Annotated in this window: 51 protein-coding genes and 2 pseudogenes (1 of these 53 only partly in view); 26 read left to right on the plus strand and 27 right to left on the minus strand. The window is 39.9% G+C overall.

Features of this window, described 5'->3' with window-relative positions; translation table 11 throughout:
* A protein-coding gene (locus ACTJJG_RS12055; protein WP_023187989.1) for a heavy metal translocating P-type ATPase crosses the window boundary here: on the minus strand, positions 1–861 show its 5' end (the start). 1,626 nt of this gene lie to the left of the window's left edge; the window shows 861 of its 2,487 coding nt (coding positions 1–861); it begins with the start codon at positions 859–861; its stop codon lies beyond the left edge, outside the window.
* A gap of 165 nt (positions 862–1,026) precedes the next feature.
* Between ACTJJG_RS12055 and ACTJJG_RS12060 the strand changes: the two genes are divergently transcribed.
* The gene (locus tag ACTJJG_RS12060) at positions 1,027–1,296 is read left to right on the plus strand and encodes an ArsR/SmtB family transcription factor (RefSeq protein ID WP_086222489.1); all 270 of its coding nucleotides are present in this window, start codon (positions 1,027–1,029) and stop codon (positions 1,294–1,296) included.
* Positions 1,297–1,520: 224 nt separating this feature from the next.
* Here ACTJJG_RS12060 and ACTJJG_RS12065 read toward each other — a convergent pair whose 3' ends face one another.
* Both ACTJJG_RS12065 and ACTJJG_RS12070 read right to left on the minus strand, forming a co-directional pair.
* Positions 1,521–3,209: a hypothetical protein gene (locus ACTJJG_RS12065; RefSeq protein ID WP_023187987.1), complete on the minus strand. Its 1,689-nt coding sequence runs from the start codon at positions 3,207–3,209 to the stop codon at positions 1,521–1,523.
* 40 nt (positions 3,210–3,249) lie between these two features.
* Positions 3,250–4,254 (minus strand): cation diffusion facilitator family transporter, encoded by a 1,005-nt coding sequence (locus ACTJJG_RS12070; RefSeq protein ID WP_023187986.1) that lies wholly within the window; start codon positions 4,252–4,254, stop codon positions 3,250–3,252.
* A gap of 450 nt (positions 4,255–4,704) precedes the next feature.
* Here ACTJJG_RS12070 and ACTJJG_RS12075 point away from each other — a divergent pair, with 450 nt between their 5' ends.
* The 6 genes from ACTJJG_RS12075 (at position 4,705) to ACTJJG_RS12100 (ending at position 12,650) form a co-directional block, all read left to right on the plus strand.
* Positions 4,705–5,886 (plus strand): efflux RND transporter periplasmic adaptor subunit, encoded by a 1,182-nt coding sequence (locus ACTJJG_RS12075; protein ID WP_023187985.1) that lies wholly within the window; start codon positions 4,705–4,707, stop codon positions 5,884–5,886.
* A 3-nt stretch (positions 5,887–5,889) separates the two neighbouring features.
* Positions 5,890–9,054: an efflux RND transporter permease subunit gene (locus ACTJJG_RS12080; RefSeq protein WP_008942230.1), complete on the plus strand. Its 3,165-nt coding sequence runs from the start codon at positions 5,890–5,892 to the stop codon at positions 9,052–9,054.
* Positions 9,051–10,532, plus strand: coding sequence for an efflux transporter outer membrane subunit (locus ACTJJG_RS12085; protein ID WP_440608949.1), 1,482 nt, complete (start codon positions 9,051–9,053; stop codon positions 10,530–10,532). The genes ACTJJG_RS12080 and ACTJJG_RS12085 overlap by 4 nt, the downstream gene beginning before the upstream one ends.
* Positions 10,533–10,608: 76 nt before the next feature.
* The gene (locus ACTJJG_RS12090) at positions 10,609–10,992 is read left to right on the plus strand and encodes a hypothetical protein (protein WP_008942232.1); all 384 of its coding nucleotides are present in this window, start codon (positions 10,609–10,611) and stop codon (positions 10,990–10,992) included.
* A 10-nt stretch (positions 10,993–11,002) separates the two neighbouring features.
* Complete coding sequence (locus ACTJJG_RS12095; protein WP_017396455.1) at positions 11,003–11,542, plus strand: nuclear transport factor 2 family protein; 540 nt, start codon at positions 11,003–11,005, stop codon at positions 11,540–11,542.
* Positions 11,543–11,558: 16 nt separating this feature from the next.
* Positions 11,559–12,650, plus strand: a complete 1,092-nt coding sequence (locus ACTJJG_RS12100) for a cation diffusion facilitator family transporter (protein WP_008942234.1) — start codon at positions 11,559–11,561, stop codon at positions 12,648–12,650.
* A 185-nt stretch (positions 12,651–12,835) separates the two neighbouring features.
* Here the strand turns inward: ACTJJG_RS12100 and ACTJJG_RS12105 are convergent, their stop codons facing one another.
* From ACTJJG_RS12105 to ACTJJG_RS12135, 7 genes are all read right to left on the minus strand, one after another.
* Entirely contained in the window at positions 12,836–14,728 is a 1,893-nt protein-coding gene (locus ACTJJG_RS12105) for a hypothetical protein (protein ID WP_057066693.1), read from the minus strand.
* A 44-nt stretch (positions 14,729–14,772) separates the two neighbouring features.
* A complete protein-coding gene (gene cap4 / locus ACTJJG_RS12110; protein WP_023187982.1) occupies positions 14,773–16,167 on the minus strand; it encodes a CD-NTase-associated endodeoxyribonuclease Cap4 in 1,395 nt (464 codons plus the stop codon).
* A 2-nt stretch (positions 16,168–16,169) separates the two neighbouring features.
* On the minus strand, positions 16,170–16,631 hold the full coding sequence (locus ACTJJG_RS12115) for a Mov34/MPN/PAD-1 family protein (protein WP_005314752.1): 462 nt from the start codon (positions 16,629–16,631) through the stop codon (positions 16,170–16,172).
* A gap of 5 nt (positions 16,632–16,636) precedes the next feature.
* On the minus strand, positions 16,637–18,349 hold the full coding sequence (locus tag ACTJJG_RS12120; RefSeq protein WP_046128204.1) for a ThiF family adenylyltransferase: 1,713 nt from the start codon (positions 18,347–18,349) through the stop codon (positions 16,637–16,639).
* Positions 18,349–19,362, minus strand: coding sequence for an SMODS domain-containing nucleotidyltransferase (locus ACTJJG_RS12125; RefSeq protein WP_046128205.1), 1,014 nt, complete (start codon positions 19,360–19,362; stop codon positions 18,349–18,351). Before ACTJJG_RS12125 ends, ACTJJG_RS12120 begins: the two co-directional genes overlap by 1 nt.
* A 113-nt stretch (positions 19,363–19,475) precedes the next feature.
* Positions 19,476–19,655, minus strand: a complete 180-nt coding sequence (locus ACTJJG_RS12130) for a hypothetical protein (protein ID WP_440608950.1) — start codon at positions 19,653–19,655, stop codon at positions 19,476–19,478.
* Between the two features lie 205 nt (positions 19,656–19,860).
* Positions 19,861–20,943, minus strand: coding sequence for a helix-turn-helix domain-containing protein (locus tag ACTJJG_RS12135; protein ID WP_046128206.1), 1,083 nt, complete (start codon positions 20,941–20,943; stop codon positions 19,861–19,863).
* Between the two features lie 428 nt (positions 20,944–21,371).
* Here ACTJJG_RS12135 and ACTJJG_RS12140 point away from each other — a divergent pair, with 428 nt between their 5' ends.
* On the plus strand, positions 21,372–22,007 hold the full coding sequence (locus tag ACTJJG_RS12140; RefSeq protein WP_178882891.1) for a hypothetical protein: 636 nt from the start codon (positions 21,372–21,374) through the stop codon (positions 22,005–22,007).
* 341 nt (positions 22,008–22,348) lie between these two features.
* Here the strand turns inward: ACTJJG_RS12140 and ACTJJG_RS12145 are convergent, their stop codons facing one another.
* Positions 22,349–24,304 carry an alkyl/aryl-sulfatase gene (locus ACTJJG_RS12145; RefSeq protein WP_000693745.1) on the minus strand — a complete coding sequence of 652 codons (1,956 nt, stop codon included), beginning with the start codon at positions 24,302–24,304 and terminating at the stop codon, positions 22,349–22,351.
* 75 nt (positions 24,305–24,379) lie between these two features.
* Here ACTJJG_RS12145 and ACTJJG_RS12150 point away from each other — a divergent pair, with 75 nt between their 5' ends.
* Positions 24,380–25,081 carry an IS1-like element ISPa14 family transposase gene (locus tag ACTJJG_RS12150; RefSeq protein WP_001223318.1) on the plus strand — a complete coding sequence of 234 codons (702 nt, stop codon included), beginning with the start codon at positions 24,380–24,382 and terminating at the stop codon, positions 25,079–25,081.
* A gap of 100 nt (positions 25,082–25,181) precedes the next feature.
* Here ACTJJG_RS12150 and ACTJJG_RS12155 read toward each other — a convergent pair.
* A pseudogene (locus ACTJJG_RS12155) lies at positions 25,182–25,442 on the minus strand (integrase core domain-containing protein); the annotation flags it as partial.
* Between ACTJJG_RS12155 and ACTJJG_RS12160 the strand changes: the two are divergent.
* On the plus strand, positions 25,430–25,879 hold the full coding sequence (locus tag ACTJJG_RS12160; protein ID WP_171294499.1) for a hypothetical protein: 450 nt from the start codon (positions 25,430–25,432) through the stop codon (positions 25,877–25,879). The pseudogene ACTJJG_RS12155 and the gene ACTJJG_RS12160 overlap by 13 nt on opposite strands.
* Before the next feature lie 168 nt (positions 25,880–26,047).
* On the opposite strand, the pseudogene ACTJJG_RS12165 reads toward ACTJJG_RS12160, so the two are convergent.
* Both ACTJJG_RS12165 and ACTJJG_RS12170 read right to left on the minus strand, forming a co-directional pair.
* Positions 26,048–26,893, minus strand: a pseudogene (locus ACTJJG_RS12165) (YifB family Mg chelatase-like AAA ATPase); the annotation flags it as partial.
* Positions 26,894–26,958: 65 nt separating this feature from the next.
* On the minus strand, positions 26,959–27,186 hold the full coding sequence (locus ACTJJG_RS12170) for an accessory factor UbiK family protein (RefSeq protein ID WP_002121136.1): 228 nt from the start codon (positions 27,184–27,186) through the stop codon (positions 26,959–26,961).
* A gap of 278 nt (positions 27,187–27,464) precedes the next feature.
* Here ACTJJG_RS12170 and glnK point away from each other — a divergent pair, with 278 nt between their 5' ends.
* From glnK to ACTJJG_RS12200, 6 genes are all read left to right on the plus strand, one after another.
* Positions 27,465–27,803: a P-II family nitrogen regulator gene (glnK, locus tag ACTJJG_RS12175; protein WP_000780326.1), complete on the plus strand. Its 339-nt coding sequence runs from the start codon at positions 27,465–27,467 to the stop codon at positions 27,801–27,803.
* A gap of 57 nt (positions 27,804–27,860) precedes the next feature.
* The gene (locus ACTJJG_RS12180) at positions 27,861–29,255 is read left to right on the plus strand and encodes an ammonium transporter (protein ID WP_005079483.1); all 1,395 of its coding nucleotides are present in this window, start codon (positions 27,861–27,863) and stop codon (positions 29,253–29,255) included.
* 158 nt (positions 29,256–29,413) lie between these two features.
* Positions 29,414–29,872 carry a transcriptional regulator NrdR gene (gene nrdR, locus ACTJJG_RS12185; protein WP_000543541.1) on the plus strand — a complete coding sequence of 153 codons (459 nt, stop codon included), beginning with the start codon at positions 29,414–29,416 and terminating at the stop codon, positions 29,870–29,872.
* Between the two features lie 15 nt (positions 29,873–29,887).
* The gene (gene ribD, locus ACTJJG_RS12190; protein ID WP_032070645.1) at positions 29,888–30,973 is read left to right on the plus strand and encodes a bifunctional diaminohydroxyphosphoribosylaminopyrimidine deaminase/5-amino-6-(5-phosphoribosylamino)uracil reductase RibD; all 1,086 of its coding nucleotides are present in this window, start codon (positions 29,888–29,890) and stop codon (positions 30,971–30,973) included.
* Positions 30,970–32,262, plus strand: coding sequence for a DNA adenine methylase (locus tag ACTJJG_RS12195; protein ID WP_002121221.1), 1,293 nt, complete (start codon positions 30,970–30,972; stop codon positions 32,260–32,262). Before ribD ends, ACTJJG_RS12195 begins: the two co-directional genes overlap by 4 nt.
* A gap of 43 nt (positions 32,263–32,305) precedes the next feature.
* Positions 32,306–32,965: a riboflavin synthase gene (locus ACTJJG_RS12200; RefSeq protein ID WP_002121149.1), complete on the plus strand. Its 660-nt coding sequence runs from the start codon at positions 32,306–32,308 to the stop codon at positions 32,963–32,965.
* A gap of 60 nt (positions 32,966–33,025) precedes the next feature.
* Here ACTJJG_RS12200 and ACTJJG_RS12205 read toward each other — a convergent pair whose 3' ends face one another.
* The 4 genes from ACTJJG_RS12205 to ACTJJG_RS12220 form a co-directional block, all read right to left on the minus strand.
* A complete protein-coding gene (locus tag ACTJJG_RS12205; RefSeq protein WP_002121224.1) occupies positions 33,026–33,244 on the minus strand; it encodes a hypothetical protein in 219 nt (72 codons plus the stop codon).
* A gap of 131 nt (positions 33,245–33,375) precedes the next feature.
* On the minus strand, positions 33,376–34,014 hold the full coding sequence (blhA, locus tag ACTJJG_RS12210; protein ID WP_017481908.1) for a cell division protein BlhA: 639 nt from the start codon (positions 34,012–34,014) through the stop codon (positions 33,376–33,378).
* Between the two features lie 38 nt (positions 34,015–34,052).
* Positions 34,053–34,460, minus strand: coding sequence for a DNA polymerase III subunit chi (locus ACTJJG_RS12215; RefSeq protein WP_032070644.1), 408 nt, complete (start codon positions 34,458–34,460; stop codon positions 34,053–34,055).
* On the minus strand, positions 34,453–35,901 hold the full coding sequence (locus tag ACTJJG_RS12220; RefSeq protein WP_032070643.1) for a leucyl aminopeptidase: 1,449 nt from the start codon (positions 35,899–35,901) through the stop codon (positions 34,453–34,455). The genes ACTJJG_RS12215 and ACTJJG_RS12220 overlap by 8 nt, the downstream gene beginning before the upstream one ends.
* A gap of 143 nt (positions 35,902–36,044) precedes the next feature.
* Here ACTJJG_RS12220 and lptF point away from each other — a divergent pair, with 143 nt between their 5' ends.
* The 4 genes from lptF (at position 36,045) to ACTJJG_RS12240 (ending at position 41,089) form a co-directional block, all read left to right on the plus strand.
* The gene (gene lptF / locus ACTJJG_RS12225) at positions 36,045–37,145 is read left to right on the plus strand and encodes an LPS export ABC transporter permease LptF (protein WP_002121169.1); all 1,101 of its coding nucleotides are present in this window, start codon (positions 36,045–36,047) and stop codon (positions 37,143–37,145) included.
* A complete protein-coding gene (gene lptG / locus ACTJJG_RS12230) occupies positions 37,145–38,215 on the plus strand; it encodes an LPS export ABC transporter permease LptG (RefSeq protein WP_002121203.1) in 1,071 nt (356 codons plus the stop codon). The genes lptF and lptG overlap by 1 nt, the downstream gene beginning before the upstream one ends.
* Positions 38,216–38,341: 126 nt before the next feature.
* Positions 38,342–39,889: a 2,3-bisphosphoglycerate-independent phosphoglycerate mutase gene (gene gpmI, locus ACTJJG_RS12235; protein ID WP_372552774.1), complete on the plus strand. Its 1,548-nt coding sequence runs from the start codon at positions 38,342–38,344 to the stop codon at positions 39,887–39,889.
* A 15-nt stretch (positions 39,890–39,904) separates the two neighbouring features.
* Complete coding sequence (locus ACTJJG_RS12240; RefSeq protein ID WP_002121269.1) at positions 39,905–41,089, plus strand: S41 family peptidase; 1,185 nt, start codon at positions 39,905–39,907, stop codon at positions 41,087–41,089.
* 3 nt (positions 41,090–41,092) lie between these two features.
* Here ACTJJG_RS12240 and ACTJJG_RS12245 read toward each other — a convergent pair whose 3' ends face one another.
* Genes ACTJJG_RS12245 through gacA form a run of 3 tightly spaced genes read right to left on the minus strand, consistent with a single transcriptional unit; the run spans position 41,093 to position 44,744 of the window.
* Complete coding sequence (locus ACTJJG_RS12245; RefSeq protein WP_372552775.1) at positions 41,093–42,505, minus strand: sigma-54-dependent transcriptional regulator; 1,413 nt, start codon at positions 42,503–42,505, stop codon at positions 41,093–41,095.
* A 24-nt stretch (positions 42,506–42,529) separates the two neighbouring features.
* Positions 42,530–44,098 carry a sensor histidine kinase gene (locus ACTJJG_RS12250; protein ID WP_005065716.1) on the minus strand — a complete coding sequence of 523 codons (1,569 nt, stop codon included), beginning with the start codon at positions 44,096–44,098 and terminating at the stop codon, positions 42,530–42,532.
* Between the two features lie 10 nt (positions 44,099–44,108).
* A complete protein-coding gene (gene gacA / locus ACTJJG_RS12255; RefSeq protein WP_002121174.1) occupies positions 44,109–44,744 on the minus strand; it encodes a response regulator transcription factor GacA in 636 nt (211 codons plus the stop codon).
* A 212-nt stretch (positions 44,745–44,956) separates the two neighbouring features.
* Here gacA and pbpG point away from each other — a divergent pair, with 212 nt between their 5' ends.
* Positions 44,957–46,003, plus strand: coding sequence for a D-alanyl-D-alanine endopeptidase PBP7/8 (pbpG, locus tag ACTJJG_RS12260; protein ID WP_005065720.1), 1,047 nt, complete (start codon positions 44,957–44,959; stop codon positions 46,001–46,003).
* A 107-nt stretch (positions 46,004–46,110) separates the two neighbouring features.
* On the opposite strand, the gene thrC is transcribed toward pbpG, so the two are convergent.
* From thrC to xerD, 4 genes are all read right to left on the minus strand, one after another.
* Positions 46,111–47,250 carry a threonine synthase gene (thrC, locus tag ACTJJG_RS12265; protein ID WP_002048893.1) on the minus strand — a complete coding sequence of 380 codons (1,140 nt, stop codon included), beginning with the start codon at positions 47,248–47,250 and terminating at the stop codon, positions 46,111–46,113.
* A gap of 54 nt (positions 47,251–47,304) precedes the next feature.
* Positions 47,305–48,606: a homoserine dehydrogenase gene (locus ACTJJG_RS12270; protein WP_002121263.1), complete on the minus strand. Its 1,302-nt coding sequence runs from the start codon at positions 48,604–48,606 to the stop codon at positions 47,305–47,307.
* A gap of 243 nt (positions 48,607–48,849) precedes the next feature.
* Positions 48,850–49,665, minus strand: a complete 816-nt coding sequence (locus ACTJJG_RS12275; protein WP_372552776.1) for a DsbC family protein — start codon at positions 49,663–49,665, stop codon at positions 48,850–48,852.
* A 146-nt stretch (positions 49,666–49,811) separates the two neighbouring features.
* Positions 49,812–50,732, minus strand: coding sequence for a site-specific tyrosine recombinase XerD (xerD, locus tag ACTJJG_RS12280; RefSeq protein WP_032063102.1), 921 nt, complete (start codon positions 50,730–50,732; stop codon positions 49,812–49,814).
* A 143-nt stretch (positions 50,733–50,875) separates the two neighbouring features.
* Here xerD and ACTJJG_RS12285 point away from each other — a divergent pair, with 143 nt between their 5' ends.
* From ACTJJG_RS12285 to ftsW, 5 genes are all read left to right on the plus strand, one after another.
* Complete coding sequence (locus ACTJJG_RS12285; protein ID WP_002121198.1) at positions 50,876–51,139, plus strand: FeoA family protein; 264 nt, start codon at positions 50,876–50,878, stop codon at positions 51,137–51,139.
* On the plus strand, positions 51,136–52,989 hold the full coding sequence (gene feoB / locus ACTJJG_RS12290) for a ferrous iron transporter B (RefSeq protein WP_032070641.1): 1,854 nt from the start codon (positions 51,136–51,138) through the stop codon (positions 52,987–52,989). Before ACTJJG_RS12285 ends, feoB begins: the two co-directional genes overlap by 4 nt.
* 20 nt (positions 52,990–53,009) lie before the next feature.
* Positions 53,010–53,261: a DUF6587 family protein gene (locus ACTJJG_RS12295; protein WP_032005839.1), complete on the plus strand. Its 252-nt coding sequence runs from the start codon at positions 53,010–53,012 to the stop codon at positions 53,259–53,261.
* Positions 53,262–53,421: 160 nt separating this feature from the next.
* The gene (gene murD, locus ACTJJG_RS12300; RefSeq protein ID WP_069119386.1) at positions 53,422–54,768 is read left to right on the plus strand and encodes a UDP-N-acetylmuramoyl-L-alanine--D-glutamate ligase; all 1,347 of its coding nucleotides are present in this window, start codon (positions 53,422–53,424) and stop codon (positions 54,766–54,768) included.
* 24 nt (positions 54,769–54,792) lie between these two features.
* Positions 54,793–55,989, plus strand: a complete 1,197-nt coding sequence (ftsW, locus tag ACTJJG_RS12305) for a putative lipid II flippase FtsW (protein WP_005079447.1) — start codon at positions 54,793–54,795, stop codon at positions 55,987–55,989.
* Between the two features lie 49 nt (positions 55,990–56,038).
* On the opposite strand, the gene gluQRS is transcribed toward ftsW, so the two are convergent.
* Positions 56,039–56,935, minus strand: coding sequence for a tRNA glutamyl-Q(34) synthetase GluQRS (gene gluQRS / locus ACTJJG_RS12310; protein WP_005065740.1), 897 nt, complete (start codon positions 56,933–56,935; stop codon positions 56,039–56,041).
* 1 nt (position 56,936) lies between these two features.
* Positions 56,937–57,473 carry an RNA polymerase-binding protein DksA gene (dksA, locus tag ACTJJG_RS12315; RefSeq protein WP_002121205.1) on the minus strand — a complete coding sequence of 179 codons (537 nt, stop codon included), beginning with the start codon at positions 57,471–57,473 and terminating at the stop codon, positions 56,937–56,939.
* Between the last annotated feature and the right edge of the window lie 198 nt (positions 57,474–57,671).

Genomic DNA, 57,671 nt, shown 5'->3' on the forward strand with positions numbered 1-57,671 from the left:
ACGACCCAGTAAGATTAATGCCACAATCACCGCAGCAGCTTCGTAATATACATTTACCGTTCCTGTGGGAAGGATGTTGGGTATGAATGTGGCAACAATAGAAAATAGGTAAGCTGCTAATGTACCAACCGCAACCAGCGAGTTCATATCAGGTGCTAAACGGAGTAATGCAGGCAAACCTTTTAGATAGAATCTTCGTCCTGGAATAACTAAAACCAACGTGGTCAGGATGAATTGTAAATACCAGCTATTCTGCATCCCAATAGTTTGATCAATCAGTTGATGAACACCAGGGATAAGGTGAGATCCCATTTCCAAAATAAATACAGGCAAAGCCAATAGGGTTGCAAGAATCAAATCACGCTTAAGTTCAGCACGTTCTTGATCTTTTTTCTCAAGCAGCTCTGTCTGGTCAGGAATAGAAGCTTGAATTTCTGTGGCATCGTAACCAGCTTTATCAATTGCGGTAATCAAGTCATCGACATTTGCTGAACCACTGACCGTTGCACGCTCAGTCGCAAGATTGACATTGGCCTCTTTTACACCTGCAACGGCTTTAAGGGCTTTTTCGACACGACCTACACAACTAGCACAGGTCATGCCTTTAATTGATAATTCAATATTATTTGCGGGCACGTCATAACCTGATTGTTCAATGGCATGAACCAGTACCTGACGATCCACAGGCTGATCAAGTACAATATCTGCACGTTCTGTCGCTAGATTGACCGAGGCAGACTGTACACCATCAACTTTTTTGAGTGCTGTTTCAACACGCCCAACACAGCTGGCACATGTCATCCCTTCAATTTTTAATGTAACTTTCATATTATTAGAAAGCTTATCTGTTGCCTTTCCCATAAGATATACCTATAGTGCTTACCCAATTATTAAGAGCATAAACCTTGCCATTATGGGAAGGTCAAGGGTAGAATATGTAAACATATATATTTTCTAAATAATAGGAATTTAAGTATTAGTATGAATTTTAATAATCACCCGATACCATTATCTCAAGATGAGATTATGTCTTTAGCTGAAACATTTCGGCTATTAGGTGATGCTTCACGACTTAAAATTCTACTTTTTTGTATGCGGGGGCCTAGTTCAGTAGGTGAAATCAGTGATGCTCTTGATTTATCCCAATCTTTAGTCAGTCATAATCTTCGTTTATTGCGTTCAGCTCGTTTAGTCAAAGGCGAAAGACAATCTAAACAAGTATTTTATGAGATTGATGATTTACATGTTAGTCAGGTTTTATTAGATATGGCAAGTCATATTAGTGAGGAGCACTAATTTATAGTAGTACGTAATGTATTGCAAAAATATCTAAATTAAATAACTTTAAGGGGAAAGAGGGTTATAGGAATTCTTTATTTTTATTACTCTAAACAAGAAATATATCATGCATTTATTTAAGTTATCAGTATCATCTACAAAAAGTTAAGATCAAGGGCATATAATTAAGAAATGTCTAGCTATATGCCTTGATATCTATTTGAGGAAAGTGCTATCTGTTTTTAACAGCAACTTGTAGTGTTATCTTCAAATGCACTTAATCGGCAGAAACAGGATGCTTCAATATTAATATCAGCCGAGGCAAGTGCTATATCACGTTGCAGCGAAATATCTCGAGCTTCTTTCTCTAGACCTAGTTTTGCTAAACACTCATAAAGTCCATGAAGACTCCATACATTGTTAGGGCGAATTCGGCGACGTCCAAGGTCACCTTCTAGCCCCAGTTCAATCCGATATTCTTGGGCTGCTACTTCAAAGTTTCCTTGTTCCATATTAAGTGCGCAGAATGCATGCCGAACTGGTTGTAACCAAGCTGGAGGATCACAATAAGGAAGAGCATCTTCTAATTTAATGCCTTCTCGCAAGATTGCGAATGCTTCTTTCGTATTACCTTTACGATACTCAATTTCGCCATGAATCATTTTGGCAGCAATTTTTAAAGCTTCGACCTCTTTAACAGGTATAGAGTTAAAGCGCTCTTCTGATACATTAGCTACTGCTTTTATAAAAGACTCTCTTTCTTTTTCGGCCTCTTTAACTCTTCTTAATGAAGCAAATGCTATGCCTTTTGCGTAGTGAATCATTGCGGTTGTGGAACTATATAGACCTTTATCTTTAGGTAGCTCAAGTTTCAGAATATCTTCCCACATGCCAAATCTAATCATAACATGTGGTAGTGTTGTGCAATGGCTTTCAGTTAAATTAGCCATTGGCGGTGTAGTGATATGTAGTACTTCGGGTGTTAAAATGTCATTGATACGATGAGCCATAAATAACGCTTCCTGTGATTTACCTGCCATCATTGCACCATAAGCACCTACCATTAAATTATGAACGCGATACAAGATATTCCAACCACCTGGATTCTTTTCTCTAGAAAAATATCTTTCATCGGCTGCGATTGCATCAAGATTAGAATAAACCACTCGACGCCAATCTCCGCATGCATTATCAATATGTGTGGACATATGGGCTAAATGTGACCCATCAGGTGATAAATTACGAAGGTTATCAGCAGCTGGCAATGCAACTTCAGGATAAGGTGACATTTCCATTAAATGTATATAGAGATGATTAATTACAGGATGACGATTTGCCCCAGGTTTAGTGAAAGCAACTTCAAGCACGTTTCTAGCTTCAACTGTACCTAAACCTATGGCTTCACCGGTATCTAAATCCCACAATTTACGAGGGCTCAAGCACATGAGTGCATCTGCAAACATTGCAGCTGCATCAAGATCATTAGAATATTTTTCATAAAATGATCTCATAGCTTGAGCATATGCAAAATTCAGCTCATGAAAGTCTTGTTCATCTATAGTCACGTGTTTTGGAAAGCGTGGAGCAAGGGCATCAATTAAATCTTTCTCAAATTGTGTCGCATTATGAGTCGCTGCTAACTTTGCTTGTTCCATAATTTCATTAATATATGGAATGGTATTCTGTAAGTCTGAAGGATCAAATAAATGCCAAGCTTTATTGTAATTTGGACCAGATGCAAAGGCGATGCCCCAATAAGCCATTGCGCATTTTGCATCATGTTCTAGAGCTTTCTTAAAACAATTTATGGCTTCACTCGGATTGAAACAATATGTCCATAATAAGCCACGATCAAACCAAAGTTGAGTATCAGGAGATGACGTAGTTATTTGACGCTGGTAATCTCCTAAATTGTAGTATTTATCAGACATTAAAGTCTCCTCATCAGTGAATAACAATAAAGATTTAAGGTTAGTGATTATGTCCAGCGTGTGGATCAATTTGAGTTGGGTTTTCTAAGCTACAAGTACTATTGCCTTGCCAATCAATGGCTATAGTTGGATGTTCAATAGAAAATTTGGATTTTAGCTCATTCTCAATGTTGAGAGTTAATGTCGCGAGGTCAACTCCATCTTTGGGTTTGACATGCAACGTTGCCATAGATCTACCTGATGTAATCATCCAAATATGTATATGGGTAATTTTTTCAATACCACTTACATTTTTCAAAAGATATTCAGTGATCTCTTGGGCATTAGCATTCTCAGGAGCACCCTCAAGTAAAATATGAAGAGTACGTTTAAATAAAGACCATGCGCTGCGTAGTACAAGTAAAGAAACTAGAACAGATAAAATTGGATCGATAGGAGTCCAGCCTGTGTACCAAATCACTATGGCAGCAATAATTGCTCCAACAGAGCCGAGTAAATCGCCCATTACATGGAGAATAGCTCCTTTAACATTGACATGTTCTGTATCGCCTCTTGTTAAGTACCATAAAACAAATAAGTTAACGAGCATACCTATAATAGCAACGATAAACATCGGTCCTGCCATGACAGGTTGAGGTGATTGAAAGCGTTCAATAGCCTCATAAATAATCCATCCAACGATTGCGAATAATGTAAGAGAATTCATTAAGCCAGCAATAACTTCGAATCGCATGTATCCAAATGTTTTTGAATTATCTGCAATGCGGCGACCGAAACGAAAGGCAGCATAAGCTAAACCTAAGGCAACGGCATCTGTAAGCATATGCCCTGCATCAGCCAGAAGTGCGAGTGAACCAGAGATGATTCCTCCAGTGGCTTCTACAAGCATGAACCCGAAAATGATAAAAAACGAAATCAGAATTTTTCTTTCGTTTCCGTTACTCACATCAGGAACATGTGAATGATCATGACCTTCATGCGAATGATCATGACCTTCATGCGAATGATCATGACATTTATGATTGTGATCGCGTTGATTACTCATGTATAAAAACCTAACATGTATATATTTTTACATATGAATATATGTTCATATGTAAAAATTGTCAAATTTAATTTATTAATTTTAATATAATCAATGGCATGTGCCATTTTTGAGCTAATAGGGAATCAAATTTTCTAAAGTAATACTGTTTTTACTTATTCTAAGAGAAATTTCTACTTAGGATAAAATGAATAATTTGACAGTCTAATACTGGAGGGATATTGCATGAATTTAATTTCCATAGACGGAGGTATGTTTTATAAAGCTGAAAAAACGGACTATTAAACTTATAGAAATTCACTTTTTAATAATTCATATAAATATATGTTCATTTGTATAATCTATTCAGATCACCCTATTGACCTTCCAATTATTGGAAACATTAGCATGTGTGCAACTGCTACAGAAACCTATCCAGAGTGATGTAGCTTTGCATAAAAGGTGAATATCATGAAAAAACGAATGACAGCGGTTGCTGTAGCAGTAGTGATTGCTATCTCAGGTGGTCTGCTGTACACAGCAAAAAATATATCGGATCAACCCAAGCAACAAGCTAGTTCAGCTCAAATGCCTATTCCTCAGGTTCCAGTTGCGGAAGTAATTACACAAGAACTTAATCCAACTGCCGAATATACAGGCTACTTATCGGCACCACAAAGCGTTGAAATCAAGTCCCGAGTCGGTGGTGTCATTAATAGTGTTAGTGTTCCTGAGGGCAGTTATGTTCGTAAGGGACAGGTATTATTTAAAATTGATCCTGCACCTTTTCAGGTTGCTCTGAAGACAGCCCAGGCACGACTGAAAGCAGCAGAGGTTCAGTATAGCCAGGCTGTTCTGGATTTTAACCGGGCAAATAAACTGGTCGAAAGTGGTGCCGTCTCCAATAAGGTTTATGACGATGCACTGGCAACCAAAAATAACCGTCAGGCTCAAGTACAGGAGGCTCAGGCAGCCGTCAGTGCAGCGAAGCTGGATTTATCTTATACCAATATTACAGCACCGATTTCAGGACGTATTGACCGTGTTCTTGTCACCAGTGGTAACTTGATTGCAGGTGGAAATACAGGCAATGCCACAGCCTTAACCACCATCGTTTCAGTCAATCCGCTGTATGTTTATTTTGACCTTGATGAAAAAACCTTTCTCAATCTAAAGGGACAAAATAAATCTGGACAATTCAACTTGCCAATCGAAATGGGATTGGCAAATACAGAAACTTATCCTTATACAGGGAAATTAAACTTTGTAAGTACTCAAATTGACCAGCGTACAGGGACGCTACGGGTTAGGGCATCTATTACCAATGATTCAGGTGAATTAGCACCAGGTATGTTTGCCAGAGTTAAGCTGACCACTGGAAATAAACAGTCCACCATTCTGATAGATGATCAGGCGGTGGGTACAGATCAGGGCAATAATTTTGTTCTGGTTCTTGGTTCGAATAATACGGTTGAATTTAGGCCTGTAACACTTGGCTCGGTCGTTGATGGATTGCGGATTATTAGCAGTGGTCTGCAAACTGGCGATAAAGTCATTATTAAAGGGCTGGTTCGCCCAGGAATGCAGGTCAAGCCAAATATCGTTCCAATGCAAACGCCTACTCCGACTGAAAGTGCCGCACAGGGGAAATAAGCCATGAAGAATTTCCCTCATTTCTTTGTTAATCGGCCAATATTTGCGGTCGTGATCTCTGTGCTGATCGTCATTCTCGGTGCTTTATCACTGTTTAAACTGCCATTGAGTGAATATCCAGCCATTACACCACCGACTGTACAGGTCATGGCAAGTTATCCTGGTGCCAACCCCAAAATCATTGCCGAGACGGTTTCCTCCCCTCTGGAACAAGCCGTGAACGGTGTTGAGAACATGTTGTATATGAGTTCTCAAACCGCAGCCGATGGCAAGATGGTACTGACCGTCACCTTTAAACAGGGTACAGACCCTGATAAAGCACAGATACAGGTACAAAACAGGGTTTCTCGTGCATTGCCACGCTTACCTGAAGAAGTTCAACGCATTGGTGTGGTCACTGAAAAAACCTCACCCGATATTCTCATGGTCATCAATTTGGTGTCATCCAACAAGAATCATGATCCACTATATTTGTCCAACTATGCACTGTTAAATGTGCGTGATGAGCTTGCACGTTTACCAGGTGTTGGAAATATCGAGATTGGTGGTGCTGGTGAATATTCGATGCGTGTCTGGATTGATCCTGAAAAAGTGGCTGCCCGTGGTTTAACCGCCAATGATGTGGTTGCAGCCATTCGTGAACAAAACATGCAGGTTGCTGCGGGTTCTGTTGGTCAACAACCAAATACAACATCGGCCTATCAAGTTACTGTTAATACGCTGGGACGTTTAACCACTGAAGAGCAATTCAGTGAAATCGTGGTTAAAGCTGGTGACACTGGACAAATCACACGCCTGAAAGATGTTGCACGAATTGAACTGGGTTCTGATGCTTATACCATGCGAGCTTTACTGGATGGTAAGCCAACATCTGCCTTACAAATCTTTATGACACCAGGTGCCAATGCACTCGATGTTTCAAGTGAAGTCCGTGAAACGATGGCAGAATTGAAGAAAAGCTTCCCTGACGGTGTGGATTATAAAATTCCTTATGATCCAAATATTTTCGTAAAAGCTTCTTTGAAATCAGTCATTACCACTCTGTTAGAAGCCATTGCACTGGTTGTGCTTGTTGTCATCCTGTTCCTGCAAACATGGCGTGCATCCATTATTCCTTTAATTGCCGTTCCCGTTTCACTGATTGGTACGTTTGCAATTATGTATTATTTCGGCTTCTCCCTAAATACATTGACCTTATTTGGACTGGTACTGTCGATTGGTATTGTGGTCGATGATGCAATTGTGGTGGTGGAGAACGTAGAACGGCATATTGCATTAGGCGAATCACCAAAAGAAGCTGCCCGTAAGGCAATGTCTGAGGTGACAGGGCCAATTATCGCGATTACTGCGGTTTTATCTGCTGTATTTATTCCATCGGCATTTCTTACAGGATTGCAGGGTGAGTTCTATCGCCAATTTGCCTTGACCATTGCGATTTCAACCATCTTATCTGCAATCAACTCTTTAACACTTTCACCAGCTTTAGCAGGTATCTTGCTTAAACCACATCAAGCTGGAAATAAAAAACGTGATTTAACCGAACGCTTATTTGGTTGGTTCTTTAGAGGATTCAATCGGTTCTTTGATAAGGCATCGGACAAATATGTAGGTGCAGTCCGCAAGGGGGTACGTTTAAGTGCCATCATGCTGATTTTGTATGTAGGTTTTCTTGGCCTAACTTGGTTAGGTTTTAACAAAGTGCCGCAAGGCTTTGTTCCTGCACAGGACAAGTATTATCTAGTTGGTATCGCCCAGTTACCTACAGGCGCATCTTTAGACCGCACAGAAGCTGTAGTTAAACAGATGACGGAAATTGCACTGAATGAACCTGGTGTGGAAAGCGTCATGGCATTCCCAGGCTTTACACCAAGTGGTCCAGTCAATGTACCAAACTCTGCCTTGATGTTTGCCATGCTTGATCCATTTGAGGCTCGTCAGGACCCCTCATTATCAGCAGGAGCAATTGCTGGAAAATTAATGGGTAAATTCAGTCAGATTCCTGACGGATTTGCGGGCATCTTTCCACCACCACCAGTACCTGGCTTAGGTTCTATGGGCGGATTCAAGCTACAAATTGAAGATCGGGCTGGTTTAGGCTTTGAAACACTGGCACGTGTACAGGGCGAGATTATGGCGAAAGCCTCTCAGACGCCTGAACTTGTCGGTATGCTTGCGAGTTTCCAGGCAAATGCTCCACAGATTGAAGTTGATATTGACCGTGTAAAAGCGAAGTCACAAGGTGTACCACTGACCGATATTTTTGAAACACTACAAATCAATCTGGGGTCAATCTATATCAATGACTTTAATCGGTTTGGTCGTACTTATCGTGTAATTGCTCAGGCAGATTCCCCATTCCGTATGCAACCAGAGAACATTAATCTGTTAAAGGTGAGAAATGCAGCGGGAGACATGATTCCGCTTTCGACCTTTGTCACGATTAAGCGTAGTTCTGGCCCTGATCGTGTTATGCACTATAACAGTTTCCCATCAGCCGATATTAGTGGTAACGCTGCATCAGGTTATTCATCTGGTCAGGCAACTGCCGCAATTGAAAAAATTGTGCAGGAAACATTGCCACAAGGTATGACCTATGAATGGACCGATCTGGTCTATCAGGAAAAGAATACAGGCAATACTGCGGTCATGGTTTTTGCTCTAGCAATTATTTTGGCGTTCCTTTTCCTTGCAGCTCAATACAACAGTTGGTCAATGCCTTTTGCAGTATTACTTATTGCACCAATGGCCTTGTTATCTGCGATTGTAGGTGTTTGGGTAACTGGTAGTGATAACAACATCTTTACCCAGATTGGCTTTGTTGTTCTGGTGGGACTTGCTGCAAAAAATGCCATCTTAATTGTGGAGTTTGCCCGAGCCAAAGAGGATGAGGGTTTGAATCCTTTTGATGCAGTACTTGAAGCAGCCCGATTAAGATTACGCCCGATTCTAATGACCTCAATTGCATTTATTGCTGGTGTGATACCACTGGTATTAGCCACAGGTGCTGGTGCAGAAATGCGTCATGCCATGGGTATCGCTGTTTTCTCTGGAATGCTGGGCGTGACAATCTTTGGTTTGCTGTTTACACCCATTTTCTATGTCGTCATTCGTAATTTTATTCTGCGTAGAGAACAGGCCAAAGCACTGGTACAGGAGGGTTCAAAATGAAAAATTTAACACTTCATTTAAACCGATACACCTTCCTCAAGAAAATGAGTGTACTAACCACTGCCACTATTCTTGCAGGATGTTCAATGGCACCCATATATGAGCGACCTGTCTCTCCTGTGTCGGAACACTATCCAACAGGAGAGGCTTATCCAGGGCTGCAAGTGAACAATGGAAAGCAAACAGTCGCAGCCGATATTGGCTGGCGTGACTTTTATACCGATCCTGTCTTACTCCAACTCATCGATCATGCATTGAAAAACAATCATGATTTTAAGGTGACAGCTTTAAATGTTGAGGCGATAGAAGCACAGTATCGTATTCGTCGTGCTGACCGTTTACCGCATGTGGGTGTTACCGCAGAGTCAGCCAGTCAGCGTTTACCGTCTGATCTTGCTTATAACCCCCGCATGTATCAGGTTGGTGTTACTTCGGTCGCATGGGAAGTCGATTTATGGGGCCGAGTACGCAGTCTGAGTGATCAGGCTTTACAGAACTATTTGGCTTCTAAAGAGGTCCAGACAGCATCACAGTTAAGTCTGGTATCCGCAGTTGCTAATGCTTATCTGGTCTATAAGGCCGATCAGGAAACGTTAGGTTTAACCAAGGCGACTTTGGCGACACAGCAGAAATCCTATGACTTGACCAGGAAACTTGTTGATGTTGGTAATGCAACCCGATTTGATTTACGTCAAGCTGAAATAGGACTGCGCACCGCACAAACCAATTATGCAAAATTCTTGCGTATTACTGCACAGGATCGTAATGCTCTGGTGTTACTTCTGGGTTCACCATTAACACAGGAATTGGCGGCCCAATTGGACCAGTCCCCCAAAATTCCTGATCAGGTTGTTATGCAGGATATACCAGTTGGTTTGCCATCGGATCTACTTCAACGTCGTCCAGACATTCGTGCCGCAGAACATAAGCTTCAGGCTGCGAATGCAAACATTGGAGCAGCCCGTGCAGCATTTTTTCCATCCATTACCCTAACGGGTTCGGCGGGTACGGCAAGTTCCAGTCTGGATAATCTATTTAATGCAGGTACAGGTGCATGGAGTTTTATGCCCAAGATTAACTTGCCCATATTTAATGCAGGTTTAAATCAGGCAAATCTGGATCGCTCACACATCATGAAGCAGATTGAAGTCATCAACTATGACAAATCTATTCAAACAGCTTTTCGTGAAGTTGCTGATGGGCTGGCTGGCAAGTCCACACTAGATGAACAGATCAAATCGCAGCAGCAAATGATTGCGGCCAGCCAGGATGCCCATAAGTTGGCAACCTTACGTTTTGATGCTGGTGAAGATAATTATCTCGCAGTCCTCGACTCACAACGAACTCTGTATGCATCTCAGCAGGCACTTATACAGACCCGCCTGGAACGCCTGAATAATCAGGTCAACCTCTGCAAGGCATTAGGTGGAGGCTGGAATGAACATACCGTACAGATTGAACGTAAATCTTTGAAATAGCACATCGATGGAATTCATCTTTTGATGGAAAGAGATGAATTCCTGACAAGATGAAACAGAATATGAGGTCATATAAATGAAATTTATTATCCATGATATAGAAAACTTCCCATTTGTTGAGTTTAAGCAAGATCAGGCAGTTCCAGGTTATTCACCTCAATGGCAGTTGGAAATGCAGGAATTCTTGGAAATGAGCAGTCCGTTTGTGATTGTTTATGATCAATTATCAATGCAAGAAACACCTGAAGACTTTAAACAACGTGGTCTTTGGCTTAAAAACCATAAAGATGAACTTAATCAGTTATGTAAGGCAATTATCTGCATTGAACCTGATCAGGAAAAAAGAGTTGCCATCAGAAAGATGACGGAAATGGCTGTAAAGGCATTTGGCATTCCTTATGAAATCGTCAATACCAGGGAAGACGCCGAACGGATTGTGGATGAACTTATTCAAGTCTAAGGTGAATATGATGAACACTATTTATATCAATCAATTGAAGCAAGATGTTGATGGTCAAGGGAAAAAATCAAAGCCTTTTTTCATGACATTCTTACTCATTCTTATGACGTTAGGATTAGCTTCAATTTCGCATGCAAAAGCACCGATCAATACAGCTTTGGAAACCGTGGAGAGCTATCTTAATATCTGGAATGGTACGCAGCCAGATGACCTGACTAAAGTTCTTGACACGAATGTTGAGTATTTCAATACAAGTAATGAAGAAAACCGTAAAGGTACAGCATCTGTAATTGAGGTACCCAAGTTTTTATTAACAGTCATTCCTGATCGGAAGATGACGCTTACATCCCCGCCACTCATTGTTGGTGATAAGGTTGCTGTCGAATGGCAGCTTCAGGGAACCCTCAATAAAAAAGACCAGTCTGGTAAAAAAGACGCAAAAGTAATCACTTTTAAAGGTGCTTCATTTTTTGAGGTTAAAAATAATAAGATTATATACATCGGTGATTACTACAACAATCATCCATTGCGTAGTCAGTTAGAGCCATAATCAGGAGTGCTATAAAATGTCTTCGCACAACCATACACAAGATCACAAACATAACCACTCTGAACATGATCATAACCATGATCATTCTGGGCATAAGCATAGTCATGGTAACACCCATAAGCACAACCATGATCACTCAGGACACCATCATGGTCATGGTGGTCATGATCACGACCACGATCATGACCACAGCCATATCCCAAGTAATAAAAAAATTCTGACCATAAGCTTTTTACTGATTACCATTTTTATGGTAGTGGAATTTATAGGTGGTTTTATTACCAATAGTTTGGCCTTGATTTCAGATGCCGGTCACATGCTGAGTGACTCTGTTGCACTTGGTATTGCACTTGCAGCAGTCTTCATCGGTCAAAAACAGATTACCAAAAATAAAACATACGGCTATCAACGCTTTGAAATACTGGCTGCTGCATTGAATGGTATTACACTGGTTGGTATCGCACTGTATATCTTTATTGAGGCAATTCTACGGTTTCAGCAACCACAACATATTGAAGTACAAGGGATGTTGATCGTTGCTAGTATTGGATTGCTGATTAATATCATTGTTGCAGTAATGATTTTTAAAGGTAGTGATACCGAACACGACTTGAATATGCGAGGTGCTTACCTGCATGTACTCAGTGATTTGTTAGGTTCTATTGGCGCAATTGCTGCTGCGCTATGTATCTACTTCTTTGGATGGGCCTGGGCAGATACTTTAGCCAGTGTTCTAGTTGCAATACTTGTTCTTCGCAGTGGATATTCAGTTGTAGTAAAGGCTTCGCATGTTTTAATGCAGGGTACACCAGAAAAATTTGACTTGGCAGAAATCAAAGAAACCATTCTTCAAGACCAGCGAATTCAGGGTGTACATGATTTACATATATGGAGTCTGACAAGTAAACGTTATATTTTATCCTGCCATATTGTTGTGAGTGAAGAAATGAGTATGCAGGAAGTGCAGATACTCTTACATGATCTGGAGAATGTCATACAAAATCTAGGTATTGAGCATGTCACTATTCAGGCTGAAACATCACTCAACAATCACGATGATATTCATCATTGCATTATTGAAAATATACCAAAGGATTCAGAACACTGAGTTTAAAAAGGTTAAATATTCCTAATATAGGTGCTTATCTAATCACAAGTGGTACCCAAGTTTAATGGCACTTAAAAGTGCCATTAAACTATATATAATTCAATTTGATATGTAATAAAATTACCCATAGGAAAGAATTATGGACTAGGCTAAAAGAAGATGGTCACAATTGTAAGATTCGAATATTATTTTTCCTCCTTTTCCTCCTTTTCCTCCTTTTCCTCCTTTTCCTCCTTTTCCTCCTTTAACTTGATATTCGTGATTCCAATTTTTCTTAGAGCATTCAATAACGTTGATTCACCCTCTGACAAGCCAGCAGATTTTGAATGTCTAAAAACAAATAATTGAGTAACCAAATTGGAGCCTAGGAGAGTTGTCGTATAAGAGCCCTCTGACAAAGGCAGGCTCTCCATGAGCCCAGAAATATACTGCTCAAATTGTTCTGCGGTTCTTGACCTAAATATTAGACCAGCATGCCCACGCTCCTTGAGAACACTTTCCCCATCTACAGTTGAAACGTAAGTCGCTGGTTGTATATCGAAAAGATAAACTGGAGGGCAATTTACAAGAGATAATCGGATGACCAATGCTCCACGAAGTGCTGTTTTATTTGAGTTTGCATAACACCAATTTTTATAAGTTTGTTTTTCTCCATCTGTAATATCTTTATTATTTAATGTTTCTGAATTAACGAAAAAGGCCATGAGAGTGGGTTTATCGCGGTAATCAAACTCTTCCTCAAAAGTATAATAGTGGACTGCATTGACAATACTGGGATTTAACGAGCGAGCCTTTAAACATGCATTCCATAGGCCCATGATTCTTCCATGATCTGGAGCTTCAAACTCTGTATCTCCATTAGTGGTCGGGTTAATTTGGACATTTAGAACTTCCTTAGAGCTATCAGGTTCTCCTGTACCAACTGTATTGGTTTCTTTAGTATTTTTCTTTCTCTGTGGCTGGGTGATGGTTCTTTCATACTTTGTTTTACTTTTTTCCCCGATAGGGCCTGAACCTAACCATGTAAATTCATGACCTAAAATAACCGATTGTAATAATGGTTTGCGCCCTCCTTGATCTTCAGATACGTTAATCTGACCAGGACCTAGTTGCAACTGAGGAGGATTAGGTGAGTTGACATCTACAGGTTTCTTAATGCGGTGAATTACCTTTGGAACACGTCTGATAAGTGTTTGATCAGGTAGTTCTATTCCAAGGATTGTCAAGGCTAAAAAAGCATTGGTGTCAGGAATACAAAAACCTGAAACCCTAATTTTTCTCGTTTCCTTATGCCATGGCATTACTTTAGGGTATATATGGTTTCTTTGGATAAAATCATCATGTTTTGCAATACTGCTAAATAAGATTCTTACGGCATCTTGGGTATATTTGCTATATTTATAGTAGGCAATAAATACATGATCATCTGTTGTGAGGCTATCACCTATAAGGATCGTCCAGGTGTTTTCTTCTTCTGGATGAGGGGTGTAGAGCCGTTCATGTCTTTCGGTCTCATCATATGTTGTCAGAATTCTAGGAAGTTCTGTAGAGAGACCATATCCTCTCACCAGAAACTCAAAACAAGGTACGAGTAGTTCCTTATATTCCTGATCCGTTAAGGAGAAAGAAATGCAATTCTCACGTTGGCTTGGATTAATATAAAATTTATTCTTGTCTGAGAAGAAATGATCTATTCTCCCTGTCTTTTCGTCTCGCTTATATGCTTGAACATAGGTATGTGTAAAATCCGTATGGTCAATATCAAACTCCCTTATTTCAAAGGGAAGATAGTCAACTAATCGTTCATGGTGCCAAACTGTTCCAATAGGCCAAGACACCAAATCTGTTATATTTGCATCAATAAAAATAAAATTATCTGTGGGTGTGTAATCTTCCAGAAGTTCCCTAAAAGCCACATGAACTTTAGGTTGAGCATTTCTACGATCAGCTTTTGCTAACGCTCCATACCACCACACCATTAAGAACTTTTCAGCATTGGATTCAAGAACTTTGAATGCCGGTGATTTTGTTTTATCTGGAGAGTTATCAGTATTTTTTTCATTAGAATGATTGTTCATGGTCAACCTCTCTATTAGTAATATTATCGACTAGTCAATTCTTCTTATATGCTCAGCTCGGCCGTAGGGATATATTGCCCATCTACCCAATCGTAAAGCTGAATATCACAAACACCATTCAAACGATGTCCCAAGACCATTGCAAAAACTGAGGGTGCTTTAATAAAGAGGTGTAATTTAGATAACTTATTTTCAGATTTGAATGAAACTAAAGCGGATTTTGCCTCTCTCACAGCAAGATTTAGAGTTTCCATATTATCAATCGCATAAGAGCTTTCTAGATTCAGTCTAGGTAAGCTCTTTACTTCATTTATTGTAGAGTCAATGTCTTTACCTATAGCTGTAGGAAATCCGATAGTAACTATGGCTTCAGTTTCTCCCTGTAGCTCAACAGGGGCGATTTTATTAAAAAATTGTCCCTCTTTCTGTTTATGGTCATCAGTGCGATAAGCGAGGCCATTATGTTCTATTTCAAGTAGGAAATTACGTGTGGCACTAAATACATAGCCAAGCATACATGCGGTGGACATTCTTTGTTTACCGTCTATAAGGAGGGTTCTACGGTCACCACTGCTATGAATGAAATCCCCAATCGATACCGCTTTTTTGATTAGGTTGTTCCAGTCGCTGGAGGTTTTTTGGGCACGATCAGGACCATTGAAATCACGAATATCTAAGTTTAAGTCTTGGTACTGACTGGTTGAAGTAGAAAGGTTAATTTTGATAGGATCTGATAGCCATTGGCTTCTATCTTCTTCAAGAGCATGGCAAATAAAATTTTCAAAGTCTTTGCGATGTATTGGACCAAAAGAAGAACGAGAAATCAATTTTTTAAACTGATCTCTTAACTGTTTGGCTTTACGTGTAGTGAGTTCGATATTGGATAATTTCTCTTCTATTTCGCCTATAAATACAGAGTCGCTATCTTCAGCATTGAAAGACAGGAAATCAACATGGTCAAGTGCAAACTCAGCAAGTGAGGTTTCGAATCCCTTATCGCTACACCACTGAATAATATCCTGACGACTTTTTTGTAAAATCACAGAATCGGCACTGTATGAAGAGCCAACGCCTCTAATTCTCTCAATCTGGGCAAGAAATGGGTGAAGTGTAGAGGTATAGAGTGGGCATACTAAACTAAAGCGAGTATATTCACTTGATGGAATATCAAACGCCTCCTTGAAGCGCTTAATTTCTTTCCAGAAGTCTGTAGAAGTCAGCGAATGATTTTTAGCTTCATACATGACACGCTGGAAATCTTTCTCTGAAGAGAAGTAGCAAACCTCAACATCACCTATTGATTCACTCACAATGTGACTAAAAGCACTTTCAGATAGCCATAGTGGCAGGTTCTTTAATACAAAGGCATCCTGATAATCAAACCCTACTCGTGCAATTGCACCACCAGTTGATTGTTTTTCTAACAGACTTGCACTCATTATTATCTCTCTAAATCCAGGGTGGATGGGTAACAGGAACCATCTGGTAGGTAGGTGTGGGCACTGCCCTCAAGATGATTGTTTTTTAAATGAAAAATCAGTAAGACTACAAAATTTGCACCCACTTTTGGGTCGGACACCAATTCCCTCATGGTGTGATGGTCTTTACTGCTGGGTTGTACACTAAAGAGAGGATGGCTATGCCATTCACCTAAATAGTTAAATTTTTGATAATTATTGTTTGTTGATTTATGAAAAAGGCGAATTGCTTTAATAGCATCCGTAATTCCACGTACAAAGGATGCTATCGTTCCACTCTTTTGAACAGTTAATGAGCTAACTCTAAAATGGTTTGTACCTATATGCTCACCCATTAAAACACCGCCACATTCGTGGGTTCCAGACTTCAACAGGGCTTTTATCAGTAAAATTTGTATATCAGTAGGAATGGATATTTTCAGCATTAGTATTAACCTTTCATCGGTTCAGGCTCTTCAATAGAATTGCCATTTTCACTTTCAGATATCTGTTTATCCGTAGGAGATTCCGTTACTAACGCACCTGAACAATCGATAGGATGGGTATCAAAAGGACATTGAAATATCCAATATTTACGGAACCCTATTAAATATGCTGAATATGGATAAGAGGATTGCTCATCAATTGTACATAAAGTATCTAATATGAACTGAGTCATAGACGCTGCAAGAGCCGTTACATCTGCATCTGATGCAATATATGTTTGGTTTTGTGTTTGAAAGCCGTAATTATTAACTTTGCCTTCTGGGATTGGTTCCAACGTTTGTAAGACACCATAAATATGATTGCGAAGCTCTAAAGGTGAGGCATCTAACGTTGGGCGACTACGGGCCATCATTGCTCCACCACCGCCACCAAAGATTTCACCCCATACCATTGGTATATGTTTTCTTTTAGCAATCGCAGCTAAGGTTAGAAATGTATGTGAGCTTGCTGTCGCATCAATAATCAGATTACATGTACCAATGGCATTAGCAATATTGGAATTTAAATGAGGATTTTCCTGTCCACCAATTTGCATTTCATACGTTTCAACCCGCATGTCTAATGCAGTTCGTTTTAATGCTCTTTCAACAGCATGGGTTTTAGCAAAGCCAACATCTAACCAGTTGAGTTCATTACGGACAAGATTCTGGGGTGCCAGAATATCATCATCAATAAGTAGAAAGTTTTTACAGCCAGACCGTGCCAGTGAAATTGCAATTTTACTTCCTAACGATCCAAGACCAACAATTACTATCTTTGCATCATTGATATTGCTAAATTGTGCTGGCAATCTTTGATTCTGATCATCATGTAGATTAATAGCTGGATAACTTACGAAAAGTGGTGCTGTATTATTAATTAAGAATAGTTCCAAGTTACCTTTTAAGTCATATAACAATAGAGGCTTTATGGAACTTGTGAATTCCTCCTGAGTAGGCCATAAATTGCCTAAAAAGGATTCTAACGAAAGTCGATCATTTACAGATTCCTTTAATAAAGGAACAGAATCAACTCTTATTGCCCATCCAGACAATTCAAATCTTTCATTAGAAAATGATGGGACGATGTCAGGTAGAGGTTTGTTCTGAATATTTGTTGGAACAATAACAGTCTTGTCCCGAAAGCTTGAGATGGCAACCTTAAAGTCCATTTTTTCAGGGTCACTATTTAAGAGTATGTGACGTAACATTGGTGTTTCAATGAACCTTTCTGAAATACCTCTTAATTTTTGACCTATTGTTTCAGAATGCCTAGAGGGCACAGGTTCTACATCCATCTCCAATACAGTCATTGCGTCTGTTAATAAAAGAATCTGGGCACTTCTAATTAGTTCCACTCCACTGATATTGGTATTCCAATTATCTGGACCGTATTCTAGACACAGCACTCCTGAGCCACCGTACTGGTGCAAAATACTCCATCTTTCACCAGATTTTTGTGGGCGTATATATGCTGGTAGCTCTGGGAAAAGCTCTGGATATACTAAAACACCATTAAAATCTATAGTTCCTATCTTGAGAGAGAAGTTTAAATGCAGTTCATTAGTGTCTGTTGAGTTCCACTCCTGAATCTTAAAACTGTTTTCCTCATTTTCAAGATCGGTCAATAACTGCCGTTCTTGAATCAAGCGTTCTAATGGTGTTTTTAGCAGTTCCATTACGCAAAGCCTCCTGGTTTATTTGGATAAACAGGGGTTGATGGAAATGTTAATCCTGCACCTAAAGCTGAACGGATTAAAGAGCTGGCCATATCAGCAGAATTTGCACTTTTGTGTGATGCCGAACGAGGAAAACGATTACCCAAGACCTGCCGCCATAGAGCTAATGCTTTATCATCATCTGTTTCATTTAAGGCATTTCGTGCAATAGCAGCTTGTTCTTTTACCTTTTCATAAAAGGTTTTGAACTCATCTGCTGTGACCGCAGAAAAAACATTATTGCCTGCAACACCAGGATCTTCTAAATGTGGAATTATGCCTAGTGACGCATAAATCCCATAAGAATCCCTGATTGTTTCTAAAAGATAAACAAACAACTTTTCATAGTTGGATTCGTAGTAATTCATATGATTGGCAACCAGGCATTCTAAAATGAATCCTTTTGGTCGTTTTAAATCAGATAAGTTCTCACGACGCCACCATTTAAATAGCTTCACAAGAGGCTTAAATCGACCATTTGCATTTTTATTCACCTCAACAGTCCACTCGGTATGGGCTGGAGGGTTGGTAACTAGCCATTCTTCAAGATGAATGTCTGGAATCAGATAGCCACCATATCCATCTGAAATGATAGGGACAACATCCATATCAACTTTTTTCAACTTAACATTTACTGAACGACGGTTAACGGTAAGATCGGTATATCCAATATCCTTTAATGCTGTATGGACTGCATCTAAGACAATTTGGGGATCATCGTTAATTGTATGGTTGGTGCGAGCAATAATATCTACATCTGGTCTTTGTGTAATCCCGCCTATGGTGGTCGGACGTACTGCCGTACTTCTTTTATAAGAACCTGATAAGAACGTATGCACATGTACTTTGCTGAATTCATTATGCACTTTTAAAGCATCACGAAGCGTATTATGTGCGCTTGAACAATCATTAACCGTTGTTGTAGATGGTTCAATATCGGAAAGTAGGTCAAGAAACTGCTGTTGAGTTGTCATAATTCTCTCTGAGCCCATGTACTAAAATGGGGCATAAATTAAGTGCGATCAGAAAAATTAAATAACCTACTGCTGTGAACTTTGTTGCACAGCAGTAGGTTATTTAACCTCGTTTACGATATTGAGTTTGAGTTATCAGGATCATCCGATTTTTTATTACGGATAGCATCCTTTTCTTCTTTCAATGGCCGAGTTCTGGGAAATTTAAAATATCCAGTTGGATGGAAAATAATTTTTCCAGATTTATGGCGATAAGATTTACAAAACACGAAGTCTTGATTTTCGGTAGGCATTGTTAGCCCTCCTATTTTGGCGGCTCGTTTTTCAGGGCGCATACCAAAATAAGCGGGTAAATCTTGAGATTTACGGGCCTAAATGTTAGAATGGGGTTCTGACAGCCAGATCTAACATGAGGTATGCGTAGGGCTTAGAGCCATATGCCTTTCCTGTGTGAAAATCTATCAAGCCGACTCTACCCAATAGAGTCGGCTTTTTAATTTATGAAACCATCTCGATAGTCTCCATTGAATCTAGGTCAAAATAATATAGTTTTTTAAAGTCATCTTCATATAAGTCAAATAATTGAGATAACTCACTAATGACAGATGTTGATGTTTTTTTTGCGTCTATTGCGTAGTCAAAGAGCATTGAAGCTACTCTATATGTCGCTTCTCGATCCAATTCATTTGGTTCAACTTTACGATAACCACGCATAGCCATTTGCCGCCATAAATTGGCACTTTGACTTGAAGTTATAGTTCCTAACTCTGACGCCCTATAGATTAAGGCCGCCATTGAGGTTTTCCATTCCTTTTTAAGTCTTAGATAATGAGCTAAATTGGTTGAACCTAATTGATCAATAATTTTTTCTTCTGGCATTAAGAATTCGGCAGCAAAGTCATTTGCTTCTTTTTCCATGAACTCAGATGGCTCTTCATGGAGGACCAAATGCCCAAGCTCATGTGCTAATGTGAAGCGTATTCTGTCATTTGGTTGGTTTGCATTTAGAAATACGCATGGAGACACACCATGCATTTTTAAGGATACGCCATCAACATTGTTATCTTTAAAGTCGCATAAAAAGACTAAAACCCCTGCATCTTCCACAGTGGCAGTTAGGTTTTCAAGAGGTTCCTTTCCTAACGCCCACAATGATCTAAGCTTTTTAGCCGCTTCTTGAGGAGTGTTTACATCTAGGCCAATTTTAAAAGTTGGTAAGGAATTTTTTCTTTTTGGCACATTTGTGAACAATTCTAATGTTTGTACATGGCCCATTTTTAACATCATTTCAGCATTCATGCGGCTCAATGCTTTAGCTGTGGTAGAGCTTTTTTTTCTATATGCATGCAAACTAATTGGTAGTGCATTTAGCTTTTCAATATGTTCGAAAAATCGTATAGGGAAATGTAGGGCATTGGATAGATTTTGGATAACTTCATCGGAGGGTTTTAAGTCCCCACTTTCAATTTTAGATAATGAAGCCTGGGTAATAGACTGTCCCATTACAGCAATTAGTTCAGTTTGACTAAGACCACGAAAGTTTCGTGCAATACTAAGCATGTCAGGATTGAAATGAGTCATATTCACCTCCAAGATCATTGACTTACAGATCAAGTTAATCGAATGATAACTGAACAAAAAAGCATATGCAAATTTTTCTTCAAATTATTCCTAAAATGTTTCGTTTTTATCTAATCTTGCTTTATGTAGTAGTTTTTTTTTATTCAGGCACAATATATAGTGTTTTTGATTTTACATTTTATTTGATTTTTTTAAATTTACTTGAAATCTTATATCAAAATTTGAGCATGAGAATATTATGGCAAAGATAGAAAATGATCAGTGTTCTTGTGAGAGGTAGCTTAACTTTTGAGTATTTAGAAAAGGCCACTTTATTAAATCTTTGATCATTTTTTGGGAATGTTAAAGTGATTTATTCTTATAAAAATCAGGTTTAAGGGCGATTGGGTTTTTTGGGTAAGTTAATTTTGATTGTTTGAGGCGAGATAATGACTGAAGATGCGAAATGTAAGATTCTAGATATTCTGTTGGAAAAGTGGAAGAAAATTTTACTTGGGCGTTATCCTGGCTGTGAAGAGTTAATTGAATTAGCACTTAAAAGTCTTGAAGCATTAACAGAACGCTTTTATGGTTATGAACTTAATGATACCCAATTCGACACGGCTATTTTATTAGAACAACAATATCATCAAAGATTGGGTGAATTAATTGTTGCTGACCGTCTTTTAAGAGATGGATTTGAATTGAGTAGTAAAGATTTCGGACCTGATTTCAAAGCTACAAAAAACGGGAAAACAGTTTGGTTTGAAGTTGTTACTCCGAATCCAAATGATGAAATGGTGCAAATCTTGGAAGATGTGCAAGGACGGTTATTTCCAAAACATGAAACTAATTGTCGAGAGAATTCTTTAGCATTGTTGAAAATGACAGGGGTTATAGAAACTAAGGCTAATATTATAAAAGGTTATATTGAGAAGAAAATTATTCCTGAAGATGAGCCAGTTGTAATTGTTGTAAATGACTCATTGTTTTATCCACTAGATGTCTATATGGTTGGGGTAACTGAAGAGGTACAAAAAGGGTCAAGTGGCTTACCATTTGTTATAGAAGCTTTATTAATATAAAAGCTTATTTTCAATAAAAAACACATCATAATACCCCCTTGCCTTTTAACCACAAAAATATTGAAGTTATTATTTAGAAGCAATTAATAGAAAAATAAACAAATCTTTTTTAAACAAGCTACTAATAAAAATATCTCCATCGAAAATAAAGTATAAAAATTCAAAAACCATTTAATAAAGTATCAATAGAGTTAAAATACATATAGCTTACTTTTAATTTTAAAGAGGAATACAAGAAATAATTTCTTGTATTCCTGTTATAAGATTGGGAGAACCAAGTTGATAATTTCACCCATTTCTTTGGATCTATTAATTTAAGTTTCGACTTTACTTATTTGAGCTTAGCCATTTGGTCGAGTCACAATCGGGAAAATTGAATCTGGACGTTTAAACATTGCAAAGAATTTTCCAATTTTCAGTGGATTACCTTTGACTTTACTGTCTTTAGAAAGCAGGACTTTTACCCCTTCTATTTGACCTGTAATCATTTTTAGATATAAGGGCTTGGTTAAGGTTAATGTAGGGCAATCCAATGCCAAATCTTTACTTTCATCATAACGCTTAAACTGCATGACTGAGTTTTCAACCCATAATGAAAAATGCTCTTTGGTATCCGACAAAACCAGATTGATACACTGGTTTTCATTTTTTAAATTTTCCACATCTAAATTTGTCGCCATAGCTTCAAGAAATCTTTCAGTTGGTGTATGAATCAATAAATCACTCGGATCAGAAGTATTTTGTAGGGGTACATTATTTTGTAGCTCTTGAGCGCCCACCAAAAAGAAATTACGCCAAGTTGAAGCCTCAGCAGCATAGCCCAATTGACGATAAGTATTCGCCAATAAGTCTTTTGCTTGTTGGTTTTGAGGGTTATTCAACACAATATGTTTTAAAATCTCGGCAGCCCATCTATAGTCAGCTTGAGCGTAGGCATCCCGCGCATTTTTCAATGCATTGTTCTCCCCACCTGCTAACTCAATATATTTTTTTGCAACAGCTTTAGGGGGTAATGGATCTAAATTGGAAGGATGGGCATCGAACCATCCCATATAATATTGGTATACTGCTTTTACATTATGTTTTAGGGTTCCATAATAGCCATGAGCATATAGTTTTTGATCAAGTGCCGCTGGAAGCTTAATTTTTTCGGCAATTTCAGCGCCATTAAAACCAGAGTTCATATATCTCACCGTCTGATCATGCGTGAACTTATAAACATCTCGCTGGGTTTTAATAAAATCTTGAATATTGTCATTGCCCCAGACAGGCCAATGATGCTGTGCAATCAATACATCGGATGCTTTGGCATGCTGCATTGCTTGGTCTAGATAGCCCACCCATTTTAAGGCATCACGGACTTTAGCACCCCGAAGGGTATAAAGATTATGCATGGTATGAGATAGAATTTCTGCGCCGTTATAAAGTTTCAATGATGGGATAGAGAACGTTAATTCTGCTGGTGCTTCTGAACCCGGCACGTTATAAAACACAAAATCCAAGCCATCAACCGTCATTTTCTGTTCTGGTTGAGTGATCAGTTGTGTAGGCTCAAGGATGCCCATTTTTCCCACAGCAACAGCCTTACCTAAACCTGTATCCACCAATCCTTCCGCATTTTTAGGTAGAAAAGTTCCATACATATAAGTCGCACGACGTATCATGGCTGAACCTGCCATCACATTTTCACTGGTCGCTTCTTCCATAAAGCCTTTTGGCGCAATAATTGGAGTTTTTCTAGCGTTAATTTCTTCGCTAGAAAGAACGCCTAATGCACCACCAAAATGATCGATATGGCTATGGGTAAAGATAATGGCTGAAATTTTTTGCTCACCTAAATGCTGTCTAGCAAATTTAAGTGCTGCTTCAGCCGTTTCTTTAGAGGTTAATGTATCCACAATAATCCAGCCAGTATCACCCTGAATGATGGTCATATTTGCCAAATCAAAACCACGAATTTGCCAAACTCGATCTGTTACTTTAAATAGCCCAACATTGTTGTTTAATTTTGCTTGTCGCCATAGAGTGGGATTAACGGTATTTGGTGCTTGATCTTGTAAAAAACTAAATGCATCAAAATCCCAGATAACATTGCCTTTCTCACTTTTAATTTGACCTGTTGGCTTGGCAATAAAGCCCTTTTGAGCCTGATTAAACTCAGTCATATCCTCTAAGTTATACTTCGCCTTATATGTATTATTTGATTCAATGACCGCTTTTTCTACTACAGTATTTGCTGCAAAAACAGAAAATGGCAGAATAAGCATCAATGAAACTGTTAAAAACTTAATTTTCATCTTCTTTCCTTTTTTTGGTGGTGTTTCAAAAAGTATGCTGAAACAAAGCAGGTTGAATTTTGATAAAATAGAGAAATGCGAATAACTCTAGAAATCAAATGTCCAACCTGCCTCAGTGACAGTATAAAGAAAAATGGCATCAAAGTAGATGGGAAACAAAACTATCAGTGCAAAGACTGTAAACGTCAGTTTATTGGTGACCATGCTCTGAGCTATCTAGGATGTAATTCAGGCATTACTCGAAAAATATTACAGTTGATGGTCAGAGGTAGTGGTATACGAGATATCGCTGAAGTTGAGCGAATCAGTATCGGTAAAGTTTTACGTACTTTAACCGAATCGACCTACCAAATTCAGCCTAAACAAAGTCATTATGAGTCTCTTGAAGTTGATGAGTTTTGGACTTTTGTGGGAAATAAAAATAATAAACAATGGCTTATTTACGCCTACCATCGAGAAACAGGTGAGATTGTTGCTTATGTTTGGGGTAAAAGAGACTTAGCTACAGTTCAACGATTGAAAACAAAGCTTAAACAATTAGGTATTCACTACACCCGAATTGCAAGTGATCATTGGGACAGTTTCATAACTGCTTTTAAAAACTGCAAGCAAAGTATTGGTAAATTTTTTACTGTAGGTATTGAAGGTAATAATTGCAAAATAAGGCATCGAATTAGGCGTGGTTTTAGAAGGAGTTGTAATTTTTCAAAAAAGATTGAAAACCATTTTAAAGCTTTCGACTTAACCTTTTTTTACATCAATAATGGCTTCATTTAATGTCAGCATACTTTTTGAAACACCACCCTTTTTTTAAATAGAGGTGGTCCCACATGTTTGAACAACTAAAAGCTTATTTATAAGTGATACTCTGCTCTAGTTAAGCTACCTTATTTTGTTGTGGTAGCTGGTCATAGTAAAACTCATCTGGAGTCATTTTGTCCAGACTCGAATGAGGTCGTTTCAAATTATAAAATTCAAAATATGCGTTTAATTGCTTCTTCGCATCCAAAACATTGCTGTAGGCTTTGAGATACACCTCTTCATATTTAACGCTCCGCCATAATCGTTCAACCATCACATTATCAACCCATCGACCTTTACCATCCATGCTGATTTGGATGTCATTTGATTTCAATACATGGTTTAGACAGGCCTTATTGGCAGCCTCCAGAATCCCCAACTGAGCCTTATCAACTTAAATGGAATACAAGAACTGATGTATTTAAAGATAATGGCAGCCCTGTATCAACAGATAGATTTCAATCGGACGAATATAAACATATATCTGGTGTGTTTGTAATGACTGCACGAGAAGATTACGGAATTAGCCTTTCTGTATATGGTGATGAAAAAAATGTAGGCTTATTGGTTAAGAACTTAAATAGTAATAATATTCTGCCAGATGGCCTACTTAAGACACGCACTTATGATAGTAATGAATTGCGTAAGTTAATAGATCCAACTATGCGTAAGCCAATAACTAGTTTAGTTACCCGCACTTTACATGGGCAGTATTTCTTCATGGTTCAGCATCTGAACAAACTTTCCCAAGAACATGTAATAGAGGAATCGTAGTAGAAAATAAATTTAATGAAAAATACAAATACAAAAGATATGGCTGAAGTTTTTTAAAAGTTAGGAATACATTTGACTATTTTGAAGCAATTTACTCTTCTTTTAGGTGTTATTAACTTTTTTAATTTTGTCGCACAGTTCTTTGTAATGTCGCATAGTTCATTGGAAATGACAACCGCCCCCAACTAGTGCAATGGCTGATGCTGTATGGTGGGGCGCCCGAAATGGACGCTGACCAAAGGTATGCGGTGTATTTGAAATAGAATAAATACTCGCGACTTCAAGCGTTTCCTGATTAGAAAGAGGTGGCAAAATTGAAGGAAGACGTGAAGCGAGTAAAGTCTTACCTGTACCTGGTGGTCCTTTAAAGAGCAGCGAATGCCCGCCTGCGGCGGCAATTTCTAGTGCGCGACGTGGACGTAGCTGACCTTTTACATCTGCCAGATCAAATTTATAAGGCATTTGGTTTGAGGTCGCTGCAGGTTCAATCGAAGATAGTGATTTCATGCCCAAGAAATGATCACAAACTTCTTTTAAATGGCTCACTGGATAACATTCAAGATTCGGTAAATGGCTAATATCCTGACTGTTATCGAGAGGTAAAAGCATTTTATGCTTGGCCTGTTGACACGCCATTGCCAAAGTTAAAGTACCTGACACTGGTCTTACATGGCCATCTAAAGCTAATTCACCAATTAATTCAAAATCTTCGGCACAGTTTTCTGGGAGTTGGTCAGATGCAATTAAAATACCTATAGCAATAGGTAAATCTAGGCGTGACCCATCTTTGGGCAGATCAGCTGGTGCAAGATTAATGGTCAATCTTTTAGTTGGAAATTGAAATCCACTATTAATAATAGCTGAGCGAACTCGGTCTTTACTTTCTCTTACTGCCGCCTCTGCTAGGCCGACAATAGTAAGAGAAGGTAAGCCCTGACTCACATGTACCTCAACTTCAATCAGAGGTGCATGTAAACCTAAAAGTCCCCGTGTATAAATTTTAGAAAAAGACATCTTATTGTTCCATTATGGTGCTTCATTTTTAATCGTTGTAAAGTATAAATGCGCTACGTTGGTGCTTATTTTTTATTCTTTAAAGTTTCTTCTAACAAACTTACTTGTTTTTGTAGCTCTTCTAAACGTTGATTGGCTGATTGAAGTGCAGTCTTTTGACGGTCGATCTCTTGTTTGGAAACAAGATCCAACTTTTCGACCGCTTCATTTAATAATGCACGTAAATTTTTTTCCAAATCTTTTTTAGGCTCATCAATTTGTTCCAGAATGGCCTGTAGCAAAGTTTCTAGCATGAAATATCCAAAGTGTTGTATTACCTTATGCTTTACAGTTTAACACTGCTTAAGCGCTGGATATAGGTTTCAATTTTTTTAGTGCAAATAGATCATTAAATCAGCATACAACACTACTGAAAATTCATTTTATTTTTGATAGCTCATCTACATCTTGCTCACTAAATAGGTTATAAAGAAAGTTCATGCAAAAGATTCATTTCCCTCAACCTTTGAAATATTGGCATGAAAATTGAACATAAAACCTTACTGGTGAAAAGAAGCCGAAGGAAACAAACATGAAGCTTGTAACTGCAATTGTAAAACCGTTTAAATTGGATGACGTGCGTGAAGCACTCTCTGACATTGGTGTACAAGGGATTACCGTAACTGAAGTTAAAGGTTTTGGTCGTCAAAAAGGGCATACTGAACTCTACCGTGGCGCGGAGTATGTGGTTGATTTCTTACCTAAAGTAAAAATCGAGATTGCGATTAGTGATGAAATGGTCGACGCAGTAATTGAATCAATTACACGTGTCGCAAGCACTGGAAAAATCGGCGATGGTAAGATTTTTGTGACTAACCTGGAACAAGTAATCCGTATCCGTACGGGTGAAACTGGACCGGATGCTGTCTAAATTGGCACAAAGCTTGCTGAGTAGAAAATAACTCGCAAATGAGGTTGGGGGACACGAATGAAAAAAATGCTTATGGCGCTCAGTCTATCAGGCGCTCTTTTGGGTGGTACTGCCGTTTGGGCAGAAGAAGCTGTAACAACACCAACATCGGAAGTTGCGGCTGCATCAACATCTCCAGCTACTGCAACTACTGCAGAAGCACCAGTTGCTGAAACTCCAGCAGCTCCAGCACCGACACCTACGCTTGATACGGGTGATACCTCTTGGATTTTAGTTTCAACCGCATTGGTTCTATTAATGACCATTCCGGGATTGGCATTATTCTACGGCGGTATGGTACGTAAAAAAAATGTACTCAGTACGATGATGTTCAGCCTTTCAGCTGCAATCTTGGTAAGTTTGCTGTGGGTGATTGCTGGTTATTCAATCGCGTTCTCTGGCACAGGTGCATTTTTTGGTGATTTGTCTAAAGCAATGCTAAACGGGGTAGCGTTTGATGCATTAAGTGGGACAATTCCTGAAAGTCTCTTTGTTATTTTCCAAATGACTTTTGCCATTATTACAGTGGCGATCCTTAGCGGTTCTATTGCAGACCGTATGAAATATTCAGCTTTCATGGTGTTTATTGCAGTTTGGGTGCTCGTTGTTTACGCACCAATTACCCACTGGGTGTGGGCTGCAGATGGCTGGTTATTTAAAGCAGGCGCATTAGATTTTGCTGGTGGTACAGTTGTACATATCAACTCAGGTGTTGCAGGTCTAGTTGCTGCTTACATGCTTGGAAAACGTATTGGCCTTGGCCGCGAATCTATGGCTCCGCATAACCTGACTTTAACTGTAGTGGGTGCAAGCTTACTTTGGGTGGGTTGGTTCGGCTTTAACGGTGGTAGTGCTCTAGGCGCTGGTGCTCGTGCAAGTATGGCAATTTTAGTGACTCAAGTTGCCGCTGCCGCTGCTGCATTCTCTTGGTTAGTTGTTGAACGTATGATCCGTGGTAAAGCATCTGTATTAGGTGGTGCTTCTGGTGCGGTAGCTGGCTTAGTTGTGATTACACCAGCAGCAGGTTTTGTTGGAGTAGGCGGTGCTTTAGTGATGGGCCTTATTGGTGGCGTAGTATGCTTCTGGGGTATTACAGCACTTAAACGCTTACTTAAAGCCGATGATGCTTTGGATGCGTTTGGTTTGCATGCGGTAGGTGGTATTGTTGGTGCGATTTTAACTGGCGTATTCTACAGTGACGAAATTATTAAAGCAGCGAACGTTGCATTAGCTCCAACATTCGCTGGCCAATTATGGGTACAAGTTGAAGGCGTATTGGCAACCATGGTTTACAGCGGTATCGCGACTTTCGTTATTCTTAAAGTGATTGATCTTGTGATTGGTATTCGTGTTAATGCTGATGATGAACGCATGGGTCTGGATTTAAGCCAACATGGCGAACGTATTGAATAATCATTAATATATCTGTCTTAAAAGAACAGTCTTGCGCTGTGATCAAAGCGATGCTTTGATCTTGCTCAGGACTGTTTTTTTGTCTTGAAGAATGCTGGTTCTGTAAGTGTAGAAATTTTGCTACACTAGGTCAAAGTAATCGACCCTATAAATCCGCTATGCATTGTCCATTTTGCAACGCCGCAGATAGTAAAGTCATCGATTCACGTTTAGCCGCCGAAGGCTGTCAGATTCGTCGACGTCGTGAGTGTGTAAGTTGCGGTGAACGTTTTACCACTTTTGAAAGCTATGAAGTGGTAATGCCCCGTGTGATCAAATCGAATGGAAAAAATGAACCTTTCGATGAGGCCAAATTACGCCGTTCGTTAATGCATGCTTTGCAAAAACGTCCGGTCACACAAGAGCAGATCGAAACAGTTTTAAGTGATATTCAGTTGCAGATTCGCCGTTTAGGTGAGCGTGATGTGAAATCTAGAACAATTGGCGAAATTGTCATGCAATCTTTATTTGCCCTTGACCATGTTGCTTACGTCCGATTTGCTTCTGTCTATCAAGATTTTCAGGATGTTGAAGCGTTTCGCCGTCAAATAGAGCAAATGCAGCAACGTGAACACTAGTCATTTGAGATTTTTATGTCTGAGTTGAAACAAGATCAGTATTGGATGCAGCAAGCTATTGAACTGGCCAAACGAGGACTATATTCGACCAAGCCTAATCCAAATGTTGGTTGTGTGATTGTCAAAGATGATCAGTTAATTGGACAAGGCTTTCATCCAAAAGCAGGTCAGCCACACGCTGAAGTTTTTGCCTTACGTGAGGCGGGTGAACATGCAGAAGGTGCAACGGCTTATGTCACGCTTGAACCATGTGCGCATTATGGCAGAACCCCTCCTTGTGCCGAAGCATTGGTGAAAGCTCAAGTTAAAAAAGTAGTGGTTGCTTGTCCTGATCCAAATCCATTGGTGGCGGGGAAAGGTGTTCGGATTTTAAAAAATGCTGGAATTGAAGTTGAAGTTGGCATTTGCGAAGATTTAGCATCAAAACTTAATCAAGGTTTTTTAAAGGCAATGTCTACAGGTATGCCTTATGTACGTTTAAAGGTAGCCTCAAGTTTAGATGGGCGTACTGCAATGGCATCAGGTGAGTCGAAGTGGATTACTGGTTCGGCTGCACGCCAAGATGTACAACATTGGCGTGCCATTTCTGGAGCAGTGATTACAGGTATTGAAACTGTGATTGCAGATGATTGTCAGCTTAATGTGCGTTCACTCAATAATTTTGATATCGAGACAGTTGCTCAGCCAAAACGTGTTGTTTTAGATCGCCAAGGACGTTTACCACTTAACGCTAAGATCTTAGAGAATCCTGAAACTGTGATGGTGATGGGGCCGTATCGTCAAGAACTTACTGATTTAGGCGTGATACAATTAGAAATTCAGCCTTTAAAAATGCTGTTACAGACCCTATCTAAGCAACATCAAATTTATGATGTGTTGGTTGAAGCTGGCGCAACATTGTCTACTGCCTTTTTGCAAGAAGGTTTGGTGGACGAATTGATCAGTTATATTGCCCCGACCTTATTGGGGAAAAGTGCAAGGGCCATGTTCAATGCAGAATTTGAATATATGGCAGAGCAACTTCGTTTTACACTTCTTGATGTGACACAAATTGATCAAGATATACGCTTAAGGTTAATCCCTACGCAAGAGAAAGTATGAATTCAGAGCCTTCGGTTTATCACAAACGTCGTCATGCAGCCCGTACGACAGACGAATATCTTTTCCATCAGCTTGTGCCGTACTTGGGTAACAAGCGCCGATTGCTCCATCTAATTTTAGAAGCCCTTGAAATTACAGGGACGCTGAATAGCAAAAAAAAGAATCCACCGATTTTTGCCGATTTCTTTGCCGGCAGTGGCGTCGTATCTCGTTTAGCACGTCAAAATGGTTACCGTGTGATTGCGAATGACTGGGAACCTTATAGTCATGCTTTAAATCATGCGATTTTAGCCTGTGTAGATGCACCTGCTTTTAAAGAGCTGGGTGGCTATCAAAAGGCAATCGATTATTTAAATCGCTTACCTGAAGTTAAAGGTTGGGTAACGCATAACCTTTGTCCACGTAACGATGATGTATACGATCCAACTCGTGACCGTTTATTCTTTAAACGCCGTAACGGTATGCGTATCGATGCAATTCGTCAGCAGATTGCAACATGGCAGGCACAAGGTGCAATTAATGATGTAGAGATGAGTGCTTTACTTGCGCCATTGCTCTATTCAGCTAGTTTTGTCAGTAACACCAGTGGCGTATTTAAAAGCTTCCACCAAGGGTGGGGCGGACGTACTCAAACTGCGCTAGAACGAATTGAGTCATTACTTTGGTTAACACCGAGCCGTTTTTGTGAGATTGGTGATCGCAAACGTCCGGCTGCTGAAATGTGGTGTGTAGATTCACAACATCTAGCAAATCAAATGAGTGGTTTTGAGGTTGATGTTGCCTATCTCGATCCACCATATAACCAACACGCATATAGTAGTAATTACCACGTCTTAAATGCATTAACTTTATGGGATCAGGTGGATTTACCTTCACCGGATACCAAAGGTTATAAGAGTGGTATTGATAGAGCATGGCGTAAAGAACGCCCAAGTCCATATAACTCTTCTAAACATGCAAAAGATGCGTATGAGAAATTACTTTCAACGATCAATGCACGCTATATTCTGACCAGCTATTCAACTGATGGTAATATCGAGCCGAAAGATTTACTTATGGCCAATCTGGAACGAGGCAAAGTGACCTTGTTAACACAAGATGTTCCGCGTTATCGAGTGAGTAAACAACGACAGTCTGAACGTGCACGCGTGCTTGAGTTTATTGTGATTACTGATACTCATGCCAAGTCAGGACCACCATTACGTCAGTTATTAGGCCAGCTTTACCACTTCGCCGAGCTAGGTGGTGTAGATACCTCAGGCAATAGTACACAGCTCGCACTTTGGTAAGCGCTGCAATTTAAGCAGTGTAAAAAGATTTGGAGATTGAGCCATGTTTACAGGCATTATTGAAAGTTTAGGTAAAGTTGAAAGCCTGCAAAGTGTAGGTGGTGATGTGCGTCTACGTATTCAGACTGATCTGGATATGTCTGATGTACATTTGGGTGATTCGATTGCAACCAATGGTATTTGTCTTACAGTGATTGAATGGGGCGATAACTGGTACGCAGCAGATGTTTCCCGTGAAAGTTTAAATCGAACGACTTTAGGTAACTGGAAAGTTGGTCAACGTGTCAATGTTGAAAAGGCAATGTTACCGACAACGCGCTTTGGTGGGCACATTGTAAGTGGTCATGTTGATGGCGTAGGTGAAATTACCGTAGTGCGTGAAGATGCTCGATCAATCTATTATGAAGTTACAGCACCGACAGAACTTGCTAAATATTTGGCGGAAAAAGGCTCTGTAACCGTTGATGGAATTAGCTTAACGATTAACCACTTACGTGGAAATATTTTAAGCTTGAATTTGATTCCGCATACCGCAGAACGTACCAATATTGGAACATGGCAAGTAGGCAGTAAGGTCAACCTTGAAGTCGACGTGTTGGCGCGTTATATCGAGCGTTTATTGCTAGGTGATAAAGCAGCTGAACAAAAAACTGAGTCAAATATTAGTATGGCTTTTTTAGCTGAAAATGGTTTTTTAAAATAAAAGCCAGATCATCAAAATAAAAAAACCGGACATATGTTCCGGTTTTTTTATTTTTAAAAATTAATGCTTGGTGAGAGTAACCGAATGTGTGCCGACCCATGGTTTAGTATGCTGAGTACGTGTAATTGAAAACTCACCTTTTTCCGACGCTCGTGTCAACAAGATTGAAAGCGAATTAAAGTCGTTATGACTCATATAAAGTTCTTGTGCTGAAAATGTCCATTGCTCACCCTGATTAAGCTGCTCAAGTTGCTTTGAAATCTGATGCGGAATGTCCATTTCTTACCCTCATTAATTATCTTAAAATCACTACTTTCTATTCTCATAATCAATTGATCTACAAGAATAATATTTATGTCTATTTTGTGACATATAGGTGTCAGTTTTATGACAGAAGAAGTTTTAAAACTTTACTTCTCTATTTTTTCATCAGAAAACTTAGAGTTCTTTAAAATGTATTCAATTTCTTCTTGAGCTGCCGAATGTAGTTTGGCTCGGAAAGCCGTTACAGACTCTTCAATTAAGTTTTCAGCTTCAAGTTCTAAACGAATGCGTAAACTTTCAAGCTCAGATAAGATTTGATCATCGGTGATACTGAGTTTTACACCAGCAGAGTAATTGACGGATGGGGTTTCAGGGTTTTTCTGATAACGTGCAGTTTGTTCTGCAACTTCTTGTTCTAAATGGCTACGTAATGTCTGTAATGTTTCAGTCTGTTCATTAAACTTGCGAATTTCGTCTGCTTGCAACTCCGCAGCATAAGCAGCTTCTGATGCACGTTTATCAGCAAGTGCTTTTTCTAAAGCGAGTTGACGACGGATACGTGCTTGCTCAATAAGCTCTGCCTTAAGGTCCGCGTAAGCTTGTTCAATTTTTTGCTGTGATTCTAACTGCGCTTTTTCGTCATTTAAAACCCAAAGCTGAATAGGGGTTTGTGGTTCTAATAAGTCACAAATACGTGCCAGATCCTGTTGATAGGCATGACGGACAGCTTCAGGCGCATTTAACCATCTTTTTTTAAAATCTTGCCCGACATTTAATGCCACCATGCTTCTCCTTTGTTCAACAGTATTTACATTTTAGCGCGTTATAATTTAAAGGTTCGCGGTTCTATACCCAAACGGCGATACATTTTAAATTTTTCTCGACCAATTTGCTTGGCTGTTTCATTATTTTCAACAATTTCTATAATGTGGCTAAAATGATCAACTTGTTCAAGTGCATGATTGTTAAAATTAAATACTAACAAGCCTTGTTCAAGTGGTTGTTTAGCCGAAATACATACAGCAGCCTCAGTTTGATCAACTCCATGTGGAATGAAACTGACAGGGTCGAAATCCCATAATCTTTCATCAAGAGTTTGTTGTAGCTGCACATCTGGGCAATACCACCAGATTTTAGGATGCTTCTGTAAAATCTTTCGGCATAAACGGCAAGCACTATCGACTTGCCGTTCTTCACTGGTTTCAAACAGATAAAAACTAACTTTAGCCATTCGTATTTACACGATTCGCTAAAAATTGCATGAGTAATGGTACTGGGCGACCTGTTGCACCTTTAGCCGGACCAGATAACCATGCTGTTCCTGCTACATCTAAATGAGCCCAACGGTACTCACGTGTAAAGCGCTCAAGGAAACATGCTGCCGTAATTGCACCGCCGTATGGACCGCCGATGTTCGCAATGTCAGCAAATGGTGAATCAAGTAATTCTTGATAATCCTCAATCACTGGCATACGCCATACACGGTCAAATGATTGCTCACCCGCTTGTTGAAGTTCAGCTGCTAAAGCATCATCTGGCGAGAACAAACCACTCAGTACTTTACCTAAAGCAACTACGCATGCACCAGTTAATGTTGCGATATCAACCACGACTGCTGGATTGAAACGTTTGATATAGGTCAATGTGTCGCACAGTACCAAACGACCTTCCGCATCGGTATTTAAAATTTCAACAGTTTGTCCGCTCATGGTTGTCACAATATCACCTGGGCGAGTTGCTTTACCTGAAGGCATATTTTCTGCAGCTGCAATTGCTCCAACGACATGAATAGGGAGTTTTGCTTCGCATAGCGCACGAATAGTACCTAATACAGAGGCTGCACCGCACATATCGAACTTCATTTCATCCATGCCTAGGCCTGGTTTTAAAGAAATACCGCCTGTATCAAAAGTAACGCCTTTACCAACAAGCACAACAGGCGCTTGATCGATTCCAGCTTGGTATTCGAGTGTTACGATACGACCCGGACGTTCAGATCCTTTGCTGACTGCAAGAAAAGCATACATACCTAAATCAGCCATTTGCTGTTCATTTAAGACAGTTACTTTGAGTAAGTCAGGGAATTCTGCAGCTAAAGCTAATGCTTGTTCTGCCAAATATTCAGGGAAGCAAATGTTGCCTGGACGGTTGCCAAGGTCACGTGCATACGACTGACCAGACTGTACGGCATGCACTAAAGCCAGTTGTTTTTCATCGAGGCTCGTCGTTGAACTAATTAAATCAACCTGTTGTAACACAAATTCATTTTTTTTCGATTTAAACTCATCATAACCATAAGCTGCTTGAGTTAAGCTTAAAGCGAATAAATAATGGTATTCGACAGGTAACGCAGCAATATCAATTGCGATATGCTTAAATTTATTTTGTGTCGATTTGATAATGGTTTGGGCAAGTTTAGCGAGCTTAACCGCCTGAAGTTCGGCTGTTTTTCCTAAGCCAAGTAATTGGCTATGAGATTGATTTGAAACCTGACCGAATAAAGGCAGAGTTTCATTGAAGTTGCCTTTGAATTGGGTGGCAGTAAGAACGCTTTCTAGGTTATTGATTTGATATGTGTTGATGTTGCTTTGTAGCTGTTCTGAATCAACTAAAACCCACAAAGATTCATTAGATGTCTGTTCGGGAAAAGTTGTATAAGTTGTAAATTTCATGGCTGCCGTGATTGCCTATAGAAAGTTATGTTGGATTAAAACATTGAAACACTTTCAAGCATAGCGTTGCAATGTGCGGTTTTATATTTTTAACATTCGGGTAAACTAGCACACGTCCCGATTAGCCTTTTGGAAGTATTACTTTGATTATTCGGCGTTATCTCGTCAAGCAAGTTGTCTCTACCTCATTGGTGGTCATTTCTTTACTGACCTTAATCATGATGGGTGGTCGTCTGATCAAATACTTTGGTGTGGCGGCGCAGGGGCGTTTAGATGCCAGTATCTTGTTTAGCATCATTGGATATCGTTTACCTGAATTTCTAACACTCATTTTACCATTGGGTTTTTTCATTGGTTTAATGTTGGTGTTTGGTCGTTTATATGTTGACCATGAAATGGCTGTATTGAATGGTAGTGGTGTAAGCCGTCATCAATTAGCACGATTACTCATTCCAATGACGCTTGTTTATATGGTGTTTCAGTCTGTGCTTATGCTCTGGATGACGCCATGGGGACTACGTGAGTTTGAAAAACTGACAACTACACAAGCTGTCCGGACAGGTTTCGATTTGGTTCGACCAAGAGAGTTTATTTCCTCTGGGCCATATACGATCTATGCAGGTTCATTGTCAGAAGACCGAAAGAATTTGAAGGATATTTTCTTTTATCAGCGCGCTGCTAAAGAAGATAAGCCAGATGTTATGATTTTGGCAAAAGAAGCGACTCGTGTAGAAGTTGCAAATGACACCGCCAATGTCGTTGATCTGGTACAAGGTCGTCGCTATGAAATATTCCCGGGACAACCAAAATATACACAAGCAGAGTTTCAGTCTTATCGTCTACGTTTAGAAAATGATAAAGATGTTAAGTTTGAAAGTGGCGATGTAGAAGCATTATCAACGACTAAACTCTTTTCAAAAACAAATGATCCAGTCATAAGAAGTGAGTTGGGATGGCGTTTATTTGGGCCATTCACCATTGTTATTGCGTTAATGCTATCAGTGGCATTGTCTGAGGTGAGTCCACGACAAGGCCGTTATTACCGTCTTATTCCGGCGATTTTTATTTTTTCCAGTCTGATCGTATTAATGATTGCAATCAAGACTCGTATTAGTAAAGAAGAACTCGATATTTGGGCTTATCCTGCCGTGTTAGTTGTGTATGGCGTTGCTGCCGCCTTATTCTCACGTAAGCAGAAGTTAGGACCAAAAATCAAGAAACAGATCAAGCGAGTGAAATTATAATGTTAGCACGTCGAATAGTCGCCAAATATGTGACGAAAACCACTGCGCTTGCGATGTTTGGCACCACAGTTGTTTTGTCCATTCTTCAGGTCTTATTTACATATCTTGGCGAGTTGGGTGAGCTCAAACCAGACTATAACGCATGGCAAGCTCTCGTCTATGTCTTGTGGGGAGCTCCTCGCTATCTCTATGAAATTTTACCTATCTCTGCCTTGATTGGTGCTGTGATTGGACTGGGCTCATTGGCAACGAGTAGTGAACTCATTGTTATGCGTTCAGTCGGTGTTAGCTTATGGCGTATTGTTGGTTGGGTTATGCGCTCAGCTTTACTGCTTATTATTTTGTCGTTTGCTTTAAGTGAATGGGTTATTCCTTATACCAATGAAAAAGCACAAAGTGTTAAAAGCCATCGTTCAGTAGCTGCTTTAGGTGAAGTTAAAGGCTATTGGTCACGTGAAGGGCAGCGATTTATCTATATCGACTATGCTAACTCTCAAGGCAATTTAAGAGACATTCAAGTGGTCGACTTTGACCAGAACTATTACTTGCAATCATTAATTAATGCTCAGCAAGGACAGTTTATTAAAAATGGTCAATGGGCTTTGAAAAAAGCTGAACAAATGGACATTTTGGCGGCAGGCAATGCCATCAAAACTGACCATGAAGAACAATCACTTGCTTTAGCATTACAGCCTAAATATGTGCATATGGTGACTTTAGATCCTGAAGATTTATCGCCAAGCCAACTGATTAGCTTTATGCGTTATATGGATGAATATAGTCAGGTACCAAAGACTTACCAATTAGCTTTCTGGCAAAAAGTTGCTTCGCCATTTTCACTCATTGCATTAGTTCTAGTGGCGTGTTCTTTTATTTTTGGACCGTTACGCCAACAATCAATGGGTTTCCGTTTGGTGATCGCATTGTTTATTGGTTTGAGTTTCTATTATTTGCAAGATTTCTTGGGTTATGCGAGCTTGGTTTATTCCCCATCTCCAGCATGGTTCGTACTTGTACCTATCTTGCTAATGTTTGGTGCCGGAAGTTATTTGCTTTACCGCGCTCGTTAGAAATAAGTGATATTTATGGTTTTCATCAATCGCGGATATTGGTGAAAGCCATAGGAATAAATAGAGTCTTGACCGAAAATTCGGTAAGATATTGTGACGAAATTGTAGACAAAAGAGAAATTGATTATGACGGATGCAACTGCTGGCAAGATCCCTCACGTTCTGGTCATTATGGATGGTGTTGGACACCGTGAAGCGATTGAAGATAATGCTTTTCTTGCAGCAAAAACACCAAATTTGGCGGCAATGAAAGCCAAGCATCCGAATAGTCTAATTTCTGGTTCAGGTGAAGATGTTGGATTGCCTGATGGGCAAATGGGGAACTCTGAAGTTGGCCATATGAATCTTGGCGCTGGCCGTGTGTTATATCAAGACTTTACCCGTATTACTAAAGATATCCGTACTGGTGACTTCTTTAAACATGAAGTGTTGATCGACGCTGTTGAAAAAGCCAAAGCTGCTGGCGGTGCTGTCCATATCATGGGGCTACTTTCAGAAGGTGGCGTCCATTCACATGAAGATCATATTGTGGCGATGTGTGAACTTGCATTAAAACGCGGTGCAAAAGTTTATTTGCACGCTTTCCTTGATGGTCGTGATACACCTCCACGCAGTGCTCAGCCGTCTTTAGAAAAATTAGATGCATTATTTGCTCAATATCCGGGCCAAGGCCGTATCGCAACCATGATTGGTCGCTACTTTGCAATGGACCGTGACAACCGTTGGGATCGTGTTGAGCAAGCTTATCGCTTGTTAACAGAAGGTGAAGCACTTCGTACTGCGCAAACAGCGGTTGAAGGGTTGGAATTAGCTTATGCAGCCAACGAAAATGATGAGTTTGTAAAAGCGACTCGTATTGGTGATATTGCTAAAGTTCAAGATGGTGATAGCGTTGTATTTATGAATTTCCGTGCTGACCGAGCTCGTGAAATTACTCGCGCATTTGTAGAGAAAGACTTTGCTGGTTTTGAACGCAAAGTTGTACCAAATCTTTCTAAATTTGTGATGTTAACGCGTTATCAGGCAAGCATTGATGCACCAATTGCCTACATGCCAGAAGCCCTTAAAAATTCATTGGGTGAGTATTTATCTTCTTTGGGTAAAACCCAGTTACGTATTGCTGAAACTGAAAAGTATGCGCATGTGACATTCTTCTTTAGTGGTGGTCGTGAAGATGAATATCCGGGTGAAAAACGTATTTTAATTCCATCTCCAAACGTTGCGACATATGACCTTAAGCCAGAAATGAGTGCTTATGAAGTCACTGATGAGTTGGTTAAAGCGATTAATTCGGGTGAATACGACTTATTAGTTGTGAACTATGCAAATGGTGATATGGTCGGTCATACAGGTGTGTTTGATGCTGCGGTTAAAGCAGTTGAAGCGGTTGATACTTGTTTAGGTCGTGTCTATGAGGCAGTTATGGCGAAAAAAGGCCATATGCTCATTACTGCTGACCATGGTAACGTTGAACAAATGCAAGACTACGAAAGTGGGCAAGTGCACACTCAACATACAACCGAGCTTGTGCCGTTTATCTATGTTGGCCCAACACAAGCAACAATTGCAGAAGGTGGTGTGCTTGCAGACGTAGCACCGACAATTCTCAATTTAATGAAGATTCCTGTTCCTGCCGAAATGCAAGGACGTAATCTGATTACACTATCTGCATAAGTTAAAGGTGATTGGATGCTCCAACACATTAAATATAAAAAACTTATTGTAAGTATGTTGCTGTGTTGCAGCCAATTTACCTTTGCAGCGCCAGTTGTAAAAGAAAAAATGTCACCTTTGCATTCGGATTCGGAAGAACCGGAACATAGCTATGCAGAGGTGCCGATCGAGTCGATTCAACAGTTTGTGCAAATCTATGGAATTGTTCGAGATAACTACGTTGATGTGAAATCTGACGATGCCTTATTTCAACAAGCCATAAAAGGGTTAGTGAGCGGGTTAGATCGTTATTCGCGTTATTTATCGGCAGAAGAATATCGCCAACTGATTCAATACACAGAGGGTGATCTTGCATCAGTTGATTTTGCATTAAGCCCTGAATCACATGCTCATAAATGGATGATTCGTGATCTTAAAACCGGTTCTGATTCCTATAAATTAGGTTTGAGAAATGGTCAGACGATTCTCAAAATTGATAACCAAGATTTAAAAAATTTAAACCAAGATCAGGTGCTTGGCCTACTTTACGGTTCTATTGGAAGTACACTTCAAGTACAAGCAGAAGAGCTAAACGGAAATATCAACTTAGTTCGTAATAAAAAAATAGAAACCGATATAGAACCTGTAATGCTACATAATCAGGTGCTCGTACTAAAAATTAGAGTATTCCAACAAGACACTGCTAATGAAATTAAAAGATTAATTGAAGAAAACAGTTCTCCACGTTTAAAAGCTGTTTTAATCGATTTGCGAAACAATCCGGGTGGGTTGTTATCGGCAGCAGTTGAGTCAGCAGATTTATTTTTAAATAACGGAATTATTGTTTCAACCAAAAGCCGTTCGGAAGGTAACCAGCAGTTTCAGGCTTTGCCCGGTAATGAATTTCAGAATATAAAACTGGGTATATTAATTAATCACCGCTCTGCATCGGCAGCAGAAGTTTTTACTGCGGCCATGAAAGAACACCAGCGTGCTTGGGTGATGGGTGAAAAAAGTTATGGAAAAGGTGTAGTGCAAAAGCTATTTCCTTTACCGAGTGGAGCAGCTCTACAAATGACAGTCTCTCACTACTACACGCCAAATGGCAATATGATTGAAGGACAGGGTATTCAGCCTAACCAGACCTATCCATTACCTGCAGAAATGAAAGAAGACGTATATTTAGAGCGCGTTGCAGATTTATTCCTAAAGAGGAAGTAATTTTTATACTTCCTCTCCCATTTCAGTATCTAAGCCAAACTTTTTGAGCCGATAGCGCAAAGAACGGAATGTCATTCCTAGCTTTTTAGCTGCCAAAGTTCGATTCCAATGAGTCATATTTAGCGCATTCAGTAAAATATCTTTTTCGATATTTTCTAAGTAGCGTTCTAAACCTTCCATTGGAAATTTTGGGTGAGTCTGAACAGCCGGTGTTTGATTTAGTTGTTTCGTTACGATTTGCGGGCTCACGCTACTGCCTCTAGGAGGAGGTGCTAAGTGTGTTAAATCAATGGGCTCATCATCACTTAAAGTAATAGCTCGCTCAATCATATTTCTTAATTCACGAACATTACCCGGAAAGTCTTGCTGCAATAAGTAAGTTTCAGCGCTCGCCGTTAATTGCTTGCTTGAAACTCCCCATTCCGTACAAACCTTTTGAATAAAATGATTGGCCAATAGCAAAATATCTCCACCACGGTCACGTAGTGGCGGCAACATAATATCCATAACATGAATACGGAAAAATAAGTCCTGACGGAATTTACCTTGTTGAACTAATAAATCTAAGTCTTGGTGACTGGCACTGATTACTCGAAAATCGACATCAATTTCCTGATCTGAACCTACAGGGCGAATCTTTTTCTCTTGTACTGCCCGAAGCAATTTAACTTGCATACTTAAAGGCAATTCGGCAATTTCATCTAAAAATAAACTGCCGCCGTGTGCCGATAAAATCAGACCTTGTTTGTCTTGAGTCGCGCCAGTAAAGCTCCCTTTTTTATGCCCGAAAAGTTCATTTTCCATGAGCTCAGTTGGGATTGCTCCACAGTTAATTGCAATAAATGGTCCTTCACTGCGGTTGCTTAATCGGTGAATCAGATTCGCAACAACTTCTTTACCCGTACCAGACTCGCCTGTAACAAATACAGGAGCTTGGGAGCGGGCTATTTTTTTAATAGCTGTCCGTAAGTTTTGTATAGGTGGTGAACGCCCAATTAATAAGTCATTTTCTAATGTTGTTTCACCGAACTCATGCTCTGGTTTTGGCTGGTTAAGCGCCTTTTTTAACAATTGATCTAAATGAATTTGGTTAATCGGTTTGCTGACAAAATCAAAAGCTCCCGCTTTTAGTGCTGCAATTGCAATATCCATATTGCCGTATGCAGTTAAGACTGCAATGGGTGTGTGTGGGTAAGTTTGAGAAACATGTTGAACCAATTCTAAACCACTACCATCAGGTAGATTTAAATCGGTCAAGCACGCATCGTAATGAAACTGAGTAAAGAGCTGTTTGGCCTGTTCAACCCGATAAGCAAGATGTGTCTTAATCCCCATTCGTGCAAGAGTCATTTGCATTAACAGGCACAAATCTTCTTCATCGTCTACAAGCAAAACGAGTGGTTGCTGTTCTGCCATTTCCCCAAAAACCTAATAAAAAAATCAATATATTATTGGGCATTCTATTCTGAAGCATGCCCCTTGTTTTTGCTCTACATAAGTGAGCTTTGCATGGTTTGCCTCACAAAAACTATGAGACAAATATAATCCTAAACCAGTTCCATTAATTTCGGTACTAAAAAATGGTTTAAATAATTGAGATATATCACGTTTTGAAACCCCTTCACCGTAATCGATCACATCAATATAAATTTTATTTGTTTGTGAATGGATATTGATCAGAACATCGGGAGAGTGGGGTGCATTGTGGCGTAGAGCATTCCTAACAAGGTTAATGAGCACTTGTCTGAGTTGCTTTTCATCAAACAATAGCTTTAAGGATAAATCAGAACTTTTAAGCTGGATCGCATGTTTAACATCAGATAAATCTTCATCTAATAACGTTTTTAAGAAGTCATTTAATTCAATCTGGATGGGATACGTTCTTTCACTGCGGGCAAGTCCTAACGTATCTTGAACAATACTATCAATGCGTTTCGTTTGCTTGCCAATCATATTGCGTAAAGTATTTTGCTGTTCCGCGTCACTATCTTTGAGTAATTCATTTGCTTGAACAATGGCTGCAAGAGGATTACGGATCTCATGTGCAATACTTGCTGAGAGTTGTCCTAAAGCAGCAAGTTTGAGTTGTTGAGCTTGCTGATTAATCTGCTGCGCATCTTGTAAGATGAGTAGTGTTAATGCTTGCTGCGGCACCAAAAGATGTTGCACTTTAATATTAATAGAGTAAGCCGACAGTCGAGACTCAAAAATAAATCGATCACCTTCTTTTAAGTTATCAAACTTAAGAATTTCAAATAAGTCAGCATGCCATTTTGCTAAGGGATATTTTTCACTGGCAAATTGAGGTGGAATTCCTAAAAGAGAGCAGGCGGCTGGGTTACTTAAAACAATGTCGTAGTTTTCATCTAGAACTAAATAGCCCTCTTCAATTTGTTCCAAGATATAGCGGTTAATATTTTGTAGTTGATAGAGTTCTATTGATTGATGGAAAGTTAGCGCTTCAAGTAATTTAAAGCGCTGGACCGCAATTTGTCCGATTCCATGTACTACAAAAAACAAGAATGCCAATAAGGCGCTATTACCAATCGTATTTAAATTATTGTAGTCAAATAAACTGCCAACGAAGCGTTGGTAAATAACCGCAATGACTGCAAGTAATGTAATGAGCAACGACATTCTTGCGCTAAGTAAAATGGCCGAAGTAAATATGGCAATAACATAGAGCAAGCTGAGTTGAAGATTGGGTTCGCCTACTGAAAATGTAAGTAAACTCAGACAGATAATATCAACTACAAAAAATAAAATGAGCTGCCTTGTTGCCTGAGTGGCAATAAACTTGAAGCATAAAAGTTGAAGAAGGCTTAAGAGCGAATAGCCGAGTAGTGTATAAGAATATAAAGTGGGTTGTTGTAGACTATTGTCGATTTGAGCATCGGTTAAAACCAAAATAATATTCAGGCTAACCGCAATAATAAGGCGATATAAACCATACCACGTGCCCAAACGAAATATCGTATGGGACAAGGATGAGTTTACGGGAAATTGCATGTAAGTCTGATTAAGGCTTGATCAGACCGTAACGAATCGCGAGATGAGTCAGTTTAACATCACTATCAATGGCTAGCTTTTCAAAAATACGGTAGCGGTAAGTATTCACTGTTTTAACACTTACAAAAAGTTTGTCTGCAATTTCTTGAGCGCTAATACAATTTACAACCATCATTGCAACTTGCATTTCTCGTTCAGAGAGAGAATCAAAAGGTGATTGCTGTGTATCGGATAAATAAGAACTTGCTAATTGCTCCGCAATATCGGCACTAAAGTATTTGCCGCCTTGCATCACTTTATTGATAGCCCGAACCATTTCGGTAATTGGAGCACCTTTGGTGATGTAACCTTTAGCTCCTGCTTTAAGCAAAAGAGAAGGGTAAGGTTCTTCTGCTAAGCCACTGACTGCAATCACTTTTGTATCTGGTGCGGTTTGCAGTAAACGACGTGTTGTTTCTACGCCGCCGATGCCAGGCATATTGACATCAAGTAGCACAACTTGAGGATGTTTCTGACGAACAATAGCAATTGCTTCTTCACCCGATTCGGCTTGTCCAATGACCTCTACATCGGCATGATCTTCTAACATACGGCAGATACCTGTACGTACAAGTTCATGGTCATCCACAACTAAAACTGTAATCAAGAAGACCTCCTTTCTTTCAAAAAACAAGTTTTTTGTTACATAAAGCAAAATTAGCTTGCAATGGAATGACAAAATTAGCAATCCTATTCTTATATAGTGAGCGAATAGTTGTGCACAATTGTGTCGGTAAAAGCGTTATACCTTATACCTCAAATGTAAGGCATAATTATAGTAAGCGCAAATGTGTATCACCCTGAGTCGAGTATTGTGCCGTGAAAAATTCTAAAAAGTCTTTAATGCATGTGCTAAGCATGTCTATTTTGCTTAGTTTGAGTTCAACAAGCTTTGCAGAACTCGTCAATAACCCGTCCTCAGGGAATAGTGGTACTGCAAGCTTAAATTGGTCTTCAGCTGATGCTAGCCAATTTTTAAATGATGAAGATGACGAACCTACTCCGCAAGGTTCAACATCGGTAACCACAACTTTGCGTGGTGGTAGCGCACCTAAAATTGTAGCATCTGCACCGAAGATTGCTCCAATCCGTGATACGTCTGGTTACAATGCCCAGCCGAGTGTAAGTGCTCGAGCTGCACTTGTGATGGACGCGCAAACTGGTGAAGTGCTCTACAGTAAAAATACTAACGCTTCTGTGCCAATTGCATCTATTACAAAGGTGATGACAGCGGTTGTAACGGCAGATGCCCGTTTAAACATGTCAGAAGAGATTACACTTGAGCAAATTGATTTTGCTGGTGCAGGTGGTAAAAACTCAAGTTCAACCTTACGTGTTGGTGACAAGATGAACCGTGCAGAAGTTCTTCTGTTCGCTCTAATGAAGTCAGAAAACCCAGCAGCAGCAGCTTTAGCACGTACTTATCCGGGTGGGCGTCCTGCATTCGTAGCTGCAATGAATGCTAAAGCTCGTGCCTTGGGTATGAGTTCGACTCACTATTATGAGTCAACTGGTTTAGATCCGCGTAATGTGTCTTCAGCACGTGACTTAGGAATTTTGGTAAGTACAGCTTCTCAATATGGCTTGATTCGTCAATTCTCAACCACACCGACTTATGATTTTAACTTGGGTTATCGCGTGTTGAAATCTAATAATACCAATGCTCTAGTGCGTAATGGTGGTTGGAATATTAACTTGTCTAAAACTGGATATATTAATGAAGCAGGTCGCTGTGTTGTAATGCACACGACTGTAAATTCACGTCCAGCAGTCATTGTATTACTTGGTGAACCAAGTACACAGGCACGTAATAATGATGCAACTAACTTATTGGGTTGGTTAAGTAATTTACCAAAACGTATTTAAGTTCAATATTCTAAAAACGCTTCTATCAAGAAGCGTTTTTTTATGGCTATAAAAAAGACATAAAAAAACGGCTGTTTAATACAGCCGTTTTTTTGAAAAATCAGATCTTACATATTAGATAAAATCGAATCTTTTACTTGGTCCATTGTTGCATCAATTGACAACATCACTGCATCAGCACATTGTTTGATTGCAGTGTCAGGATCTTTCAAGCCATTACCAGTTACTGTACATACAATTACAGAACCTTCAGCAATTTTACCCGCTTTAATATCACGGATCGCACCGCCGATAGAAGCAGCAGACGCTGGCTCAACAAATACGCCTTCATACATAGAAAGTAAGCGTTGAGCTTCTAAAATTTCGCTGTCTTGAAGTTCATCAAACCAGCCTTTAGAGTCACGTACTACAGCTTTTGCATGGTTCCAGCTTTGTGGATTACCAATACGGATTGCAGTTGCAACAGTTTCAGGGCTTTCAACTGGAGCGCCACGTAAGAATGGAGCTGCGCCAGAAGCTTGGTAACCCACCATAGTCGGTAAACCTTCTGGTTTTGGACCAGTGAATTGATCAGTAGCAGCATCATAAATCACTTGTTCAAACTGATCAGCAGGTTGGTTTGCTACAGCTTCGGTATAACCCATCCAGTGAGCGGTGATGTTACCTGCGTTACCTACAGGTAAGCAGTGGTAATCAGGTGCACGGCCTAAAGCTTCAACGATTTCATAAGCAATAGTCTTTTGACCTTGCAAACGGTAAGGGTTGATTGAGTTTACAATCGTTACAGGCGCTTGATCAGCGACTTCTTTTACAAGACGCATACCATCATCGAAGTTACCACGAATTTGCATAGTGATCGCACCATACATCATCGCTTGTGCCATTTTACCCATCGCAATTTTGCCTTCTGGAATCAAAACAAATGCTTTGATACCTGCACGTGCAGCATAGGCAGCAGCAGCAGCAGAAGTGTTACCAGTAGATGCACAGATAATCGCTTTAGAGCCTTCTTCAACCGCTTTGGTTACAGCCATGGTCATACCACGGTCTTTAAATGAACCAGTTGGGTTTAAACCCTCATATTTCACATAAATTTCAACATCTTTGCCAATAATACGTGGAATATTCTCAAGTTTAATGAGTGGGGTGTTGCCTTCACCCAAAGAGATAGCACGAGTAGTTGCCGAAACTGGCAAACGGTCACGATAACGATCTACAAGACCAGTATAACGATTGGCATTAGACATGATGGTGTTCCAATTAGAGGTGAAGCGGGAGAGGGAATCTTTCCCTCAACCTGATTAACTATCGAGCGATTCTAAACGAATTCTTACGATTTCGCCACGAATTGCAGGTAATGCTTGGATTTGTGCAAGAGCATCATCCATTTTTGATTCAACGATTGGATCAGTCAGAATCACGATTGGAATAAGGTCTTTTAAACGAGATTGTTGCATGATCGCATCAATACTAATTCCAGCGCGACTTAAGATGGTAGTCACATCTGCAAGTACGCCAGTTTGATCTTCTGCATTTAAGCGGATGTAGTAACCTGTGGTCATTTCTTCACGGCTTAAAATTGGCACATTGGTTAATGCTTCAAAAGCCAACTGAGGAATTGTTCCTGCGCCGTCTTCGGTATAAGAGATGTCACGAACAATATCAATAACGTCGGCAACAACCGCAGAAGCTGTAGGACCTGCGCCTGCACCCGCGCCGTAATAGAGTGTTGGACCTACGGCATTAGCTTGAACTAAAACAGCATTTTTAACGCCGTTTACATTCGCAATCAGCTGTTCATCTGGAATAAGTGTTGGGTGAACACGTAATTCAATACCTTTTTCAGCACGACGTGCAATACCAAGATGTTTAATGCGGAAACCAAGATCTTCGGCATATTTCACATCTTGCGCAGTGATTTTGCTGATACCTTCGGTATAAACCTTATCAAATTGAAGAGGAATACCAAACGCACAAGACGCTAAAATGGTAAGTTTATGCGCAGCATCAATACCTTCAACGTCAAACGTTGGATCTGCTTCTGCATAACCGAGTTCTTGAGCTTCTTTTAATACATCATCAAATGCACGACCTTTCTCACGCATTTCAGTCAGAATAAAGTTACCTGTACCATTAATAATACCTGCCAACCATTCGATATGGTTTGCAGCAAGACCTTCACGGATCACTTTAATAATTGGAATACCGCCAGCAACTGCTGCTTCATAAGCAATTTGCACAGCATTGTCTTCTGCTGCTTTAAATAATTCATTGCCATGTTCAGCGAGTAGCGCTTTATTTGCAGTCACGACTTGTTTGCCGTGTTTGATCGCTTCCATGATAACTTCGTAAGCAGGGTGGATCCCACCCATAACTTCTACAACTACATCAACGTCTGGTTGACGAACGATGTCAAGTAAATCGGCGCTTTGTTTAATCCCTTCCAATTCAAGATCTGGACGAGGGCGGCGTGTTCCAACGTGGGTAATTTGAATTTCTCGACCGGTGCGACGTTTAATTTCAGCGGCATTTTCTTGTAGTAGTTTAAGGGCTCCTCCACCTACGGTTCCTAGACCGAGTATTGCCAGGCGAACTGGTTTCACGTCACACTCCATTCATCATTTAATCATTTAGTTGAAGCTAGATCATAGCTAAAAAAAACGCCAGACTCTAGCGCTTTTAGTGCTTGTTCAATGAATTAGAGTGCGATGTTTGGAAAAGAAGAGTAGATCAGTCTTTAAACAGAGGTTGTTTAAATATTAATTGTTGAAAAAACAAAGCGCTGCGATCAGAGCAGCGCTTTTTAAAAGAGATAGATGATTAATCATTCATCAGCCTAAAGGATGTTATTTATCCAGACGTTTAATTAATTCATCCGGTGTTAGGTATCCACCTAAGTACTCACCATCAACATTGTAAATAGCCGGTGTTCCATTTACACCCATGTTTAAGCCAAGTTGATATTGTTCACGGACAGGGTTTTTACATTGAGCAGGTGGGATATTGATACCTTGTACTGCTTGGTTAAAGGCAGCTTTACGATCTGCACTACACCATACAGCTTCCATAGTTGGCATAAATTGTTCACCGCGTGGCCAAGCGATATAGCGTACCTCAATACCTTTTTCATTAATTTCAGGTAAATGCTCATGTAATTTGTGGCAATAAGGACAGCTTGCATCGGTAAACACATAAATCACATGTTTAGCCTTACCACCTTTAGCTGGGTAAACGATCAAATCTTCATTTTTTAAAGCAGCCAGATGCTTCTTGTTTTCTGAAGCTTGAAGATTATCGCCGATATTATGCAGTTCTTTACCGCCTAAACGGATGACATCACCTTGAATCAGGTATTTACCCTCACTGGTTGTATAAATCGACGTCATTCCTTCGAGATTTACCCAATATAAGTTAGGCACTTCAGTAGGCTTGATATCTAAAATTTTGGCGTTGATGTTTGCACTCTTAAATTGTTTTTGCAAAGTTTCAATTAAACGCTGTTTCGCATTGCGTTCAATGATGGTTGAAGCTTCCCCAGTAGCAGGTGCGGTCGCAGTGAGCGCATCTTCTTTTTGTGGTTTGTTTTCTTTAGAACAAGCACTGAATAACAGGCTAGAAGCCAAAGCACAGGCAAGAAACAGTTGAGATCGGGTAAAAGACATAGATAACCCTTATTTCATCAGTATTTATAGTCAGAAGCTGCTAAGCATAACAAAAAATCTAGTGTGTATTGTTAAAACTTTCTTAACCTTTGTGAACGAAATCAATTGATTGTTGGGTGTATTTCAAATAATAAGTTTTAAATTTTTTAACCTCTAGGATGATGTTTTTCATGCAATTGTTGCATTCTCACTTGTGCTACATGTGTGTAAATTTGAGTAGTTGATAAGTCACTATGACCCAATAACATTTGTACTACGCGTAAATCGGCGCCGTGATTGAGCAGGTGTGTTGCAAAGGCGTGACGTAAGGTGTGAGGTGAGAGTTCAGCTTGAATATTGGCTTGTAAGGCGTAACGCTTAATGGCATACCAGAAGTTCTGACGGCTCATAATTCCGCCGTGTTGAGTTAAAAAGAGATAGTCAGTAGAGCTTTTATAGAGTTGAGGCCGAGCATCCTGCAAGTAGCGTTCTACCCATTCACAAGCAAATTGCCCTAGCGGGACCAAACGCTCTTTATTACCTTTACCAGTAATTCTTAAATAGCCTTGTTTTAAGTTAATAAGTTCTAGGCGCAAGTTCAGCAGTTCTGAAACACGTAAACCACATGCGTAAAGAACTTCAAACATTGCCCGATCGCGTAAACCCAGTTCTGTATTAATGTCTGGAGCCTGAATCAGTGCTTCGACATCTTCTTCTGATAGATCTTTGGGTAAGGCTCTGCCAATTTTGGGAGAATGATGGGTTGCTACAGGATTATCGCTTCGTAATTTCTGTTCACGTAAAAATTTGTAAAACTGGCGTAGGGCAGATAAGCAACGAGCAATCGAGCGTGGGCTTTTTCCAGCTTTAGTCAACTCAATCAAAACATCAGCGATATCATCACTTGTCCACTCCGGAAGAGCTAATTTTTTATGAAGTTCACTGCATTGAATAAGGTCGGATAAATAAGCATTACGTGTATGTGGACTTACCGTCTGAGCAACGAGATAGTCACGAAAACCTTGTAAAAAGCTCAAATGTTCAGGAATTTGAACAGGGCTTGGAATACGCGGTTTTTTATTCAACATACACTAGATCCTCTAAACTTCTGTACTGTAAAAGAAACTTTAAGGTTTGTCGATTAAACTAGATAAGAAGTGAAATTTAACCTTATTTGGTAATTATTCTCATTTATATGTATACTATTAAAAAAGGTTTAGGATCGGATGCGGTGCGTTTATCAGCTTTAAAAGTGAAGCAAGCGGCGACCATCACCAAAGTGAATCGGATAGAACTAGAGTCCGAGCAGCAAGATTTGGTCGCAATTCGTTTGGAAAGTCTGGGCTTTGTACCGGGCACACGAGTGGAAGTGATTACCAAAGGTATTTTTGGTGGTGATCCGATCTTAATCCAAATTGGCTTTACTCGTTTCGCTTTACGTAAAGCAGAAGCGGAAAAAATTGAAATTCAAGTAGAAGAAGGAGTACCCGCATGAGTGATGCGTTACGTATTGCCCTTGTGGGAAATCCTAACTGTGGTAAAACCTCTCTTTTTAACCATTTAACCGGAACTCGACAAAAAGTTGCAAACTATGCAGGCGTAACGGTCGAGCGTAAGGTTGGTCATTTTCAGTTGCCTTCAGGCCGAGCAGTGCGTGTACTTGATTTGCCGGGTACATATAGCCTTAATGCCACCAGTCCTGATGAAGTAATTACCCGTGACGTGTGTTTGGGTAAAATTGCAGAAGAAGGGCAGCAAGATGCCTTTTTATGTGTGGTTGATGCCACTAACTTAAAATTGCATTTAGGACTAGTACTCGAAATGATCGAGTTGGGTCGTCCGATTTTACTTGTACTGAATATGATGGATGAAGCGCGTCGTCGTGGCATCCAAATTAATACTCAAAAGTTATCTCAGCGTTTGGGCGTACCAGTTGTTGAAACAGTTGCCGTCCGTAATGCGGGTATTGAAAATTTATTACATGCCCTTGATCAAGAAAAATATAGTGTGCCACAAACTGAACTAAGTGGTTTAACTGGAACTCATCATCAAAAAATCGATATGATTTTTAAAGATGTAGTTCATTATGTTGATCAGGGAGATAAGCGTACTGATTTTCTAGATCGAATTTTCTTACATCCGGTTTTGGGCCTACTTAGCCTTGCGCTCATGATGTTTATTGTGTTCCAAGCAGTTTTTGCATGGGCAGCTCCATTCATGGATGGTATTGAAGGCTTCTTCGGCTGGCTTGGTGAGGTAGTGGGAACTGTGATTACCCAACCACTACTGCATAGTTTGGTTGTTGACGGAATTATTGCAGGCGCGGGTGGCGTAGTTGTGTTCTTGCCACAAATTTTGATCTTGTTCTTCTTTATTTTAGTACTCGAAGAATCAGGCTATTTACCGCGTGCAGCATTCTTGCTTGATAAATTAATGTTCCAAGCTGGTTTAAGTGGCCGTGCCTTTATTCCTTTACTTTCGAGCTTTGCTTGTGCAGTACCGGGAATTATGGCAACGCGTAGTATTAGTGACCCTCGTGATCGTTTTACGACCATTATGGTTGCGCCTTTAATGACTTGTTCGGCACGTTTACCCGTCTATGCCTTGCTGATTGCTGCCTTCATTCCAGAGAAAATGGTCTGGGGTATTTTTAACCTACAAGGTTTAGTGCTTTTCGGTCTGTATATGGCTGGTATTGTGAGTGCGCTTTGTGTTTCATTTTTAATGAAGTTTTTGCAAAAAGATAAGTCACAGCATGCTTTACTGCTAGAGCTACCAAGTTATCGTTTCCCTGATTTAAAAAGTGTGGGAATCGGTTTATTGGATCGTGCAAAGATCTTCTTGAAACGCGTCGGTGGAATCATTTTTGCGCTCTCTATTTTGCTCTGGTTCTTGTGTACTTTCCCGCAGCCACCAGAAGGGGCGACATTACCTGCCATAGATTATAGTTTTGCAGGTATGCTCGGACATCTTATCCAACCTTTATTTGCTCCAGTTGGTTTTAACTGGCAAATCTGTATCGCCTTAATCCCAGCTATGGCTGCTCGTGAAGTAGTTGTCGCGGCATTAGGTACAGTTTATGCCTTGTCTGCAACAGATGATGATGCTGTGGCACAAGGTTTGTCACATCTGATTAGTGCAGATGGAACAGGTTGGTCTTTGGCAACAGGTTTATCACTTTTAGTGTGGTTCATTTATGCTCCACATTGTTTGGCAACACTGGCAACGGTACGTCGCGAAACAGGTTCATGGAAACATGTTGCAGCTATGACTGCATATCTGTTTGGTTTAGCTTATTTTGCATCGTTTGTTACCTATCAAATTGCTTCCCACTACTGGGGCTAAAGCAATAAAGGAGGTTGTATATGGTTCAATATCTGATTATTGCGGTTTTAGTGATTTGGAGTGCTGTAGTTGTTTTTAAGAAAGTATTTCCAAAAACAGCAAATTCAGTCTTTTCTTCACTCTCAGCATTTTGCGAAAAGCAAGGTTGGGTAACTTTGGCAAAATGGCTTAAACCGAAAATGGCCTTTGGTTGTGCTGGCGGTTGTGGGTGTTCAAGCGAAGATAAACCTACCAATACAGTTCAAGAAATTAAGCCGATTAAATGGCAATAAATTTAGTATTTCTTGTTTCGTTTAAAAAGCCATCATATTGATGGCTTTTTTACGCACTGACACAAAAAAAGATGAATAAAGTTCAAACTGAAAAAGCATTCAAAACAGCAAAGTGCTAACATTTTTGCCATTCTGTCGATTGATAAATTGTGGGGCAAAAATGTTAATACAACGTGGTGGGTTAAAAGTTGTAGCAGGCTTGGGAATATCAGGCGTTTCTGCTGTAAATTTCCTGCATGAACAAGGCTACCAAGTTGCAGTAACAGACTCTCGTCCCACGCCACCAGGGCATGATCAGATTCCAGCTGGCGTTAAAACCAGTTTCGGTCAACTTGATCAAGAATTATTATTACAAGCAGAAGAAATTATTTTAAGCCCAGGCCTTGCACCGCAATTACCGGAAATTCAGGCAGCTATTGCTAAAGGTATTTCTGTGGTAGGTGATATTCAATTATTACGCCGTGCAACTGATGTGCCTATTGTAGCGATCACTGGCTCTAATGCTAAAAGTACAGTAACGACTTTAATTGGTTTAATGGTTAAAGATGCGGGTAAGAAAGTTGCTGTGGGTGGCAATCTTGGACGCCCAGCTCTAGATTTATTAAAAGATCAACCTGAATTAATTGTACTTGAGCTATCAAGTTTTCAGCTAGAAACCACGTCTCACTTAAATGCTGAAGTTGCTGTGGTTCTCAATATGAGTGAAGACCACTTAGATCGTCACGGCAATATGTTGGGTTACCATCAAGCAAAACACCGTATTTTCCAAGGCGTTAAAAAAGTAGTATTTAACCGTGATGATGCTTTAAGTCGTCCTCTTGTTCCAGATACCACACCAATGCAAAGCTTTGGTTTAAATGCACCAGATTTAAATCAATATGGTGTTTTAAGAGATGGCGATGGCACGCTTTGGCTTGCGCGTGGTTTACAGCGTTTAATTAAAAGCTCAGATTTATATATTCAAGGCATGCATAACGTAGCAAATGCTTTAGCTTGTCTCGCATTAGGTGAGGCAATAGGCCTGCCTATGGAATCTATGCTTGAAACCTTAAAACAATTTAAAGGGTTAGAGCATCGCTGTGAATATGTAAAGACTGTGCATGATGTACGTTATTACAATGATTCCAAAGGCACCAACGTTGGTGCTACGCTTGCAGCGATTGATGGTTTAGGCGCTGCCATTGAAGTGAAAAAAGGTAAGGTTGCCTTGATTTTAGGTGGGCAAGGTAAAGGTCAGGATTTTGGCCCATTACGTTCTTCTATCGAAAAATATGCCAAAGTTGTGGTATTGATTGGTGAGGATGCTTCGGTGATTGAACAAGCCATTCAAGGCGCAACCAAAATTTTACATGCAGCAACGCTTAAAGAAGCTGTAGAGCTGTCTCAACGTGAAACACAGGCCGAAGATGTGGTGTTGTTATCACCAGCATGTGCAAGTTTTGATATGTTTAAAAGTTATAATGACCGTGGTCAGCAGTTTGTTGCCTGCGTCAATTCGTTGGTTTAAAGAAAACATGATTAGGAATGTAGTATGGCAGGCTTAGCTCAGACCACAATCCAGAAAATCAATCATTGGTATGAACGGATATTGCCTAAATGGCCAGCGGAAGTGACGCCACGTAATGTCCTGATTTTCTGTGTCGTTGCATTGTTGTGTATCGGTTCAGTGATGGTGGCGTCCGCTTCGATGCCCTATGCTGAATATATGCATGAAAACCCATTTCACTATGTGATTCGTCATGGTATTTCGATTGTCGCTGCGGGTGTAGTGGCTTATTTGACCTATCGAATATCACTGAATACGTGGTTTAAAAATACCTTCCCGCTGTGGTTATTAACCATGGTTCTGTTGCTTGCTGCTTTGGTGGTGGGTTCGGAAGTCAACGGTTCTACTCGTTGGATTAAGATCGGTGGCTTTACCTTGCAGCCAACCGAGGTTGCCAAAGTCATGATGGCAATCTTTACCGCAGACTACGTTGTGCGCCGTGCCAAAGAGGTTCGTACTCATTGGAAAGGCTTATTGCGTTTAAGTGGGGTAATGGCAATCACGGTCGGTTTAATTATTGCTGAGCCTGACTTAGGGGCAACCGTCGTTATTGTCATGATGATGGTTGGGGTGTTCTTTTTAGCGGGCGCGCCGCCAACTCAGTTCTTAATCATGCTTGGTGCGATTGTCACAGGTATTGTGTTTTTGATCTTATTTGAACCCTACCGTTTCCAGCGTTTAATTTCGTTTACTGACCCATGGGCAGATCCATTAGGTGTAGGTTATCAGTTATCAAATGCATTAATGGCTTTTGGTCGTGGTGAATGGTTTGGTACAGGCTTAGGCCACAGTGTACAAAAACTATCTTATTTACCTGAAGCACATACCGACTTTATGTTGGCAGTGCTAGGTGAAGAGTTTGGTTTCGTGGGTATTTCGATTGTTATTGGCTTGTCTTTCTTGATGCTGGCATGTTGTATCAAAATTGGTCACCGTGCTTTGAAACATCATTACCTTCGCGCAGGCTATTTAGCTTACGGCATTAGTATTATTTTCTTGCTCCAGATTTTAGTAAATGCGGGCATGAATATGGGCTTAATGCCAACTAAAGGTTTGACTTTGCCATTCATTAGTTATGGTGGTACGTCTTTAATGATGTGTGCTGCGATGATTAGCTTAATCTTAAAGATTGATGCATCAACACAAGAAGTCAACCCAGAACGAGAAGAGTCAAACTTCTAAAATTAGACATCATAAAAAAGCCCGATATCAAATCGGGCTTTTTTATTATTTATAGATATGTTCCGCTGAGCTCTTGCACATGAGGAATCAAATCAACATTCCACTGCGCTACAGCCTGTTTGAGCATCGCTCTAGGCTGATCTAAATCAACGTTGGGTTGTCCCAAGGCCAGTATTGCTTTTTGAAGTAATTCAGGCGCTTTTGATAAATCGAGTGCTTGAGCAAGATTTTGTTTAGAGAGCTTTTGCCCTTGGTCATTCATTGCAAGGGGAAGGTGCATATAGCTCAATTTAGGATAACCTAGAAGCTGAGCTAACCAAATCTGACGTTCGGTGTTATCTAATAAGTCCGCGCCTCGAACGACATGGGTAATACCTTGTAGATAATCATCCACAACGACCGCAAGTTGATAGTTAATAATCCCATCACGGCGCTTAAGAACAAAATCTCCAAGATCGTGTTGTAGATTGGAGCAATGTACTCCTTGCAATCGGTCATCAAAACAGATCTGCTGATCTTGAACTTTTACCCGAATCGCTTGACCTTGAAAATCAAGATTGAGATCGCGGCAAGTACCTGCATAGATTGCATTTGAACCAAGCATTTTGCGGGTACATTGACATGCATAGATAAGACCTTCTTTTTTGAGTTGGTCTAATACGCTTTCATAAATGTCTAAACGATTTTTTTGAAAGATGATCTCTGTATCAGGTTCGAATTGGAAGGCTTCAAGTGATGTAAGAATATGCTCTTCACTGCCGGGATAAATACGAGGGATATCTGTATCTTCGACACGAACCAGCCATTTGCCTTGATGGGCTTTTGCATCGCAATAGCTGGCAACAGCAGTAATGAGTGATCCAAAATGCAAAGGGCCGGTTGGCGATGGCGCAAACCGACCTGAGTATGAAAAGCTAGGCTTTTCTTGAGTAGCTACAGCGGTCATATTAACCGTTATTTTGCTTCTCTTTGATTTCTGCCAAAGTTTTGCAATCAATACATAAAGTTGCAGTTGGACGTGCTTCTAAACGACGTAAGCCGATTTCAATACCACAAGTTTCACAGAAACCGTAGTCTTCATTCTTAATAGCTTCCATAGATTGTTCGATTTTACGAATTAACTTACGTTCACGGTCACGTGTACGTAATTCAATTGCAAATTCTTCTTCTTGGGTAGCACGGTCGTTTACATCTGGCAGTGCAGTTGATTCGTCTTGCATCGTATTTAAAGTACGATCAACTTCAGACATTAATTCAGCTTTCCATGCTTGCAGAATTTGTCGGAAATGCTCGAGCTGTCCTTCAGACATGTACTCTTCATTTTTCTTAGGTTGATAAGGTGCAATACCAAATAAACTTGCAGTTGTGCCTATGTCAGAAGTTTTAGGTTTCACTTTACGTGCACGTTTTGCAGAAGCTTTGTCACCTTCCACTACAACTTCTGTATGTTCATCCAAAACTTGGTTGTGGTTGTCATTCGCCATAATAGGGCATTCCTCATCATACACGTATTATCTATACGCAAAAAATATGGTGATATGCAAGTGTTTTTATAGAAAACCATCGATGGGATTTTCCCATCGGGTCGTCATCATATAGATTTTTCCTGCAAGATGATAGTCATTCCGACCCGTAAATATTTTCAAAACGTGTTTACCCCAGTCATAATTATATATAAGCAT

The sequence above is a fragment of the Acinetobacter sp. 22512 genome (assembly GCF_052044755.1).
GTDB lineage: Bacteria > Pseudomonadota > Gammaproteobacteria > Pseudomonadales > Moraxellaceae > Acinetobacter > Acinetobacter pittii.

Excerpts from the sequence above, each read along its gene's own strand:
- ACTJJG_RS12060 (WP_086222489.1), top strand. The coding sequence starts at position 1,027 with ATGTCTTTAGCTGAAACATTTCGGCTATTAGGTGATGCTTCACGACTT.
- ACTJJG_RS12065 (WP_023187987.1), bottom strand. The coding sequence starts at position 3,209 with ATGTCTGATAAATACTACAATTTAGGAGATTACCAGCGTCAAATAACT.
- ACTJJG_RS12070 (WP_023187986.1), bottom strand. The coding sequence starts at position 4,254 with ATGAGTAATCAACGCGATCACAATCATAAATGTCATGATCATTCGCAT.
- ACTJJG_RS12075 (WP_023187985.1), top strand. The coding sequence starts at position 4,705 with ATGAAAAAACGAATGACAGCGGTTGCTGTAGCAGTAGTGATTGCTATC.
- ACTJJG_RS12080 (WP_008942230.1), top strand. The coding sequence starts at position 5,890 with ATGAAGAATTTCCCTCATTTCTTTGTTAATCGGCCAATATTTGCGGTC.
- ACTJJG_RS12085 (WP_440608949.1), top strand. The coding sequence starts at position 9,051 with ATGAAAAATTTAACACTTCATTTAAACCGATACACCTTCCTCAAGAAA.
- ACTJJG_RS12090 (WP_008942232.1), top strand. The coding sequence starts at position 10,609 with ATGAAATTTATTATCCATGATATAGAAAACTTCCCATTTGTTGAGTTT.
- ACTJJG_RS12095 (WP_017396455.1), top strand. The coding sequence starts at position 11,003 with ATGAACACTATTTATATCAATCAATTGAAGCAAGATGTTGATGGTCAA.
- ACTJJG_RS12100 (WP_008942234.1), top strand. The coding sequence starts at position 11,559 with ATGTCTTCGCACAACCATACACAAGATCACAAACATAACCACTCTGAA.
- ACTJJG_RS12105 (WP_057066693.1), bottom strand. The coding sequence starts at position 14,728 with ATGAACAATCATTCTAATGAAAAAAATACTGATAACTCTCCAGATAAA.
- cap4 (WP_023187982.1), bottom strand. The coding sequence starts at position 16,167 with ATGAGTGCAAGTCTGTTAGAAAAACAATCAACTGGTGGTGCAATTGCA.
- ACTJJG_RS12115 (WP_005314752.1), bottom strand. The coding sequence starts at position 16,631 with ATGCTGAAAATATCCATTCCTACTGATATACAAATTTTACTGATAAAA.
- ACTJJG_RS12120 (WP_046128204.1), bottom strand. The coding sequence starts at position 18,349 with ATGGAACTGCTAAAAACACCATTAGAACGCTTGATTCAAGAACGGCAG.
- ACTJJG_RS12125 (WP_046128205.1), bottom strand. The coding sequence starts at position 19,362 with ATGACAACTCAACAGCAGTTTCTTGACCTACTTTCCGATATTGAACCA.
- ACTJJG_RS12130 (WP_440608950.1), bottom strand. The coding sequence starts at position 19,655 with ATGCCTACCGAAAATCAAGACTTCGTGTTTTGTAAATCTTATCGCCAT.
- ACTJJG_RS12135 (WP_046128206.1), bottom strand. The coding sequence starts at position 20,943 with ATGACTCATTTCAATCCTGACATGCTTAGTATTGCACGAAACTTTCGT.
- ACTJJG_RS12140 (WP_178882891.1), top strand. The coding sequence starts at position 21,372 with ATGACTGAAGATGCGAAATGTAAGATTCTAGATATTCTGTTGGAAAAG.
- ACTJJG_RS12145 (WP_000693745.1), bottom strand. The coding sequence starts at position 24,304 with ATGAAAATTAAGTTTTTAACAGTTTCATTGATGCTTATTCTGCCATTT.
- ACTJJG_RS12150 (WP_001223318.1), top strand. The coding sequence starts at position 24,380 with ATGCGAATAACTCTAGAAATCAAATGTCCAACCTGCCTCAGTGACAGT.
- ACTJJG_RS12170 (WP_002121136.1), bottom strand. The coding sequence starts at position 27,186 with ATGCTAGAAACTTTGCTACAGGCCATTCTGGAACAAATTGATGAGCCT.
- glnK (WP_000780326.1), top strand. The coding sequence starts at position 27,465 with ATGAAGCTTGTAACTGCAATTGTAAAACCGTTTAAATTGGATGACGTG.
- ACTJJG_RS12180 (WP_005079483.1), top strand. The coding sequence starts at position 27,861 with ATGAAAAAAATGCTTATGGCGCTCAGTCTATCAGGCGCTCTTTTGGGT.
- nrdR (WP_000543541.1), top strand. The coding sequence starts at position 29,414 with ATGCATTGTCCATTTTGCAACGCCGCAGATAGTAAAGTCATCGATTCA.
- ribD (WP_032070645.1), top strand. The coding sequence starts at position 29,888 with ATGTCTGAGTTGAAACAAGATCAGTATTGGATGCAGCAAGCTATTGAA.
- ACTJJG_RS12195 (WP_002121221.1), top strand. The coding sequence starts at position 30,970 with ATGAATTCAGAGCCTTCGGTTTATCACAAACGTCGTCATGCAGCCCGT.
- ACTJJG_RS12200 (WP_002121149.1), top strand. The coding sequence starts at position 32,306 with ATGTTTACAGGCATTATTGAAAGTTTAGGTAAAGTTGAAAGCCTGCAA.
- ACTJJG_RS12205 (WP_002121224.1), bottom strand. The coding sequence starts at position 33,244 with ATGGACATTCCGCATCAGATTTCAAAGCAACTTGAGCAGCTTAATCAG.
- blhA (WP_017481908.1), bottom strand. The coding sequence starts at position 34,014 with ATGGTGGCATTAAATGTCGGGCAAGATTTTAAAAAAAGATGGTTAAAT.
- ACTJJG_RS12215 (WP_032070644.1), bottom strand. The coding sequence starts at position 34,460 with ATGGCTAAAGTTAGTTTTTATCTGTTTGAAACCAGTGAAGAACGGCAA.
- ACTJJG_RS12220 (WP_032070643.1), bottom strand. The coding sequence starts at position 35,901 with ATGAAATTTACAACTTATACAACTTTTCCCGAACAGACATCTAATGAA.
- lptG (WP_002121203.1), top strand. The coding sequence starts at position 37,145 with ATGTTAGCACGTCGAATAGTCGCCAAATATGTGACGAAAACCACTGCG.
- gpmI (WP_372552774.1), top strand. The coding sequence starts at position 38,342 with ATGACGGATGCAACTGCTGGCAAGATCCCTCACGTTCTGGTCATTATG.
- ACTJJG_RS12240 (WP_002121269.1), top strand. The coding sequence starts at position 39,905 with ATGCTCCAACACATTAAATATAAAAAACTTATTGTAAGTATGTTGCTG.
- ACTJJG_RS12245 (WP_372552775.1), bottom strand. The coding sequence starts at position 42,505 with ATGGCAGAACAGCAACCACTCGTTTTGCTTGTAGACGATGAAGAAGAT.
- ACTJJG_RS12250 (WP_005065716.1), bottom strand. The coding sequence starts at position 44,098 with ATGCAATTTCCCGTAAACTCATCCTTGTCCCATACGATATTTCGTTTG.
- thrC (WP_002048893.1), bottom strand. The coding sequence starts at position 47,250 with ATGTCTAATGCCAATCGTTATACTGGTCTTGTAGATCGTTATCGTGAC.
- ACTJJG_RS12275 (WP_372552776.1), bottom strand. The coding sequence starts at position 49,665 with ATGTCTTTTACCCGATCTCAACTGTTTCTTGCCTGTGCTTTGGCTTCT.
- xerD (WP_032063102.1), bottom strand. The coding sequence starts at position 50,732 with ATGTTGAATAAAAAACCGCGTATTCCAAGCCCTGTTCAAATTCCTGAA.
- feoB (WP_032070641.1), top strand. The coding sequence starts at position 51,136 with ATGAGTGATGCGTTACGTATTGCCCTTGTGGGAAATCCTAACTGTGGT.
- ACTJJG_RS12295 (WP_032005839.1), top strand. The coding sequence starts at position 53,010 with ATGGTTCAATATCTGATTATTGCGGTTTTAGTGATTTGGAGTGCTGTA.
- murD (WP_069119386.1), top strand. The coding sequence starts at position 53,422 with ATGTTAATACAACGTGGTGGGTTAAAAGTTGTAGCAGGCTTGGGAATA.
- ftsW (WP_005079447.1), top strand. The coding sequence starts at position 54,793 with ATGGCAGGCTTAGCTCAGACCACAATCCAGAAAATCAATCATTGGTAT.
- gluQRS (WP_005065740.1), bottom strand. The coding sequence starts at position 56,935 with ATGACCGCTGTAGCTACTCAAGAAAAGCCTAGCTTTTCATACTCAGGT.
- dksA (WP_002121205.1), bottom strand. The coding sequence starts at position 57,473 with ATGGCGAATGACAACCACAACCAAGTTTTGGATGAACATACAGAAGTT.